46 protein-coding genes and 1 pseudogene (2 of these 47 only partly in view) are annotated in these 57,671 nt (G+C 34.8%); 20 read left to right on the forward strand and 27 right to left on the reverse strand.

The genetic code is table 11. The features are described 5' to 3' along the window. The 3 genes from QLQ94_RS18880 to QLQ94_RS18890 all read right to left on the reverse strand — a co-directional run. On the reverse strand, nucleotides 1–3,449 hold the 5' portion of the coding sequence (locus tag QLQ94_RS18880; RefSeq protein ID WP_482498152.1) for a two-component regulator propeller domain-containing protein. Its footprint begins 595 nt before the window's first position; 3,449 of the gene's 4,044 nt are visible here — the first part of the coding sequence; the start codon lies at nucleotides 3,447–3,449; its stop codon lies beyond the left edge, outside the window. Between the two features lie 497 nt (nucleotides 3,450–3,946). Beyond that, nucleotides 3,947–6,502 carry an adenosylcobalamin-dependent ribonucleoside-diphosphate reductase gene (locus QLQ94_RS18885; protein WP_271335917.1) on the reverse strand — a complete coding sequence of 852 codons (2,556 nt, stop codon included), beginning with the start codon at nucleotides 6,500–6,502 and terminating at the stop codon, nucleotides 3,947–3,949. Between the two features lie 402 nt (nucleotides 6,503–6,904). After that, complete coding sequence (locus QLQ94_RS18890) at nucleotides 6,905–8,092, reverse strand: MFS transporter (RefSeq protein ID WP_482498154.1); 1,188 nt, start codon at nucleotides 8,090–8,092, stop codon at nucleotides 6,905–6,907. A 207-nt stretch (nucleotides 8,093–8,299) separates the two neighbouring features. Between QLQ94_RS18890 and QLQ94_RS18895 the strand changes: the two genes are divergently transcribed. Next, nucleotides 8,300–8,698 (forward strand): winged helix-turn-helix transcriptional regulator, encoded by a 399-nt coding sequence (locus tag QLQ94_RS18895; RefSeq protein ID WP_271335914.1) that lies wholly within the window; start codon nucleotides 8,300–8,302, stop codon nucleotides 8,696–8,698. An 89-nt stretch (nucleotides 8,699–8,787) separates the two neighbouring features. Here the strand turns inward: QLQ94_RS18895 and QLQ94_RS18900 are convergent, their stop codons facing one another. The 7 genes from QLQ94_RS18900 to QLQ94_RS18930 all read right to left on the reverse strand — a co-directional run bounded on the left by QLQ94_RS18900 (nucleotide 8,788) and on the right by QLQ94_RS18930 (nucleotide 21,729). Continuing rightward, nucleotides 8,788–9,690, reverse strand: coding sequence for a carbohydrate kinase family protein (locus tag QLQ94_RS18900; protein WP_482498157.1), 903 nt, complete (start codon nucleotides 9,688–9,690; stop codon nucleotides 8,788–8,790). A gap of 187 nt (nucleotides 9,691–9,877) precedes the next feature. Continuing rightward, nucleotides 9,878–11,569 (reverse strand): RagB/SusD family nutrient uptake outer membrane protein, encoded by a 1,692-nt coding sequence (locus QLQ94_RS18905; RefSeq protein WP_271335912.1) that lies wholly within the window; start codon nucleotides 11,567–11,569, stop codon nucleotides 9,878–9,880. A 21-nt stretch (nucleotides 11,570–11,590) separates the two neighbouring features. Beyond that, nucleotides 11,591–14,695, reverse strand: a complete 3,105-nt coding sequence (locus QLQ94_RS18910) for a SusC/RagA family TonB-linked outer membrane protein (protein ID WP_482498158.1) — start codon at nucleotides 14,693–14,695, stop codon at nucleotides 11,591–11,593. A gap of 23 nt (nucleotides 14,696–14,718) precedes the next feature. Then, nucleotides 14,719–16,326, reverse strand: a complete 1,608-nt coding sequence (locus QLQ94_RS18915) for a glycoside hydrolase family 32 protein (RefSeq protein ID WP_271335910.1) — start codon at nucleotides 16,324–16,326, stop codon at nucleotides 14,719–14,721. Continuing rightward, the gene (locus tag QLQ94_RS18920) at nucleotides 16,289–17,647 is read right to left on the reverse strand and encodes a sugar porter family MFS transporter (RefSeq protein WP_271335909.1); all 1,359 of its coding nucleotides are present in this window, start codon (nucleotides 17,645–17,647) and stop codon (nucleotides 16,289–16,291) included. The genes QLQ94_RS18915 and QLQ94_RS18920 overlap by 38 nt, the downstream gene beginning before the upstream one ends. Nucleotides 17,648–17,871: 224 nt before the next feature. Further along, nucleotides 17,872–20,616, reverse strand: a complete 2,745-nt coding sequence (locus QLQ94_RS18925) for a substrate-binding domain-containing protein (RefSeq protein WP_271335908.1) — start codon at nucleotides 20,614–20,616, stop codon at nucleotides 17,872–17,874. Nucleotides 20,617–20,880: 264 nt separating this feature from the next. Then, nucleotides 20,881–21,729, reverse strand: a complete 849-nt coding sequence (locus QLQ94_RS18930) for an AraC family transcriptional regulator (RefSeq protein WP_271335907.1) — start codon at nucleotides 21,727–21,729, stop codon at nucleotides 20,881–20,883. A 124-nt stretch (nucleotides 21,730–21,853) separates the two neighbouring features. On the opposite strand from QLQ94_RS18930, the gene QLQ94_RS18935 reads away from it, so the two are divergent. Both QLQ94_RS18935 and QLQ94_RS18940 read left to right on the forward strand, forming a co-directional pair. Further along, nucleotides 21,854–22,822, forward strand: coding sequence for an alpha/beta hydrolase (locus QLQ94_RS18935; protein ID WP_271335906.1), 969 nt, complete (start codon nucleotides 21,854–21,856; stop codon nucleotides 22,820–22,822). Then, nucleotides 22,819–23,406 (forward strand): NAD(P)H-dependent oxidoreductase, encoded by a 588-nt coding sequence (locus tag QLQ94_RS18940; protein ID WP_427402492.1) that lies wholly within the window; start codon nucleotides 22,819–22,821, stop codon nucleotides 23,404–23,406. The genes QLQ94_RS18935 and QLQ94_RS18940 overlap by 4 nt, the downstream gene beginning before the upstream one ends. Nucleotides 23,407–23,493: 87 nt before the next feature. On the opposite strand, the gene QLQ94_RS18945 is transcribed toward QLQ94_RS18940, so the two are convergent. The 7 genes from QLQ94_RS18945 to rhaT all read right to left on the reverse strand — a co-directional run bounded on the left by QLQ94_RS18945 (nucleotide 23,494) and on the right by rhaT (nucleotide 32,612). Then, a complete protein-coding gene (locus QLQ94_RS18945; RefSeq protein WP_482498161.1) occupies nucleotides 23,494–24,081 on the reverse strand; it encodes a LutC/YkgG family protein in 588 nt (195 codons plus the stop codon). Further along, complete coding sequence (locus QLQ94_RS18950) at nucleotides 24,074–25,474, reverse strand: lactate utilization protein B (protein WP_271335903.1); 1,401 nt, start codon at nucleotides 25,472–25,474, stop codon at nucleotides 24,074–24,076. The genes QLQ94_RS18945 and QLQ94_RS18950 overlap by 8 nt, the downstream gene beginning before the upstream one ends. Before the next feature lie 107 nt (nucleotides 25,475–25,581). After that, nucleotides 25,582–26,322 (reverse strand): (Fe-S)-binding protein, encoded by a 741-nt coding sequence (locus tag QLQ94_RS18955; RefSeq protein WP_271335902.1) that lies wholly within the window; start codon nucleotides 26,320–26,322, stop codon nucleotides 25,582–25,584. A 100-nt stretch (nucleotides 26,323–26,422) separates the two neighbouring features. Continuing rightward, a complete protein-coding gene (locus tag QLQ94_RS18960; RefSeq protein WP_271335901.1) occupies nucleotides 26,423–27,784 on the reverse strand; it encodes an FGGY-family carbohydrate kinase in 1,362 nt (453 codons plus the stop codon). Nucleotides 27,785–27,922: 138 nt separating this feature from the next. After that, nucleotides 27,923–29,197: a sugar isomerase gene (locus tag QLQ94_RS18965; protein ID WP_427402494.1), complete on the reverse strand. Its 1,275-nt coding sequence runs from the start codon at nucleotides 29,195–29,197 to the stop codon at nucleotides 27,923–27,925. A 198-nt stretch (nucleotides 29,198–29,395) separates the two neighbouring features. Beyond that, on the reverse strand, nucleotides 29,396–31,537 hold the full coding sequence (locus tag QLQ94_RS18970) for a bifunctional aldolase/short-chain dehydrogenase (RefSeq protein ID WP_482498163.1): 2,142 nt from the start codon (nucleotides 31,535–31,537) through the stop codon (nucleotides 29,396–29,398). A 25-nt stretch (nucleotides 31,538–31,562) separates the two neighbouring features. Beyond that, a complete protein-coding gene (gene rhaT, locus QLQ94_RS18975) occupies nucleotides 31,563–32,612 on the reverse strand; it encodes an L-rhamnose/proton symporter RhaT (protein WP_271335898.1) in 1,050 nt (349 codons plus the stop codon). Between the two features lie 389 nt (nucleotides 32,613–33,001). On the opposite strand from rhaT, the gene QLQ94_RS18980 reads away from it, so the two are divergent. Continuing rightward, complete coding sequence (locus QLQ94_RS18980) at nucleotides 33,002–34,042, forward strand: GntR family transcriptional regulator (RefSeq protein ID WP_271335897.1); 1,041 nt, start codon at nucleotides 33,002–33,004, stop codon at nucleotides 34,040–34,042. A 1,146-nt stretch (nucleotides 34,043–35,188) separates the two neighbouring features. Here the strand turns inward: QLQ94_RS18980 and QLQ94_RS18985 are convergent. Beyond that, the gene (locus QLQ94_RS18985) at nucleotides 35,189–35,548 is read right to left on the reverse strand and encodes a winged helix-turn-helix transcriptional regulator (protein WP_271335896.1); all 360 of its coding nucleotides are present in this window, start codon (nucleotides 35,546–35,548) and stop codon (nucleotides 35,189–35,191) included. Nucleotides 35,549–35,674: 126 nt separating this feature from the next. Here QLQ94_RS18985 and QLQ94_RS18990 point away from each other — a divergent pair, with 126 nt between their 5' ends. Next, a complete protein-coding gene (locus tag QLQ94_RS18990) occupies nucleotides 35,675–36,046 on the forward strand; it encodes a SnoaL-like domain-containing protein (protein WP_271335895.1) in 372 nt (123 codons plus the stop codon). Nucleotides 36,047–36,117: 71 nt separating this feature from the next. Here QLQ94_RS18990 and QLQ94_RS18995 read toward each other — a convergent pair whose 3' ends face one another. Together QLQ94_RS18995 and QLQ94_RS19000 are read right to left on the reverse strand one after the other, a co-directional pair. Further along, the gene (locus tag QLQ94_RS18995; RefSeq protein ID WP_271335894.1) at nucleotides 36,118–36,672 is read right to left on the reverse strand and encodes a fasciclin domain-containing protein; all 555 of its coding nucleotides are present in this window, start codon (nucleotides 36,670–36,672) and stop codon (nucleotides 36,118–36,120) included. A 621-nt stretch (nucleotides 36,673–37,293) separates the two neighbouring features. Then, entirely contained in the window at nucleotides 37,294–37,443 is a 150-nt protein-coding gene (locus QLQ94_RS19000; RefSeq protein ID WP_271335893.1) for a hypothetical protein, read from the reverse strand. Between the two features lie 414 nt (nucleotides 37,444–37,857). On the opposite strand from QLQ94_RS19000, the gene QLQ94_RS19005 reads away from it, so the two are divergent. From QLQ94_RS19005 to QLQ94_RS19050, 10 genes and pseudogenes are all read left to right on the forward strand, one after another. Next, a complete protein-coding gene (locus tag QLQ94_RS19005; protein ID WP_271335892.1) occupies nucleotides 37,858–38,160 on the forward strand; it encodes a TIGR03643 family protein in 303 nt (100 codons plus the stop codon). 15 nt (nucleotides 38,161–38,175) lie between these two features. Continuing rightward, nucleotides 38,176–38,595 carry a DUF2452 domain-containing protein gene (locus tag QLQ94_RS19010; RefSeq protein WP_482498167.1) on the forward strand — a complete coding sequence of 140 codons (420 nt, stop codon included), beginning with the start codon at nucleotides 38,176–38,178 and terminating at the stop codon, nucleotides 38,593–38,595. A gap of 15 nt (nucleotides 38,596–38,610) precedes the next feature. Further along, entirely contained in the window at nucleotides 38,611–39,261 is a 651-nt protein-coding gene (locus QLQ94_RS19015) for a flavin reductase family protein (protein WP_271335890.1), read from the forward strand. Between the two features lie 20 nt (nucleotides 39,262–39,281). Beyond that, complete coding sequence (locus QLQ94_RS19020; RefSeq protein WP_482498169.1) at nucleotides 39,282–40,685, forward strand: cryptochrome/deoxyribodipyrimidine photo-lyase family protein; 1,404 nt, start codon at nucleotides 39,282–39,284, stop codon at nucleotides 40,683–40,685. Beyond that, on the forward strand, nucleotides 40,672–40,806 hold the full coding sequence (locus QLQ94_RS19025; RefSeq protein WP_271335888.1) for a DUF2256 domain-containing protein: 135 nt from the start codon (nucleotides 40,672–40,674) through the stop codon (nucleotides 40,804–40,806). Before QLQ94_RS19020 ends, QLQ94_RS19025 begins: the two co-directional genes overlap by 14 nt. A gap of 170 nt (nucleotides 40,807–40,976) precedes the next feature. After that, entirely contained in the window at nucleotides 40,977–42,485 is a 1,509-nt protein-coding gene (locus QLQ94_RS19030) for a PAS domain-containing sensor histidine kinase (RefSeq protein WP_271335887.1), read from the forward strand. Nucleotides 42,486–42,839: 354 nt separating this feature from the next. Beyond that, the gene (locus tag QLQ94_RS19035; protein ID WP_271335886.1) at nucleotides 42,840–43,409 is read left to right on the forward strand and encodes a Crp/Fnr family transcriptional regulator; all 570 of its coding nucleotides are present in this window, start codon (nucleotides 42,840–42,842) and stop codon (nucleotides 43,407–43,409) included. A 62-nt stretch (nucleotides 43,410–43,471) separates the two neighbouring features. After that, nucleotides 43,472–43,996 (forward strand): GlcG/HbpS family heme-binding protein, encoded by a 525-nt coding sequence (locus QLQ94_RS19040; protein WP_271335885.1) that lies wholly within the window; start codon nucleotides 43,472–43,474, stop codon nucleotides 43,994–43,996. A gap of 22 nt (nucleotides 43,997–44,018) precedes the next feature. After that, nucleotides 44,019–44,426 carry a hydroxyisourate hydrolase gene (uraH, locus tag QLQ94_RS19045; RefSeq protein ID WP_271335884.1) on the forward strand — a complete coding sequence of 136 codons (408 nt, stop codon included), beginning with the start codon at nucleotides 44,019–44,021 and terminating at the stop codon, nucleotides 44,424–44,426. A 223-nt stretch (nucleotides 44,427–44,649) separates the two neighbouring features. Continuing rightward, a pseudogene (locus QLQ94_RS19050) lies at nucleotides 44,650–44,742 on the forward strand (fasciclin domain-containing protein); the annotation flags it as partial. Nucleotides 44,743–45,298: 556 nt separating this feature from the next. On the opposite strand, the gene QLQ94_RS19055 reads toward QLQ94_RS19050, so the two are convergent. From QLQ94_RS19055 to QLQ94_RS19065, 3 genes are all read right to left on the reverse strand, one after another. After that, nucleotides 45,299–46,111 (reverse strand): ferritin-like domain-containing protein, encoded by an 813-nt coding sequence (locus tag QLQ94_RS19055; RefSeq protein ID WP_271335883.1) that lies wholly within the window; start codon nucleotides 46,109–46,111, stop codon nucleotides 45,299–45,301. Nucleotides 46,112–46,138: 27 nt separating this feature from the next. Continuing rightward, nucleotides 46,139–46,885 carry a ferritin-like domain-containing protein gene (locus QLQ94_RS19060; protein ID WP_271335882.1) on the reverse strand — a complete coding sequence of 249 codons (747 nt, stop codon included), beginning with the start codon at nucleotides 46,883–46,885 and terminating at the stop codon, nucleotides 46,139–46,141. A 1,404-nt stretch (nucleotides 46,886–48,289) separates the two neighbouring features. Next, nucleotides 48,290–48,466 carry an SDR family oxidoreductase gene (locus QLQ94_RS19065; protein ID WP_271338637.1) on the reverse strand — a complete coding sequence of 59 codons (177 nt, stop codon included), beginning with the start codon at nucleotides 48,464–48,466 and terminating at the stop codon, nucleotides 48,290–48,292. 898 nt (nucleotides 48,467–49,364) lie between these two features. On the opposite strand from QLQ94_RS19065, the gene istA reads away from it, so the two are divergent. The 5 genes from istA (at nucleotide 49,365) to QLQ94_RS19090 (ending at nucleotide 52,834) form a co-directional block, all read left to right on the forward strand. Then, on the forward strand, nucleotides 49,365–50,930 hold the full coding sequence (gene istA, locus QLQ94_RS19070; RefSeq protein ID WP_271338769.1) for an IS21 family transposase: 1,566 nt from the start codon (nucleotides 49,365–49,367) through the stop codon (nucleotides 50,928–50,930). Nucleotides 50,931–50,952: 22 nt separating this feature from the next. Beyond that, complete coding sequence (gene istB, locus QLQ94_RS19075; RefSeq protein WP_271338770.1) at nucleotides 50,953–51,684, forward strand: IS21-like element helper ATPase IstB; 732 nt, start codon at nucleotides 50,953–50,955, stop codon at nucleotides 51,682–51,684. A 221-nt stretch (nucleotides 51,685–51,905) separates the two neighbouring features. Next, entirely contained in the window at nucleotides 51,906–52,199 is a 294-nt protein-coding gene (locus tag QLQ94_RS19080; RefSeq protein ID WP_482498172.1) for a DUF6922 domain-containing protein, read from the forward strand. A 115-nt stretch (nucleotides 52,200–52,314) separates the two neighbouring features. After that, the gene (locus QLQ94_RS19085) at nucleotides 52,315–52,614 is read left to right on the forward strand and encodes a nucleotidyltransferase family protein (RefSeq protein ID WP_271338635.1); all 300 of its coding nucleotides are present in this window, start codon (nucleotides 52,315–52,317) and stop codon (nucleotides 52,612–52,614) included. Then, nucleotides 52,607–52,834: a hypothetical protein gene (locus QLQ94_RS19090; protein WP_482498174.1), complete on the forward strand. Its 228-nt coding sequence runs from the start codon at nucleotides 52,607–52,609 to the stop codon at nucleotides 52,832–52,834. Before QLQ94_RS19085 ends, QLQ94_RS19090 begins: the two co-directional genes overlap by 8 nt. Before the next feature lie 191 nt (nucleotides 52,835–53,025). Here QLQ94_RS19090 and QLQ94_RS19095 read toward each other — a convergent pair whose 3' ends face one another. From QLQ94_RS19095 to QLQ94_RS19110, 4 genes are all read right to left on the reverse strand, one after another. Further along, nucleotides 53,026–53,724 carry a hypothetical protein gene (locus tag QLQ94_RS19095; RefSeq protein WP_271338633.1) on the reverse strand — a complete coding sequence of 233 codons (699 nt, stop codon included), beginning with the start codon at nucleotides 53,722–53,724 and terminating at the stop codon, nucleotides 53,026–53,028. Nucleotides 53,725–53,739: 15 nt separating this feature from the next. Beyond that, complete coding sequence (locus QLQ94_RS19100; protein WP_271338632.1) at nucleotides 53,740–54,201, reverse strand: hypothetical protein; 462 nt, start codon at nucleotides 54,199–54,201, stop codon at nucleotides 53,740–53,742. A 211-nt stretch (nucleotides 54,202–54,412) separates the two neighbouring features. Then, nucleotides 54,413–56,266 (reverse strand): rhamnogalacturonan lyase, encoded by a 1,854-nt coding sequence (locus QLQ94_RS19105; protein WP_271338631.1) that lies wholly within the window; start codon nucleotides 56,264–56,266, stop codon nucleotides 54,413–54,415. A gap of 275 nt (nucleotides 56,267–56,541) precedes the next feature. Then, nucleotides 56,542–57,671, reverse strand: partial view of a hypothetical protein gene (locus QLQ94_RS19110; RefSeq protein ID WP_271338630.1) — the 3' portion only. Its footprint extends 1,003 nt past the window's final position; the window shows 1,130 of its 2,133 coding nt (coding positions 1,004–2,133); its start codon lies off the right edge, out of view; its stop codon occupies nucleotides 56,542–56,544.

The raw sequence follows: 57,671 nt of genomic DNA on the forward strand, positions 1-57,671 counted from the left end.
TTTCGACACAATTCCAAGCCGTCCATTTCTTCCATTGTGATGTCGCTAATAACCAAATCGGGCATGTGCTTCTTGGTGAGCCTTAAACCTTCTTCGCCGTTCTGAGCACTGTAAACAATATAAGAATCTGAAAACAGTTTGATAAGATAGGCTCTTATTTCTACATTATCATCAATAATTAAAACCGTTCGTTTTTCAGTAAGCATAATTTTCTGGAAATCCTGCTCTGAAATCGAAGTATTCGAAAGCTGAATACTCTCTTCTGAATCATCGATCATTAATTCATCAAATAATTGACTTCGTTGCGGAACTTCATTTGTAATCTCAATATTATCAAAATGACTGTCTCCTTTAAGGAATGTCAGTTTAAAAATACTTCCTTTGCCTATTTCACTGCTACAGCTTACAGTTCCTTTGTGTTTGTCTACAAAATATTTAACAATATAAAGTCCAATTCCAAAACCTGTACCTATTGAAACTTTTGATTTTACTTGCTTGAATTTTTCAAAAATTACCTCAATATCTTTTTGGTCGATTCCGTCTCCGCTATCCGAAATTTCTAAGTAAATTTCGTGATCGTTTTCCGTTAGTCTAAGATTTATTTCTCCGCCAATTGGTGTGTACTTAAAAGCATTGGACATTAAATTGAACAACGAAATTTCGATTTTTTCATAATCGCCAATGATCACAATTTCATGATCCGGAATCAGAAAATGATATCGAATACTTTTATCTTTTGCCTGATTGACAAAACATTGGTACACTTCATTGCAAAGGTTATTAACATTTATAGGTGATAATCTCAATGAATCTGCATCATTTTCGGCTTTTCTAAAAAGCAATAGCTGATCTACCAGACTCAAAAGTCTTCTGGCATTTCTATGCGCAATCGCCAAATCACTTCCCGAAGATCCGTTTTCGACACTTTCTTTCTGAACCGCTTTTTTCAAAGGATTTATAATCAACGAAAGCGGCGTTCTAAACTCATGAGAGATATAGGTAAACATAGAGGACTGTTTCTCTGCAATTTCTTTTTCTTTCTTGCTTTCGAGTTCGGCTATTTTAACTTTGTATTTTAGTTTTTCTTTGTTTTTATTGTATTGCAGATACGCAAAAACGGCTCCTATACCTGCTAATAAATACAAAGAATAGGCCCACCAGGTTCTGTACCATGGTGGTAAAACTTCAATAGTAATGAGGCTGACTTCTTTGTTCCAGCCTCCTTTAAAATTGGTTGTTTTTACTTTAAAAGTATATTTTCCTTCCGTTAATCGGGCATAATTGGCTTTTCGGGCCTGACCCACATAATTCCATTGCTCATCCCAGCCTTCTAGGTAATAGGCATAATTGATTTTGTCGGCATTATTATAGTCCAGAGCTACAAACTCAAGCGATAATGTAGTTTGATCATATGGCAGGCTCACTTTTTTAATTTTACCCGAATCCCATTCTAAGTTACTTTTGCTTTCTTCTATGGGTTGATTGTTGACATAAAAATCAGATAACAATATATTATTCTTCTGATTGAATCCTTTTATTGCTTCAGGAAAAAAGGCATTAAAACCATTTATTCCTCCAAACAAAAATTCTCCTGTAGAGAGTTTAAGTCCGGCGTTAAAACTAAACTGATTGCTTTGCAAGCCATCGTTGACAGAGAAATTACGAAATGTTTTTCTCTTTTTATCGTATCTACAAATACCATTGTAGGTACTTATCCAGAGATTTCCTTCTTTATCTTCCAGCAACCTTAATACTGTATTAGAAGGCAAGCCGTCGTCTATTGTTAACCTTTTGAAAGTAGTTGTTTTTCGGTCAAACCATAATAATCCGCCTTCCTGAGTTCCTAGCCAAAGGTTTTTATCCCTGTCTTCGTGAATATATCTTACAGGATTTCCAATGGAAATTGTACTTATTTTTCGGGTTGCTTTTTCGATAGAAAATAATGACGTATAATTTCCTGCCCACAATTTTCCGTCACTGGTTTCAGTAATACATTGCAAATTCGTAACCGACGGATCAAAAAGTGTAAAACTGTTTTTTTGCCTGTCAAAGAGATATAAGGCCCCCTCATTTGTAGCGCTTGCCCAGATATTCGCCTGTGAATCTTTGTAAACAAACCAGATATTTTTCTCTATGTGTTTTGTAGTGGGATTATAACAGGAATATGATGTTACCGAATTGTTCTTTGGATTAATTTTATTTACACCGCCTGCCCAGGTCGAAACCCAGATATCATTATTTTGATCCCGTACAATGCTGGTAATAAATTTACTGGAGAGCTTATTACTGTAATTGGTATATGTATTGTTTTTTCGGTCCCAATATTTTAATCCTGCACCATCTGTACCCACCCATACATTGTTTTTTTCGTCTTCGCAAAATGACAAAATAAAGTTTTCAACCTGATCTTTTGAGTTGTATTTTATATTTTTAAAATATTTAGGCGTATTGCTGAGCATACTTATCCCTCCGCGCAATGAGCCAAACCATTTATTACCTGATCTGTCTTCGTATAAACTCCAGACGGAGTTGCTTTTTGCAAGCTCGTTGTCTTTTATCGCATTAGCCGGAACTGCTTTTTTATTTGTACCAATAACTTTGTAAATTCCTGAACCGTCTGTTGCAATCCAGATTTCTTTCTTTCTGTCTACCAGAAGATCTGTTACATTGCATTTTGTCGAAAAATAATTCTCAGAAAGCACTCCTGATTTGGTATTAAACAGAAAAAGTCCTTCATCTGTTCCCAGTAATAAATTCCCATCAGCAGCCAGTTTCATTGCTTTTACTTCTTTAGAAAGCGGAAAAACGACTTTCAAATTTTTAGATTTATAGTTATAACTGCAAACCCCTACATTTTTAATATAGATCCAGGCATGATTATTTTTTTTATCATCCTGAATCGCTATGGCGTCATAAGCATTAACTGTGATGCGATTTCCCGGAATATTTAGCGCAATATGTTTCCCGACAAAAGAACCATTTTCGAAAGCTAATAACCCTAAGCTCTGAGAGGCAATCAAAACCAAATTATCAGAAACAGCACGCATCTGATGAATAATATCCTTTAAAATAACTGCTTTTTTATTAGAAATGGTGTATTGTACAGGATGAAATGTTGCAGTAGTTTTATTGTAAATGCAAACACCGTTTGAACCTCCTACCCATATATTATTTTTAGCATCTCCTTCGATATTATAAACTGTATTGAAGAACAGTGATTTTTTATCATTGATTCGGTTACGAAAAACTTTAAAGCTATAACCATCATAACGATTTAATCCGTCATAAGTTCCAAACCACATATAACCGTCGTTGTCCTGAAAAATTGTAGTTATAGAATTGTTCGACAAACCATCAGAAATATCAAGGAATTTGACTGGATTATCCTGAGCATAACTTAATGGAGGAAAACCAAATAGTAGTATAAAAAGAGGAACTAAATACTTCAAAATAAAAACTGTTTTTTTGATCTTGCGTTAGCAGTACAATTATAAGCTAATTTTATCTATATTTCATAACAAACAATCTACAAAAAATACTTTCAGCGCAATGCTTATAGGATTTTATCGATGCTCTTTACTTTTAATAAACTAATCCCTACGTGAAAAAAAGAAATACCACAAACGCGCAAATATTTACTTAAAAAGAATGCCACAAAGACGCTAAGACACTAAGAATTTTAACAGGTTAGATGCCACAAAGGCAGTAAGGCACAAAGATTCCCTATTTAGCTTTGGCTAAAAAAAAGTATGCCACGAAGGAACTAAGACACAAAGTCTTAAATCATAAAGATTGTAAAAAAAACTTTGTGCCTTCGCGTCTTCGTGGCAAGAAAAAAAAACTTTGTGTCCTAGTGCCTTTGTTGCAAAACCTTGCAGTAAAAAAACTTTGTGTCTTAGCGTCTTCGTGGCAAAACCTAACAATAAAAAAACTTAGTGGTTAAATCTTAACCACATTTAGAGGAACCGCAATCACTGCAAGTAAGACATCCTTCCTGATAAATAAGATTACTTGAGTTGCAATTGCTGCATTTCTGTCCGCGGGCTTCAGTTCCGTCTACGATATAGCGTTTCAGTGCACGTGATACACCATTTTTCCAGGTATTAATAGATTCACTGTCTAATTGCAAACTGCCAATTAGCTCCACCACTTTATCAATTGGCATTCCGTGTCGTAATGTACTTGATATTAGTTTGGCATAATTCCAATATTCCGGATTAAATTTATGAGAAAGCCCTTCGATAGTGGTTTTATAACCTCGGGTATTTTTATATTGAAAATCGTAACGGGTATTTCCGTCTTCATTTTTATTCTTGATAATTAGTCCCTCAGTAACCCAACGCGGAATCAAAATACCGTCTTCATCATCTACCAAACCTGTAAAAATTTCATAAGGCCTGCCTTCCAGTAATCCAATAAAAGCGATCCATTTGTCTTTACTATTTTGAAAACGAACGACATCAGCCTCTAATACCTGAGGACGCTTGGCAGAAAAAACACTTGTTTGTATTTCTGAAGTTTCTTCTTTCTTTTCTGTATTGGCAATCAAAACCCCGGAGCGTGAACCATCACGATAAACAGTAACGCCTTTACATCCTGCCTCCCATGCTTCCATATACAACTTATTCACCATTTCTTCAGGAGTTTCATTCGGAACATTAATAGTAACCGAAATAGAGTGATCGACCCATTTCTGGATTTTGCCCTGCATTCTTACTTTGCTCAGCCAATCAATATCATTACTTGTTGCTTTATAATAAGGTGATTTTTCTACCAATACATCAATTTCTTGCTGACTGTAATTTCTCGAAGTATCATATCCGTTAATAAGCATCCACTCCTTAAATCTGTGATGAAATACCACATATTCTTCCCAACTGTCTCCTACTTCGTCTACAAAATCAACGCGTGCATCTCTATCATTTGGGTTTACTTTTCTTCTGCGTTTGTAAACCGGCAGAAAAACTGGTTCTATACCTGAGGTCGTCTGGGTCATTAAACTTGTTGTACCCGTTGGCGCAATTGTTAATAAAGCAATATTTCGGCGTCCGTACTGCTGCATTTCATTATACAGCTCAGTATCAGCTTCTTTTAATCGAAGTAAAAACGGATTATTTTTTTCTCTTTTAGCATCATAAATAGCAAACATTCCCCGTTGTTTAGCCAAATTCACAGACCCACGGTAGGCTTCTATTGCGAGTGTCTTTTGTATTTTTTCAGCAAACAAAACACCTTCATCACTTCCGTAACGCAAACCTAGTGCTGCCAGCATATCTCCTTCGGCAGTAATCCCAATTCCAGTACGGCGTCCTTCATTTGCTTTATGTTTGATGTTTAACCAAAGATTTTTCTCGACTAGTTTTACTTCTTCGCTTTCCGGATCCTGATTGATTTTTTCTAAAATGGCATCAATCTTCTCGAGTTCCAGATCAATAATATCATCCATTATTCTCTGGGCCGCCGCAACGTGTTTTTTGAAAAGCTCAAAGTCAAAAGAAGCTTTTTGGGTAAACGAATCATTAACATACGAAAACAGGTTTATAGCCAGCAAACGACAAGAATCGTAAGCACAAAGCGGGATTTCGCCACACGGGTTTGTCGATAAGGTTTTATATCCTAAATCAGCATAACAGTCCGGTAATGATTCATTTATGATGGTATCCCAGAATAAAATTCCGGGTTCTGCTGATTTCCAGGCATTATGAATAATTTTATTCCAAAGTTCTTTTGCTTTAATTTCTTTGGAATACAATGGATTATCACTAAATATGGGATATTTTTGTTCGTATAAAGCATCTTGTTTTACTGCTTTCATAAACAAATCATCAATTCGAACAGATACATTGGCTCCGGTCACTTTTCCCTGCTCCATTTTGGCATCAATAAAATCGGCGGCATCGGGATGATTTACAGAAACGGAAAGCATTAAAGCACCTCGACGACCATCCTGCGCTACTTCACGTGTTGAATTGGAATAGCGTTCCATAAACGGCACCAATCCTGTAGAGGTCAATGCTGAATTTTTAACCGGCGAACCTTTCGGGCGAATGTGCGACAAATCATGACCTACTCCTCCTCTTCTTTTCATGAGCTGGACTTGTTCCTGATCTGTTTTCATAATGCCGCCATAGGAATCTGAATTGTCATTACCTATCACAAAACAATTAGACAATGATGCAACCTGAAACGGATTTCCAATACCAGTCATCGGGCTTCCCTGTGGCACCAGGTATTTAAAATCTTTGATCAGATCAAAAACTTCTTTTTCTGTAAGCGGATCTGCATATTTATTTTCGATTCGCACAATTTCTGATGCAATACGACGGTGCATATCATCAGGTGATTTTTCAAAAATATTACCCTGAGAATCTTTAAGAGCATACTTGCTTACCCAAACTGTTGCCGCCAGACTGTCTCCTTTAAAATATTCTAAAGAGGCCTGAATCGCTTCATCCTGAGTGTAAATAATTGTTTCATTTTTTGCAGCTAATAATTCATCCATGATTATAATATTTTGAAGTTTTTTACGAGTTGTAAATTTAGAACCAAATAAACTCTAAAAAAAATAAAATGTAAAAAGTTTACAAAAAACAACCACTAAAATACTAAAAATCAATTTATTAAAAATTTATAAACACATAAAAGTTAACAAATAAATACATTTCAATTTAAACATTAACAGAAAATATGACAAAAGTCATTGAATGATAAAAACCAAATTAATGCGTTAAACAAAAACATAAAAAGGTAAATTTTCTTACTTATTGTAAACATTTGCTTTTTAATTAAGAGTTTTAGCCAATCATGACTTTAATTCTTTTGGATTATTTTATTTCAAACAATAAAAAAAACCTCAATCAGCACTTCACTTTTTGAGGGTATTATAAAATCTGGCTAAAATATTTTATCTATTGCTTATTGTATTTATCAGTACGAGTTTTTTATTCTTATTTTCTAAAATACTTCTACAGGCCACCATCAGCAAGGATAATATTCCAAATCCCATTCCTGCCAATGGAACATTGCTAATGGTACTTTGCGAAATAATCCAGCCTCCAACGGCTGTACCAAGAAATACACCGAGATTTCCAAATGAGGTTGCCAGACTATTCGCAAACTCAAGAGATTTTGGTGCCGCCGAAATCATATAAGCCGATGCGTTTAAAAAACATGGCGCATAAAAAAATCCCCAAAGAGCAACAACAAGTATAGTTATCCAGACGCTGTCTGCGGAATAAATAAGTATTACCGGAATAATTACAGTTCCCAAAAGAAAAAAGGCAACTGTTTTTGTTATACTTCTCGTTAGCATTTTTCCGGAGAGCCAATTAGAGAAAACGCCAACAACGCCAAACAAAAGCAAAAGATAACTAATGGCCGCCATGTCTACTTCTCTGGTTTTTATCAAATAATCAGCAAAATAACTATAAGTAGAAAACCACGATGCAATCATGAAAAAATTCATTGCAGTACTTAAAACAAAGGATTTATCTTTTAGAATTTTAACCTGGCTTCCGTATGTTTTTTTCTCTGGTATTTCTCCCCCAGGCATAATCCTGAAAATTGTAAATAAGGCTAATGCGCTTACTATTGCCTGAACAAAAAATGAAATCTGCCACGTAAAAATACTTGCTAGATAGGTAGCAAACGGCACGGTTGTAACCATTGCCAATGCGATTCCGCCAAGAACAATTCCCATTAACTGATTCTCCTGGCTTTTTTCTCCAGACGCTACGGCGGCGGCAATTGCAGTGGCGATATAAACCGGCTGCAGAAAGGCAGGTAACATTCGAACAATCATCAAAAGCCAAAAAGGCGGTGAAAACGCAGAAACGACAGTTGATAGCAAAAAGATAAAAATAGTGGTGAGCATGATCTTTTTTCTGTCAAAACCCGAAAATAGCAAGGTCATAAACGGACCGGTAAGCGCAATAACAAGTGCAAAAGCACTCAACAGATACGCTGCCTTATCGATTGTAATTTCGTAATAAACGGCAATTTGCGGCAAAATTCCAATTATTCCAAATTCAGTCGTTATGATGCCTATCATCCCAAGGCAACCCACGTATGCAATTTTTTTATTTAGCTTCATTACTTCCAGAATTTAGAAATGAATAAATCGCGTTTTTGATTTTTTGTTGCTGAATGGGTATTTCTATTGTTGCTTTTACTATAATAAGAGAGAACGGGTATTTAAACATATTTGTAACTATTTTGATTAGGGTTGCAAAACTACATTGAGTAGCCTAATTTTGTACCGCATACATCCCAATGTAGGGTACTAACAAAAAAGTAAGTAATGGCAAAAAGAAAAGAAACATCTACAAATACAGAGAACAGAAACTATATCACCTCCTGCGACCTGACTTATGCAGTTTGCCTTGTGGGCGGGCGATGGAAACTGTTGATATTATGCAAACTTGAAAAAGGAAAATTGAGATTTGGAGAATTAAGAAACCAAATATGCAACATTACAGAGCGCATGCTTACTTTGCAATTGCGCGAATTAGAACGAGACGGAATGGTAAAACGTACTGTTTATGCCGAAGTACCGCCCAGAGTAGAATACGAACTTACTGAAATTAGCCTGAAACTAGTACCAATCTGGGGCTTAATAAGCAATTGGGGAGCCGAACACAGAGAAACGATGCTTCAAAAAAATACTGCCGAAGCAGAAAACTTAATAGAACAGCAATAAAAGAAGCGAATCTCTATAATAAAAAAACCACTCTAAAAAGAGTGGCTTTTACTTCTTTGTTCTTCAAAAAGCAATAAAGGCTAAAATAGTTATGAAACTTTAGCCATTAATTCTTCAATTTTAGATGCTGAAATTATCGGATTTGCGCCCGGAGACGAAGCTACTAAAGCGCCTATTGCGCAAGCAAAATCAATGGAGGACTGAGGATCTTTTCCTGTAAGTAACCAGCTGGTTAATGCCGCCAAAAATGAGTCGCCTGCTCCTACTGTATCGGCCACTTCTACAGGATAACCTTCGTTATCATAGAGTTTACCTTCCCACAATAACAAAGCCCCGTGTTTTCCTTTGGTTACACATATCCCAGTTGCTTTTGTTTTGTCTGCAACAAAATGCATGTTCTCTTCCAAACTGGTAAAAGGAGAATGCATAGCTACGGCTATTTCCAACAATTCTTCATCATTGAACTTTATAAAATTAGCCGAATGCATTAACTGGTCTAAGGTTTCATAGGAATAATGGGGTTTTCTTAAATTCACATCAAAAACCTTGTACACATCTGTTTGCAACAATTCTTCCAGAGATTCCCTGGAGACTTCGTCTCTGCAGACCAAACTTCCGTAAATTAAAACATCAGCATCAGCAACGACTTTTTTTGCAAAATCATTCAGCACAATTTTATCCCAGGCAGATGGATAAGCAATTTCATAGGTAGCAGAACCACGCTCGTTTAATGTTACATTTACTAATCCTGTCGGGAAATTTTCTGATTGCATAATCGCATTGGTTTCAAGTCCCATGCTTTTTACCTGATCTATTATGGCGTCTCCGTCTTGATCATTACCTACACAACTAATCATGGCTACCTCGCAACCTAAAGTTTTCATTCGTAAAGCTACGTTTAATGGTGCACCTCCAATCTTTTTTACATGATCAAAAACATCCCAAAGTACTTCTCCATAAGCTACAGCTTTAAGTTTTTTTCCGTTATTCATTCTAAAACTATTTTTACATTATTGTTATTCCGAGTGTGTAATCTCAAGGCTAGAGACAGTAAAAACTAACCTTCAGATTACTACAATCTACTTTTGTATCTTTCGCAAATGCGATTTTTTAAATTCATTTTTACGTTATTGTAAGATACAATAATACTTTTCAACCTCTTTATTGTTTCACAAAAAATTAATAACCTGGATTTTGTTTGTATACTCCCTGGCTAAAATTAATTTGCTTCAACGGAATTGGGCAATATTCCTCTTTATGCGCATCAAAAAAGGCATCCTGATAATAGGTGCGCTTTGTTTTTTCTTCGGTATAAAATTTATTCATCACTTCATCAGTTACACCCCAGCGAACTAAATCGAAGAAACGATTTCCTTCCATAGCCAATTCTAAACGGCGCTCCCAACGCAATGCTTTTCGGGCAAAATCCTGTGTCCAGTTGCAATTGTTTCCGTCAACGTAAGTATTGATTTTAAAGTTTTTTGCATACGGCAATCGTCCTGTACTTTGCGCTGCACGTTCTCTGATCTGATTAATTAATGGCAAGGCTTCTGATTGTCTTCCTAATTCAATCAAAGCTTCGGCGCGCATTAAAATCACATCGGCATAACGAATCTGAATTCTGTTTTTCGAGTTTCCATAAAACGGATCAATATTCACCACACAACTACAGCTTGGTGCTACATTTTCTTTTAATGAGGCAAAATAACCATACGTTCCCGGAGATCTAACCCAGGCTTCAACATAAAGAAATTCAGGATCGTATTTATAAGGCAATCCCGGCATCGCAACAGTATGATACAATCTTGGATCAACCGTATTGGCATCTCTGTTTTTATAATCAAAATCCTGATCGTTATAAGTATCAAATTCAGGTAAACCATTTGCTCCGGTTTTAAAGGCGTTTACTAAGTTTTGACTTGGCTTATGAAAATCGCAGCATCCTAAACCTTGTGGAGTTGAAAGTACATCGGAGAAATTTAATCTTCCGTATAAAGTTCCGTCGTTGTCTGAAAACTGAATTGAGAAGATCGATTCTGCTCCGTTTTCAAAATTACCAGGCAAGAAGTTATTGGCAAAATCAGGTTCTAAACTTGCTTTTCCAATTACTTTATCCGTAGCTGTAATTACTTCCTGTAAATGTTGTTGGTTGATTCCGGTAACTTTATACGTTTCATCTTGTGTATACGCCTGATACAAACGTGTTTTGGCTAAATAGGCATAAGCTGCTTTTTGAGTCGCACGACCTACTTGTGGCTGTGTTTCCGGCAAAGCGTCGGCTGCAGCCTGAAAATCTTCGGCAATTTTGTTCCAAAGTTCTTCGTTTGAAAGTGCTTTGTTGGAGATCGTTTTGTAATTTTCGACCGCAATATCTTCTGTAATATAAGGAACATTCCTGAACATAATTTTCAGCATAAAATAAAAATGGCCTCTCAAGAAACGCATTTCAGCCATACGTGTTTTTTTCAACGGAAAATCAGCTTCTGATATTTGTTCTAATGCTTTCAAGGCTTTATTCGTTCTGGAAACCCCAACATAACTGATGTACCAGAAATTGTCTAATTCACCAAAATCAGGTCGGATATTATTAGACACTTCGAAAAAGTGAAAATCCTGAAGATCATTAGTTCCGCTTCCGCCTTTGTAAGCATCATCAGAACGCACATTCCCAAAAGGCCATAAACTATAAGGCGAATCATAATGATCATTTCCTAATTGTGCATAGGCCGCATTCATAAATCCTTCTACTGATTGCGGTGTCACAATATCTTCTTCTGAAAGTACGCCACGAGGGTCATTCTCCAGAAAATCAGAACAGGAACCCAACATTCCAAGTACTAAAAAAGCAGTTATATATACTAATTTTTTCATGTTTTTTGATTTAAGCTTTTATTATAAAGTAAAATTAAGACCAGCCGTAAAAGTCGTTGGCTGCGGATATCCAAATCCTGCATTTTCAGGATCTACACCAGTAAAACTTTTGGCATCAATGATCAGTAAATTTTGACCGCTGATGTACAATCTAAAGCTATCGAAATTCATTTTTTTCAACAGATCTTTTGGTAAACTGTATCCTACCTGCAAGACACGAAGTTTAAGATAGTTTCCGTTTTCTACATAATAAGTCGAAAATCTTGATTCTGCATTCCTGTCTACAGTAGTTAAGGCAGGAATAGTAGAATTAGGATTATCAACAGACCAGGCGTTTAATAAACGTGTTCCTTTATTCGAACCTACATCATCAACACTCCAGAAATCAGTTTGGTATTTTGTATTATTTATGACATCAACATCACTTGCTCCTTCCCAGAAAGTGGTAAAATCCCAGTTTTTATACCCTAATCCCAAATTAAAACCATACGTCAATCCCGGATTTGGATTTCCTATCCAGGTACGGTCTTTATCTGTAATAACTCCGTCTTCGTTTAAATCTTTGTAACGAATTCTTCCTAGGCCTTTTCCTTCCTGAGTGGCCGAGTTATCTACTTCGCCCTGACTTTTAAAGAGTTCGTCAGCTACATAACCGTACATTGAGTTAATTGGACGACCTAAGATATTATCGTCAAGTCCATCTCCTCCGTAGCTATTTCGTACTTCATCAGGCAATTTTGTAATCTTGTTTTTATTGGCTGAAACATTCGCCGAAATATCATATTTAAGTCCAAATGAGGTTTCGTCATGGTATCCTAAACTAACTTCCCAGCCTTCATTCTGCATCGAAGCACCGTTTACCCAACGATTTCCGCCTTCGCCAATTACACCTAAATAAGGTGGTAAAACCAGAATATCATCTGTTTTTTTGATGTAATAATCTACAGAACCGCTTAATTTTTGTTTGAATAATCCAAAATCTAAACCTATGTTGGTTTGCGTAGTGGTTTCCCATTTTAAATTATCATTTCCTGACTGAGTGGCAATAAAACCAGACGGAAGCAAACCGTTTCCGTTTCCTGCAATATCATAAGCTGTACCGTAAGAAGTAGCCCAAGTTGGACTTCCGCCTGCATAACTTGCCAAATACAAACTGTAAACCGCAGTATTACTGATTTCCTGATTTCCGGTTTGTCCCCAACCTGCTCTTAGTTTTAAATCAGAGAAAACAGGCGCATTATTTTTAATGAAATTTTCATTGCTGATTCTCCATCCTGCCGAAACTGCTGGAAAGGTTCCAAATTGATTGTTTTTTCCAAAACGGGATGATCCGTCACGACGAATCGTACCTGAAAGTAAATAACGGTTATCAAACTCATAATCTACTTTTCCAAAATATGACAGCAAAGAATAGGTTGTCGAAGTTCCGCTGGTAAACGATTCTCCAGTTCCAGCATCTGGATACATATAATCAGGAGTTTCTATCAAAAAGTCATTTTTACGTAAAGTTGTCGTATCATAAACATCTTTGTACATCTCTGTTCCTGCCATCAAATTCAGGTTGCTTTTTCCGAAATTCAAACTGTAAATGGCAGTATTCGTCCAAGTCCATTTATCACTTACCGACTGATCAATGGTTACTGATGACTGATCGTTTTTCAGATAACCTGATTGATAACTTCTTTGCAGCGTTCGTTTTTTATAAGATCCATAATCAATACCAAAACTACTTTTGATATGCAGATTTTTGATGATCTCTAAATCAGCATACATATTTCCGAAAAGACGCAAATAATCATATTTATTGTCTTTGTTATATTCTAAAAGTCGAACAGGATTTTGCCTGTCGTTCATTCCTCCTACTGGTCCTCCCCAGCCTTTTCCGTCTACAGTACGCACCGGAATTATCGGTAAAGCACGAAGCGCAGGATCAAGAACTCCTGGATCTGTAACTTCATTGGTACGCGTCATCGAGAAATTTTCTCCAATTACCAGTTTACCGTCAAAATATTTATAAGAACCATTCATTCTGGCAGAAATCCTTTCGAAATCAGTCGTTTTTACAACACCTTCGTTCCCATAATACCCCAAAGAAAAAACATAACTTCCTTTGTCTGATGCATTAGAAACAGATAAATCATACGAATTCGCGATTCCGGTTTGCGAAATTGCATCGTACCAATCTGTATCCGAAGCTTTCAGGGTCTGATTCGCATCTAAATATTCAGGAATCAAAACTTTGTTCAATTGTGGTTTGTTGTTGTTTACAGACCAGTCAAACTGATAACGCAAATTATTGTTGTTAGGGTTCAAGCCGTCATTAATATTGGCCTGCCATAAAGCCTGCCCAAACTGATCGGCATTTAATACTTCCTGTTTTCTGGAATAATCTGAAAAAGAAGTATAAGTGCTGAAATTGATTCTCATTTTACCTTCTTTTCCTTTTTTGGTCGTGATGATAATAACTCCATTTGAAGCTCGGGAACCGTAAATACTGGCAGAAGAAGCATCTTTTAAAACCTGAATCGATTCAATATCATTTGGGTTTAGTTCGTGCATTCCGGATTTTGTTGGCATTCCGTCAATTACATAAAGAGGATCTGTGTTGTTTAAAGTTCCTATTCCACGAATCACAACTTTTGTATTGGCTCCGCTTGGAGAACCATCAGACGAAACCTTTACCCCGGCCACTCTTCCCTGCAGCGCTTTTATTGGGTTGGGTTCGGGTTGTGTCATGACTTCCTTCATGTTTACAACGGCCACGGCTCCTGTAATATCGGTTTTCTTTTGTTTGGAGTATCCCGTTACAACCACTTCATTGAGCTGGTTGTTGTCTACTTTTAAAGTAATATTGAATGTTTTTTGCCCTTTAACTTCAATCGATTGTGGGCTGTATCCGATAAAAGAAACGACAATCTTTGCATCTGAAGTTACCTCTTGAAAAGAAAAATTTCCATCAAAATCTGTTACTGTACTGGTATTGGTTCCGGCAATAAGTACCGTTGCTCCGGGAAGAGGCATTCCGTCGTCTGAAGAAATTACTGTTCCCTTAATTCCTGTTTCCTGCGCGGTCATAACCAGCATTGGAAAGAAGAAAAATAGAAAATAAATGAGTTTGGTTTTCATAGTTAGTGGTTTTGGTTTTAAGGTTAGTTTACATTTAATTGGTTAATTTCTAAGTTACTCAGCTCAACGCCATTTTTTGAAGAAACGCAAAGAGTGGTATACGGCTGGTTTGGGAAAAAGATTTCAGTAATTACTTTTTCACCATTGTTGTAAAATATTTCGATAGATGTTTTGTCCAGAATGATTTTAAAAATCCCTTCTTTTTGACTTCCGTCTAAAGCTGCTTTGGTAATTGTTGAGGCAAACTTTTCTGAGAAATCAATTTTTCCTGATTTCAAGCGATCCACAAATAAATAATGTTCTGTATTATTAATTCCGAAAGTCACCGTTTCTCCATTTGCATTTGAAAGTGTAAAAGTGTAGGTGTCCTGTTTAAGATTTCTGATATTAAAATGAAGCATCGCCTTAGTCAAATCAATTTTCCCTGCTTGAACCAACACTAATTTTCCTTTCCCTTTCAGGCTTTTCACTTTGATTGTTTTACCAATGTATTTGTTTATTTCTTTTACAGGAAAATTAATCAAAGTATAATCGTTCCCTTTTTTGATTACCTGAAGTTCACGCGCAATTGTTGTGGCGCTTCTCCAGGATTGTGTTGGAACTTGTTGTGCATAATCCCAATTCGACATCCAGCCAATAAATAATCTTCGTCCGTCAGCACTTGGAATATTATTCCAGGTCACGCCTGCATAATTATCTTTTCCGTAATCAAGCCATGCCGCTTTTTCTTGTTCTATTTTTTTAGCAAAATTAGATTCTAATGTAAAATTTGTTCCGTCGAAATCACCAATGAAATATTGTGTTCCCGATCCTCCGTTCGCGCCGCCGGGATTCAAATTCTGAATTAAAACCCATTTGGATTCATTGGTTCCTTTTACTTTTATCTCAAAGAAATCAGGGCATTCCCAAACTCCTCCGTGAGCGCCAATATTTTTTCCGAACTCTGATAAATATTTCCAGTTTTTAAGATCTTTTGAAGCGTAAAACTGAGTTCTGTCCTGTGCTGCCAAAGACATTATCCATTGTTGATGGGTTTCATCCCAATTTACTTTTGGATCACGAAAATCACGAATTCCGGGATTTTTAATCACTGGATTTCCTTGTTCAAATTTCTGCCATGTAAAACCATTGTCATTCGAATACGCAATATCCTGCTGCTCTACATCAATCTTTCCTTCTTTTTCTTTGGTCATATCATGCAGCGTATAAATCGCCACAATAGGAGCCGTTTTTCCGGTACCTAAACCCGATGTATTATGCGTATCGACAACAGCACTTCCAGAAAAAATATATTTGTCTTTTTCAGGATAGAGTGCAATTGGCTGTTCCTCCCATTTGATTAAATCTTTACTAATGGCGTGCCCCCAATGCATAGGTCCCCAAACACTTTTTTCAGGATAATGCTGGTAATACAAATGATAATAACCATCAGCATAGAACATTCCGTTAGGATCATTCATCCAGCCATTTTTTGGAGTAAAATGAAAATTAGGACGGTACATTTTTTCTTCTGTAGCAATGTTTGTTGCAACAGCAGTGGTTTGTGCAAAAGCCGAATAAGGTTTGCATCCTCCAATAGAAAGTACCATTGCACTATAAAATGCCAGCGGTAGATGTTTCTTTGATGTCATGTTTTTTGATATTTTTTTTGGTTAGATTTTCACTTAATACTTCTAAAGAGATTCCTTTAGTTTCAGGCATTATAAAAATTACGAAGAGCAACTGCAGCACCATCATCAGTGCAAAAATTAAGAATACCACATCAGGTCCGATTTCTGAAAAAAGCATCGGAATTAAAGAGGGAATAATGGCCGCTAAAACCCAGTGTACGGAACTCCCGAAAGCTTGTCCCGACGCGCGGATATGGTTAGGAAAAATTTCTGAGATGAAAACCCAGATCACGGCTCCCTGCCCAATGGCGTGTGAAGCAATAAATAAGAAAAGGAAAATTGGTACTGATAATCCTCCCCAATTGTAATAAAACGAAGCAGAGACTAATCCAAGGGAAATAATATATCCTACAGAACCAATGTACATTAACAACTTTCTTCCTAATTTGTCAATTAATGCTACTCCGATTAAGGTAAATATAAGATTGGTAATCCCAATGCCGATACTGCTCAGTAAAGCGGTATTTTGTCCTAAACCTGCTTCTTGAAAAATTCTTGGGGCGTAATATAAAAAGGCATTGATTCCTGAAAACTGATTGAAAAAGGCAATTAAAAAAGCCAACATCAACGGAAAACGATATTTTTTCATGAAGATATTCTCATGTTTGGTAACTCCGTTTTCTCTGGAATCATCCATGATATCTTTTAGATCCGCAGTGGGATCAATTTGAAACAAAACTTTACGGGCTTCTTCGTCACGGTTTCTAGACAATAACCATCTTGGACTTTCTGGGATTGTAAGAATAAAAAGAATATAAATAACGGATGGAATCGCCTGAACTCCTACCATCCAGCGCCACGCATTTTCTCCGATATCCTTTAAAAAGAAATTGGATATAAAGGCAATTAGAATTCCTAATACAATATTGAACTGATACAACGCTACCAAACGTCCGCGTTTCTCTGGCGGAGCAATTTCTGATACATAAGCCGGAGCAGCAATAGTTGAGGCGCCAACACCTAAACCGCCTATAAACCTGAAAGCGGCAAATACATAAGGATCGTTTGCAAAAGCAGCACCAATGGCAGAAATAAAATATAAGATTCCGATCCAGAACAATGTCTTTTTACGTCCTATTTTATTGGTTGGAATTCCTCCAAAAATGGCTCCTATAACAGTTCCCCAAAGTGCCATTGCCATAACAACAGATCCATGAAAAGCATCAGATGAATGCCATAGAAGCTGTAATTGTTTATCAGCTCCAGAAATAACTACGGTATCAAAACCGAATAGAAAACCTGCCAGTGCAGCAGTAACAGACCAAATCAATATCTTGTTCATTGTAGATGTATTAAAAACTTATCGCTAAGATATCCGCAAAAAAAACAACTTATTTTTAATGATGTTACAATTTAATTCCTTAAATATTGATAGATTGACACAAAAGAATTAACTGTCTTATTTACAAGGTTTTATACTTATTGAAATTTAATTACGAAAACCATGTAGTTTCGATTATGTTACATTTGGTACAAAATTGATACATAAAATGGAATGCTTTTGTATTAATTAGAATTTGATGTTTTGTATTCTTTAGGAGAAATTCCAAATTTATTCTTAAAAGCTGTAGAAAAATAATTGGGAGAAGAGAATCCAAGTGAGTACGCAATCTCAGAAATATTCATCTGATTAGACTTTAAAAGCTCAGCAGCTTTCTCTAATTTGACATTATTGATATGATCACTAATATTGATTCCTATAATTGCTTTTACTTTTCGGTACAACTGAACTCTTGAAACTCCGAGCTTGTCGGCTAAATCCTCGACAGAAAACTTAGGATTTTCAACATTCTTCTTAATAATATCATTCATCTTGGTTATGAAAGTTTGTTCCTGATTGCCAAATTTAGACTCAGGTTCAACACGGTAAATATTATTGGTGTAATAATAACGAAGTTTTTCTCTGTTGAAAAGCAAACTCGAAATGGATTGTTTTAAAATAGAAAGACTAAATGGTTTTGTTAAATATTGATCAACCCCGCTCTGCAATCCTTTTAACACCGATTCTTTGTTGCTTTGCGCTGTTAGAATAATAATAGGAATATGGGAAGAGCGCAGATCTTTTTTTAATTCTCTACTAATTTCATAACCATCTTTGTCTACTAAATTGATATCGCAAATAATGATATCGGGAACAATTTCCATTGCTTTTTCAATAGCATCACTTCCATCAGAAGCGTACACCATATATTCACCGGATAATTTTGCTTTTAAAAATGATACTAGATCAATATTGTCTTCTATGATTAAAAGGGAATGTTTCTCTGATTCAGCAATTGTGTTTACTTCTTTAAAATCAGGTTCTATATCTAAATTATCTGTTATAAGATTTGGAGTAATATTGAGATTTTCTATTTCATTTACAATCTCTGAAGGCTGTAAATGACTGTTTGCTTTCAATAAAGTAATCACGAATTCACTTCCTTGTTTTGATTTGAGTTCGATCGTACCGTGATGCAAAAGCACAAATTCTTTAGACAAATGAAGTCCAATTCCTGAACTGTTTTTATTATTGTTTGAAGCTTTAAAAAATGGACTAAACACGTTGGACAATTCATTTTCAGGAATTCCAATTCCCGAATCCTTAAAGTTTATTTTTACTGTATTATCCTGATTTTCGAGAATCGAAATGGCTATTTTTCCGTTATCCGGTGTGAATTTAAAAGCATTGGAAAGCAAGTTGAAGTACACTTTATCCATAAGTCCTCTATCGATAAACAACTCCAGATTTTTATTTTTCATCGTCAGCTGAAAATCGATATTTCTGCGGGCAGCTTCGCCTTTAAAATTAGTCATTACCTCATTGGTAAAATCATAAATCTTAGTTCTAGAAGCTCTTAGGGTAAATTTTTGCTCTTCTATTTTTCTAAAATCCAGTAGCTGATTTATTAACCGCAGTAATCTGTTCGAGTTTTTATGAATAAGTTTTACCTCGTCAATAAGCGCGGTTCCTTTGATTTTTTCATTTTCGATCAGGGACTCCACATAACTCATAATCAGCGTTATTGGAGTTTTAAATTCATGGGAAAGTCCGGTAAAGAAATTCAGTTTCGCTTCGTTGCTTTTCGATGCAATCTTTGCCATTTCCTGTATTTCACTATTTTGACAGATTACGGTTTGATTGATATTTTCAAGCTGTTTTTTCTTTTTTGAAATAGAAATCGTCGAATAAATACTGTAAATGGTCAGACTCAAAATAATCACTAAGAAAAAACTCAGCAAACGTACCAGATTGTTCTGGGAAGCATACTCTTTTTCCTGTACTTTTATGGCTCCCTGCTGCGACTCAATAACCGCTTGTTGCTGATCTACCTTATCCATTTGGTTCTCGATAATTTCAGCATTGTTCTGGTCGATCACAATGGTATTTAGAATATTGTTCTTAGAAACAGGTTCTTTATGGTACATTTTTAAAGCCAGTTTCAAAGCTTCATTTCCTCCCGTAGGATATAAAATGGTTCCGTTTAAAACTCCGCTTTTAACCAGTTCAATCCCTCCGTTTACAGAATTTAATCCGTCTACACCTAAAAATTTAATTTTATTCTCTAATCCAACTGTCTTTGCCGTTTCCCAGGCGCTCAATGCCATTCGATCGTTATGGGCAAAAATGTATTCAACATCAGGATTTTGTAAAAGAATTGTTTTTAAGGGCGCATTAACAGATTCTTTTTCCCAATTGCCGTGAATGGTATTGACAATCGTAAAACGTTTATTGCCTTTAATGATCTGATCAAATCCCAGACTGCGCTCATAGGCCGGTGAAGAACCGTTTGCGCCTGTAATTTCGACTATTTTGCCTGAAGCTTTGCTGTGTGAGATGATATATCGGGCGGCAACTCTTCCAATTTCAATATTATCAGCTCCAAGATAAGCCGTGTAATTTTCGCCATCGATCTTGCGGTCTACAACAAGAACCGGAATTCCGGCTTTAATCGACTTCTCTACAACTGCAGTTAAGGGTTTGGACTGGATTGGAGATACAATAATTACATCTACTTTATTGGCTATAAATCGCTCTATATCTTCAATTTGTTTATTGACATTGTTATTGGCGTCAGTAATTTTTAAATCGACTTCAGGTCTGAGAGAAGCTTCAATTTTTATCGAACTGGTCATTTGTTTGCGCCAATCGTCTGTGGTCATTGCTTGCGAAAAACCAACTTTTATTTTATCTCCCTGTTTTTGACTGCACGAAACTAAAGTTAATGATGCTAAAAATAGCAGCAAAATATATTTTACAAATGGATACATGAAATTATGAGTTTATGTAAATGAAAATAGTTTTCAAAAAAAATACCTTACTGAACCAACAACTTGCCAAAATAATTAGGAAGGATTACTTTGCACAGACAAGCGGGAAGGATATATGATAAGGTAAAATTAAACTTTTATTTGATCTTTGCAACTTAGTATTGAAATATCTTAATCAAAAACAGCGATACTTAAAAAACGCTCTGACTTACTGATAAGGCGCGTTGTTCCTGTTAAATAAGACGATACTATACACATAGATAATTAACCTGCAAAGCTTTGTTTTGTTCCCTTCATTCTAAAACTTCTCAGGCTCATCCCTTTGTGTCTTTTAAAAAATTTATTAACATGACTTTCATCCGAAAATCCAAATTCATCTGCTATCTCATGAACTCTTTTATCGCTAAATTGTAGTCTGTGCTCTATCAGGCGGATCCTGTAAGAAGAAATATAATGCTGAATGGTTTCGCTACATTGCTTACGAAAATAACTGCCAAGATAAGTTGGCGATAACCCAAATAGATCTGCAATTACTGCTATTTTCAAGCGTTCGGGATTACGTATATGCTCTTGAATATAATCCAATATTTGCATAATACGTACATCTGCACTTGGAGAAATATTTTTTGGTTTAACCGCTGATATATTTCTTGCAGCAATAACAATAATCGCATTTACTAAGTGAGCAATCAGGTCTTGGTTATAAATATTGTCATGCTCAATAGTCTGCCCTAGCTGCCCCATAAGGATACGAACCATTTGTTTATCTTGATGGCCCGCCAAAACCGAACCTGTCAAATCAGAAGCATAATATAAAAGACATTCAATATGATCGATGCTTTTCCATTGATATTCTCTAATATAATTTTCACCAAAACGAACCACTATAAACTCACAAATACCATATAGGTCAAATTCATGGCAATCATTGGGCGTAGTCAAAAATAAGTCTCCCGACCTAAAATCTACTTTATTTCCATTTGTACAATAGCTTCCATTACCTGATATAACATAAACCATTTCAAAAAAATTAAACTGCCTGTCACGCAGTGGACATGTATCGATTTTTTCATAAAATACTTCGAGTGACTGATAAATATTTTCTCTTCCCATATGGTAAAGATACCTAAATAGGCTTGAAATATACCTGTAATAAGGCGCTTTACCGGTCTACTTTTGCCAAGCACAAATAAGGATTATAAGTTAAGGTTGTGTTGAATTATAAAAATCACTGAATATGAAAAACACCAATTTGAAGAATATAGATAGCAACCTTTGGCAGGCTATTATCAAAAGTGAGTACATGCAGATAGACTATGAAAGCTTGCTGGAGAATGATCCAGCGCAAATTAGAGCCAAGGAATTAACATTGTCATTAAAGGAAGAATCTGCTGAAATACCTGATGAGTTACATCTGGAAAATATTCAGATTCCTTCTTCTAAAAATAAACGTACCATCTCATTGAGAACATACAAACCTGCCAAAAAAGGTACCTTACCAGTATTGCTTTATTTTCATGGAGGAGCTTTTATATATGGAACTCCAGAGCAATATGATTTTTTATTTTTCAGATTGGCAATCGATATTAATGCAGTAATTGTTTCTCTCGATTACCGATTGGCGCCTGAAGATCCTTTTCCGGCTGCTCTGGAAGATGGATATGATGCGCTGCTCTGGTTGTCTGAATATGCGGGGGATATCCAAGGGGATAAAAACAACATTATCATTGGTGGAAGCAGCGCCGGAGCAACTATTGCTGCTTCTCTTGCCCATCTGGCAAGAGATAAAAAGCAAGTAGAAATTCAGCACCAGTATTTACTTTATCCAGCAATGGATCATCGCCTGAAAACCCAATCAATGCAAGACTTAGCAAATGCTCCTATGCAAAGCAAAAAAGCAGCACAATGGATGTGGAAACATTATTTACCACACCTGATCGATAAGCCGCCAAGATATGCAGTGCCGTTATTGGAAGACAATTTCAAAGATTTACCAACTGCAACAATCATAGTATGCGAATTGGATCCTCTGAGAGACGAAGGAAAAAAATATGCTGCAAAATTACAACAGGCCGGTATTGCAGTTAATCTATTGGAAATACAAGGAGCTGTGCACGCCTTTGATTTTTTTCCATGTCAATTATCTGATGCTTTTTATACACAGCAAGTTCAATTATACAATGAAATTTTAAATCCTGAAAAATGAAAAAAATAGTAGTTATAAATGGGCATCCTGATAAAGAAAATTTAAACAGTGCAATTGTAGAGACTTACATTAATTCTGCCAAACAAAACGGTTCACAAGTTCGCTATATCGCCATCGGAGCGCTCAACTTCAATGCTAATTTAGAGTTCGGTTATTCTCAAAGAATGGAATTGGAACCTGACTTGGTAAAAGCCTTGGAGGATATTAAGTGGAGTGAACATACCGTATGGATACATCCTATGTGGTGGCTGGGTATGCCAGCAATTATGAAAGGTTTTTTCGACAGGGCATTTCTTCCGGGTATTACCTTTAAGAGGGATGAGAAAGGTGTTACCCAAGGATTATTAAAAGGAAAAACAGGAAGAATTATTACAACCGCAGGAGATTTATCCCTAACTATTTACAACGAAATCTATAAGTCAAGCGGACTAGTACAATTAAAAGAAGGGATTTTAGCTTACTGTGGAATATCTCCTATCGAAAGTGATTTTATTGGACCTTTGAATGAATTAACCGAAAGTGACACATTACAATGGCTAAAGAAAATCAAACACCTAGCCTTCTTAGACTCCAAATCGATTTGAATCTTTTTTATAATTAACTCATTGGGTATAATTGCTTTTAACATATAAAAGTTATGTCTGAGCACGGAAAATTATACCCAACGATTTTTAATCCAACATAAAAACAATCAATCCTCTTGCACCATGTGCTCCAAGAACTAATGACTGCTCGATATCAGCTGTTTTTGATGGTCCTGCGATAAAAGTTCCGAAACCATACTGCTGATTGCCAATTCTTTCATAGGCCTGATGCATGGTGGCCAAAATATCCTTTTTATGAACTATAATAGCTAAATATTGTGCAATAAAAGGCGATACACGTTGTCCAAGTACATCATCTGTAACCCAAAGTGCACTATTTTCAGCTACACCAAAATGAGCTTGTATAATATTTAGTTCCACATCGGCAAGCGAATGCGGATCATCACTTGTCCAGTCTAAAGATGCAATTTCAGAAAGCTCCGCAATTGTGGTTATGATGCGTTTTTCGAGTGCATAATTTTTCTTTATATAATCAAGGATTTCAGCATAACTGGTTACTTCTACGGGATCACCTCCAATATTTTTCAGTACCGTTTTATAGGTTGCCAGCACATCAGCATTCTCTGAACTTAAAAGATTCAGATCAGGCAAGTCTGTAATAAAAGCAGGTTGATTTTGCTTTATTTTTTTTAAAATATCCGCTTTACTACTCATTGTCTTTTGCTTTTGCTTCTCTTGAATTTTTCTTGTACCATTCTCTAAAAGATTCCTCTGGAACGTCTGGCATTTCTCGCTGGTCGTACCATTTGTTCATTTTATTATTGACTAGCCCTGGAATGTTTTTCATCACAAAACGCCCTGATTTTCCTGCGATATTAAAAATCGTTGGATTAGCGAGAACTTTCGCCATGGTATTCATTGCAATTGTTTTGGATGTTGGTGTATGTCCTTCTTTTACCAAAACCTGACGCCATTTATACAATTGGTCGTGTATATCAATTTTTACAGGACAAACATTGGTACAAGAACCACAAAGTGTACTTGCAAATGGTAAGTCGGCATTTTTACTCATGTCCAGATTGGGCGCCAATATAGAACCAATTGGTCCTGCAACGGCATTGTGATAACTGTGTCCGCCACTTCGTCTGTAAACAGGGCACGTATTCATACACGCACCACAACGAATGCATTTAAGGGAATTTCTAAAATCTTCTCTTCCCAGTTGCGTACTCCTACCGTTATCGACAATCACGATATGAATTTCTTTTCCGTCCCTAGGCTTTTTGAAATGACTTGAGAATGTGGTAATAGGCTGTCCAGTTGCACTTCTGGCCAATAATCTCAGGAAAACACCTAAATGTTTGCGCTCGGGAATTAGTTTCTCAAATCCCATACTGGCAATATGAACATCGGCTAGATGTGCGCCCATGTCTGCGTTTCCTTCATTGGTACACACTACGATTTCACCCGTTTCTGCAATCGCAAAGTTAACTCCGGTCAACGCTACTTTTCTGGTTAAGAAGGTATTTCGTAAACTCAAACGAGCTGATTCGGTTAGATATTGAGGGTCAATATTACCTTTTTCTGTTCCCAGATGTTCATGAAAAGTTTCACTTACATCTTCTTTTTTTAGGTGAATGGCAGGCAAAACAATATGGCTAGGCGGTTCTTTACGAAGCTGAACAATATATTCTCCTAAGTCTGAATCAATCACTTCGATGCCTTTTTCGGCTAAATAATCATTCAAATGGCATTCTTCTGTAAGCATTGATTTTGATTTCACCATTTGCTTTACATCGTGCTTTGCCATAATCGAATGTACAATTTCGTTGTGTTGTTTTGCATCGGCCGCCCAATGTACGATGATACCATTTTTCTGCGCATTGGCTTCAAATTCAATCAAATAATCATGAATATTAGAAAGCACATTGTTTTTAATCTGTGAAGCGGTTTCGCGAAGCAATTCCCAATCTGGTATTTGATGCGCCGACTTATCACGCTTTTCACGGACAAACCAAAGTGTTTCGTCGTGCCAGTTTACGCGTTCTACATCTTTATTAAAATGCGTGGCGGCCTGGCTGTGTTCGATTATTTTTTTTGAAGACATTTTTTCTTATTTATTTCACCATTAAGAGATTAAGTTTATAAAGCTTTAACTTAAATTATTTAATCTCTTACTGGTAAAAAGAATTTTAAGTTTAATTTTAAAATCACCTAATTTCCTAGTGAATTTAAAATTTCGGCGATATGAATGGTTTTGATCGGGCTTTTTTGTCTTTTCAGAATTCCTTCTAAATGCATCAGACACGACATATCCCCACCTGTAATATAATCTACATGCTGGTTTTCATGATCCTTTATTCGGTCTTGTCCCATTTTTACAGAAACGGCTTCTTCGGTCACACAGAATGTTCCTCCAAAACCACAGCATTCATCTTTTCTGGATAACGAAACCAAGTCCAATCCTTTTATATTGTGCAATAATTGTTCTGGTTTAGAAAAAAATGGGGCATTAAGCTCTGTCATCTGCGAAAGCTTTAATCCACGCTGACCGTGACAACTTACGTGCATTCCTACTCTGTACGGGAAATTTCCGTGGATGGAATCTACTTTTAGAATATCGGTAATAAACTCTGTTAGTTCAAATACTTTCCTTCTCATCTCTGCGGCTACTTCTTCTTGATTCTGGTCATGTAAATGTTCCTTTACATGTAAAACGCAACTTCCCGATGGGCAGACAATATAATCGAATCCTGCAAAATTGGCGATAAAATTAGCATCGCAGCCTTTGGTTAAATATTGGTATCCGCTGTTTGCCATAGGTTGACCACAGCAGGTTTGTCCCATTGGAAAATGAACATCGCAATCTAATTTCTGCAAAAGTTCATAGGTGGCAATACCTACTTTTGGATAAAACTGATCTACATAACACGGTATAAATAATCCGATTTTCATTTTTTTATATTTTTTAAACCCGTGTGAGATACAAAGTCACAAAGTTTTTTTTTATCTTTTTTTTTATCTCGCAATCGTGATTGCGGAATTAATTCTATTTTTAGTGTTTGTAAAATTTCAAATCAATCAAATCATTCTGGATCGGTTTAGGATTCCAGTTTTGATGAATCGCTAGCGCAGCACCCAATGCACTTGCCTGTGCCATCGAAGCCGCATAAACTTCTATATCGGGATAAGCTTCTGCGAGTAAATTCATGAAAATTGAATTTTTACTAAAACCTCCATCCACAAAAATCTTTTTTACAGCACTATTATGAATTACTAAATTAGTCGAAAAAACCTGTTGTTCAACAAGGTCAAGCATCAATTGATGATACGCTATTTCGTAGTTTTTAAAATTCTTCAAATCTCTTTTTTGAAAAGGACATTCTTTCAGAATATCAAAATCATATTTCTTTGGATAAATGATTTGAAAGTTTATCGCTCTTAAATTTGAAACTATCTTTTTATCAAAATATACCTCTTTATAAATATCAACCGGCACATTAAAATGTGCTGCTAATCTTTTGGTCTGCACTTCATGTTCGTTCCCTGAAAACAGACGGGCTGCTTTTACAGGTTCATCAGTATATTGCATGTAACACAAACAATCTTGTTGCAATTCTTCAAAAGTCAATTGTTTGTTATTGAACGGATTCAGGGAAATACTCCATGTTCCTGTAGACAGTAAAACGAAAGGCTCTGTAAAGTTTATGGTGTAGGGAATAATCGCAGATGAACTATCGTGCAAACCAACGCCAATGGCTAATCCGTCTTGCTTTTTAATGGTATGTTTTCCGTAATGAAGCGGTGGGATTTTATCTGAAATGTTTTCGTTTTTGAGCCACTTATGATACTTCATCTTCTTGAAATTCCAAAGATTAGTGTGGCATCCAATACTTGTAATATCAGCGTAAGGCTCATTGGTTAAAAGAAAACTTAAATATTGCGGTAAATGCAAACAGTATTTTACCTGTTTGAATAGTTCCGGGTTTTCTTCTTTGAATCTGTAAATCTGCATCCCGGAATTCAGACTTCCTAAAACAGGAGAAGCTGTTTTTACTGCAAAAACCTCTTTTCCTTTGTATTTAGTATAAAAGTCATTTTTTAACTCCTCCGGATACTCTTTCAAATAATTATACAGAGGAGTTAAAACTTTTCCTTTTTCATCAATGTAGACAAAACTAGCACCATAGGTACTAAAATTGATGGCTTTTAGAACGTAATCCGTCCTGTTTTCTATTTCTGATAAACGTTCGGATATCCAGTTTTTTAGCACTTCAATATCTTCGCAGGGAAAACCATCTTCATCGACAGTTTCATCAAGATTCACTGATTTTTCCCAAACAATTTTATAATTTTCATCAAATAAAAATACCTTTTTGTTTGTTTTGCCAATGTCAAAAATTGCAACTACATTCATTTAATTAATTATGAATTATAAGTTATTAATTATGAATTACAGAATTATGATTTTTGCTCCGTCTTTTTGTTTTTACATCAAAGGATTGGTAAAAACAAAATAGTTTATGAACTTATAACTCATAATTCATAACTCTATTTATAAGCCTGTAGCCATCGTTTTTAAACCTCTTTCTCCTATTAGATTTTTTCTAACCGAAAGACTACGGTACAATTCAACTGGATTTAATGCCGCACCTGAACGTAAACGGGCCTCAGCAACTACTGCACGAACATCTGTACGGAAAGCATCCTGCAGAATTTCCTGCGCTTTTACCACATCATTTTCCTGCTGTGCAATTTCTAAAGCTTTTCTATCTACCAAAAGCGCCTGAGCATAAGCAATCATAATGGCTTCTACAGATTGTAATAAATCTTCTAAAGGATCTTTTATGTTGTGTGAAGCGTCAATCATCCAGCCTAAATCCTTCGCGTGATTCATTCCTCTGGCGTCCATTCCTTCAACTAGTTCATTAAAAATCAAGAACAATTGGTATGGTTTTAAAGCTCCAGCAGTTAAATCGTCGTCTCCGTATTTTGAATCATTAAAATGGAAACCTCCTAGTTTTTCTTCCATAAGTAATAAAGAAACGATTTGTTCGATATTGGCATTTGGCAAATGGTGTCCTAAATCAACAAGGGTTTGTGCTTTGTCTCCTAACTTTTTTACATAAGAATACGATTGTCCCCAATCTGCAACTGTAGTGGAATAAAAGTTGGGTTCAGCACATTTATATTCTAAAAATAATTTCCAGTTAGAAGGTAATGCATCATAGATTTCTTCCAGACTTTCTAATGTATTTTGGTACGCTTTTCTAAAGTTCAATTGTCCTGGAAAAGAAGAACCATCAGCCAGCCAAATTGTTAGCGATTCTGACCCTAGTTCTATTCCGTGTTTGATTACTTCTATATTGTGCGCAATGGCCTGTTTACGAACTGCTTTATTTACATTTTGTAATGATCCGAATTTATACGAATTCTCCTGACCTGCCTGATCCTGAAAGGTATTGGAGTTCATGGCATCAAATCTTAGATTGTGCTGCGCCGCAAGATTTTTGATTGCTTTATAATCCTGTGGAATATCCCACGGAATATGCAAAGAAATTGCTCCTGAAGCATTGTTTAAAGCGTGAAGCAAACCTACATCTTCGATTTTTTCTTCGATAGAGCGTGGTTCTCCACCTCCGGCAAAACGTCCGAATCTTGTTCCTCCTGTTCCTAAAGCCCAGGATGGAATTGCAATTTGAAAGTCTATTAATTTCTGAATAATTGCTTGTGTATCACCAATTTCTGAAACTGTAAAAGCAAATTTATTCTGGTGTTTTTTTAATAATTCCTCATTATGAGATGCTATATTGTCTGATCCGATTAACATATTATTTTATCTTTTAATAGAGATTACAATATATAAATTATATAAATTGAACTCTGGTTTAACGTTACTATTTTATGCTATTTTAATGGGTTTTCCAGGGCTACTATATCCTAAAAAAATCTAACGCTCGAATGCTATCGAACGTTAGATCACAAAAAACCACTTTTGCTTTAAACAAACTTAAAAAAACTTAACAATCTATCTGTAAAAGCCCATTGATACACCGCCGTCTACGTTCAGGGCATTTCCTGTTGATTTATCGAGTAAACCTCCCACAAAAGCGAAACAAGCGTTTGCAATATCATCGGGCAATATAATTTCATTGAGTAACGTACGTTTTGCATAATAAGCCGGTAATTCCTCTACTGTAATACCATATGCTTTTGCACGACCTTCTGCCCAACCTCCAGACCAAATATTCGAGTCTGAGATTACTGCATCAGGATTTACTGTGTTTACACGAATTTTGTCTGCGCCTAATTCGGCAGCCATAAGTCGTGTTAAATGTGCCTGAGCTGCTTTTGCTGAACCATATCCTGGATTATTTGGTCCTGCAACCACAGCATTTTTAGAAACAATATTTACGATGTCTCCTCCAAATCCTTGTTTGCGCATTACTTCGATTCCAGCTTTAGAAACAATAAATTGCCCTTTTACCAAAATGTTATATAATCTGTCCCATTCTTCCAGAGTATGCTCTGCAATTGATTTAGAAATACTAATTCCTGCATTGTTTACAATGATATCAGCACCACCAAAAGCCAGACAAGCTTCGTCTAATGCTTTTTCAGTACTTTTTTCATCCGTAACATTTAGTAATGTACTTGAAACAGCGTCTTTACCAAACAATTTAATAAACTCGGCTGCAGCAGTTTCCAGACGTTCCTCGTTAATATCATTAATTACTACACACGCACCTTCCTGAGCAAATTTTTTGGCAATAGCCTTACCAATTCCTCCGGCAGAACCTGTGATAACAGCGACTCTTCCTGATAATGCTTTAGGTTTGGGCATACGCTGTAATTTTGCCTCTTCCAACAGCCAATATTCGATATCAAATGCTTCCTGACGCGGTAACGAAGTATATTCAGAAACTGCCTCGGCACCTTTCATCACGTTTACTGCATTGATATAATATTCAGATGCAAGACGTGCCATCGTTTTATCTTTGGCAAACGTAAACATACCAACTCCCGGATATAAAATCACAACCGGATTTGGGTCACGCATGGCTGGTGAATTCGACTTTTTGCACGTATTGTAGTAGTCTTTATACATCTCACGATACGCCTCAAAAGCAGGTGTTAATTTTGCTTTAATCGCCTCTACATCTGATAAATCTTCGTTTGGTTCTAAAGTTAAAACCAAAGGACTGATTTTGGTACGTAAAAAGTGATCCGGACAAGAAGTTCCAAGAGGTGCCAGTTTGGATAAATCATTAGAATTAATGAATTCCAAAACTCTCGCATCATCTGTATAATGACCAATCATCTGACGCTCTGAGGAACAGAAACCTCTTAAGATTGGTGCTACTTTTGCTGCTCTTAATTTACGATCAGCTTCAAGCAGACTTTCTATTTTTTTACCTCCAAAAACAGGACGTTTTTTTCCGTAGTTATTCTCTAAGTATTCCGCACATTTCTCGATTACTTCCAACGTGTTGACATAACTTTCGTATGCTGTATCTCCCCAGGTAAATAAACCGTGAGAACCCAGCATGATCCCGCGTAATTTTTTACCATTTTTCTCTGCTTCTTCCAGACAACTTCTTAACTGAAGTCCTAAGTCAAAACCGGGACGCTGCCATCCTACCCAGCCAATTTCACCATCGAATAATTCTTCAGTAATTTTAGCTCCGTCCTTGGCTGCAGCGATTGCAATTGCTGCATCAGGATGTAAATGGTCAATATGTTTAAAAGGTAAGAAACCGTGTAAAGGTGTATCTATAGAAGGTGCTTTTGAAGCTAAGTCGAAAATACAGTGATTGAATAATTCTACCATTTCATCCTCAAACTCAATGCCTCTGTATAGATTCTCGAGATTGCGAAGCCTGTCTAAATATAGCGCTGCACAACCGGATTTTGTTAATGTACCAATGTCTCCACCAGAACCTTTAATCCACATGACTTCAGAGCTTTCTCCGGTTAGCGGGTCTTTATCAGTAATTTTTACTGAAGTGTTTCCACCACCATAGTTAGTCAGTCTTAGATCGGCCCCTAATAAATTAGAACGATAAATGAAAAGCGCTACTTCATCTCCTGCCAGTTCCTGTGCCTTAGCGTCATCCCAAAGATAGCTTACATGCTTAAAAGTCATATTTTTTATATTTATATTCGACATTGTTGTTATGTTATATTTTGTGTATTTATAATGAATTTCCAATTCCGACCAAAACAATCGACAGCATAATTAGTCCTATTCCGCATAGAAAAGTTCTGAATGTCTTTTGAGAAACACCTTTCCATTCTTTCAAATAAAATCCCCAAAGATTAGCGGTCAGAATAATAGTTGCCATGTGCAGAATCCAAGAACTGGCACCATTTCCTAATTTACTTTCTCCCATTCCGTAAAAGAAAAACTGTAAAAACCACATGGTTCCTGCCATCGCCGACCACAGTATATTTTTAGCAATTGGTGTGTTTTTATTGGTGTAATCTGAGAAAGTTTTATTTTTGAAATTAAGGTACATGCACCAGATAAAATTGGTAGTCAATCCGCCCCACATTAAAACGATATAGGTAACATTATTTTGAAATAAAGGGTTACAACCATAATCAATAGCTACTTCTGCCATTGGTTTTCCGGCTTCGATCCCATAGTTAAAAAACGAACTCAGGATACCTGAAATAACCGCTATAATTAAACCTTTTACCAAACTAAAATCTTTGTCTTTATCCTCATGCCCACTGGCAAAATCTTTTTCTTTTAAGATTCCCGCTTTTCCGGAAATGGCAATTCCTAAAAGACAAACTGCTACTCCAGCCAAAACCATTTGTCCGCCTGGATTTGAGAGCATATCACTAAATGAAATTTTACCGGCTGTTGGGTATAAATCATAATAAATAGAAGGAACCAGAGCGCCAAAAGCAGAACAGAATCCAAGAATAATAGAATTCCCTAATGACATCCCTAAGTAGCGAACGCCTAAACCATAAGTTAATCCTCCAACTCCCCAAATAAGTCCCATCGAAAATGTGAATGCTTTTATTGATGGTGCGGCGGTGGTAATAATCTCAGCAAAATTTGGAATCGTTAAATAAGCAGCAATTGGCGGTACTATTAACCAGGAAAAAAATCCGCCTACAATCCAGTAGCTTTCCCAGGCCCAATCCTTTACTTTCTTAAAAGGCATATAAAAACTACCTGAAGAGAAACCTCCGATAGAATGAAAAATAATTCCTAATAATGATTCCATTAATGATTTAGTTTTTGGTTAAATGTGATAGTTAATTTGGTTTTGTAAAATAATAGAATAGAAAAAAGAAAACTGTCCTGTACTATCCTTTATACTTTTATTATTTATGTTAAATCTGAGAATTATTACAAAGAACAATCTGATTATATTGGAAATATAAATTTAAAATTTCTATTTTAGCAATCGATTTCGTAATTATTATATCCTCAATTTGCCAAAAACAAACAAATCATCAAAAACATAAAATAAGCCTTATTTAATTGCAGAGGTTTTGTGAGAAAAATACCAGAAGGTGTTATTTTATATATTTTAGAGAAAACTTTGATTGCAGGCTATAATTCATGAATTATGTTGCAGCAAGTTGTCAATTAATATACAAGCCAGACAAAATGATTAAACTAATTAAAATAGATGAAGATTCCAGGGTTCCTAAATACAAACAAATTGTAGACTCAATCCTGCAGAATATTGCTAACGGAAATTTAAAAATAAATCAAAAAATTCCCTCAATAAATAGTTTTAGCGAAGAATTTTATATGTCGAGAGACACTGTAGAAAAGGCGTATAATATTCTGAAAGAACGAAAAATAATCTCGTCTATTCGAGGTAAAGGATACTATATTACCCGAACTAAACTTGAATCTAAAGTCAATATTTTGTTTGTACTTAATAAACTGAGTGCCTATAAAATGAAAACTTACAACTCTTTTATCAATACAATTGGAGCCAATGCGCATACTGATTTGCATATTTATCATTGCGATGAAACGCTGTTTCTAAACTTATTAGACAAGTTCGAAGGTGCTTATGATTATTATGTGATTACAACTCACTTTAAAACCGACGAATTAAAGCATTTAAGTTTTACCAATGAAGTAGCAAAAGCAATTCAGTCAATACCTGACGAAAAACTGGTTTTAATGGATAATATTAAACTGGGAATGGAAGGTGAAATCATTAAGATTTATCAGGATTTTGAGAATGATATTTATAATGCATTAAAAGAAGGTCTTTCGAAAATAAGCAAATACAATAAACTAATTCTGGTATATCCTGACAAGGCTGTTTATCCTTATCCGAGAAGAATTTTACATGGGTTTAAAAAGTTTTGTGTAGAACATGAAATCAATTTTGAAGTCCTAAGTGAAGTTTATGATGATATGATCCTTAAAAAAGGGGATTTATTTATCACGATCGAAGAATCTGATCTGGTGAATTTAATGAAACAAATTCGCGATGAAGAGTTTGTCTTGGGTAAAGATATTGGTGTGATCTCATATAATGATACACCCCTGAAAGAACTATTGGGAATAACGGTAATGTCTACCGATTTTAATGTCATGGGGGAAACCGCAGCCAGAATGATCCTGAATAAAGAAAAAGGAGATGTAAAAGTACCTTTTAATTTTATTGATCGAAATTCTATTTAGGAATTTTATTTTTTATAATGAACAAAGCTCTAGATTTCTCTGGAGCTTTTGTCTTGGTAGCCCTAACGGTACAATTCTCGAACCATTTTGTGGATGATTTAAATAAAATAAATATTTAAGTAATATTAAATTTTCGTTCAAATCCCATAATGGTCAATATAAATATTAATAAATATAGACCCTGATAGTAAAGAATTCGAACCTTTTATTGGAGGATTTGAAAGTTATAAGTGAGTTTTAAATTAAAATTATTCAGTCCTGAATAATAAAATTTTAAAAAAAAGTCAAAGTCATCTTTAAAGTTAAAATTAAGTCTCTCATTTTATGTGAATTATGATTAAATTTTTATCTTAGTGAAGAATATATATTTAGAATCTAAAATAATCATAATAATTCCAAGTGCTTTGTGAGCTTGATTCAAAAGTAATACCTTGAACTGCTCAAAGAATTCTATTTTATTATAATCCCAAGCTGAAAGAGCGAGTTTGTATGCGTATTTTTAAGATTTGATTTGTGGTCTTTCTGAGTTTTTTACTTTTTTTTTGTAGATCAGTTCAATTTCAGATACAGTCTGCCAGTTTTGATTTAAAGTTTCCATAATTTCTATATTTTAAATTAATTATGGAACATCCACCGGGAATCGCTTAGCAAGCGCAAAAAGCAACGCAATAAAGCAGGAATTTTTTGCTGCATTTATGGGGGGATTTTTTGCTAGCGCCCGTAAGCTATTCTCTAACTTTGTGACGAAATTAATTAAGATATTAAAAGAATAATGGACTCTTTGGTGTAGGTCAAAAAACATTAATTATTGCGAAAAGTATTAAGGTTCGAACCCCATCACGGTCACAATAAAAAAACAAAAGCCTGTAACCCCTTGTTTTTACAGGCTTTTGATGGTTCGACAAAATCAACGGTAAATTTCATTGATTGCTAAACCCTTGTGTTTATTGAGTTTTACGGTTCGAACCCGTAATGTTTTAAGTGTATGTTAAACTTTTGAAAGGGATTCGGTTTATCATATTATAGCTTTACGAGATTCATTAGTAGAATACTTTTTGGCTTTAATTTAGATTTTAAAAATTAAAAAAGATTCAGAATTTCATGTTTCTTTTTTTTTGAAATACCGGATTTTTTATCTGAACTTCCTTAGTTTTCCGTCATAACTTTTCTATGCAGCTGTCCCCATGAATCTAGTTCACATATAACACTTTTTAAAGTTTGACAGTACTCGGTTGCTTCATATATAATTGTGATTGGTGTCGTTGGAAAAACGTTACGTTTTATAAAATTATTTAATTCCAAATGCTTTAGTTCATTCGCTAAAACCTTAGGTGTTATAGGAATATCATTTTGAATTTCAGAAAAACGCTTTGGAGATTGAGAAATACAGAGTATTAGCGCAAGTTTCCATTTTCCATTAAGAACAAACATAGCATCAATTACATTTCTGAGTGATTGGGCGCATTCTGCCGAGTCTTGAACTACTTTTTTTTCTTGTTTTTTCATAGTCGAAAGGTAATAAACTTTCCTAAAAGGAAGCGCTTCCCTTTGGGAAAGGAGCATTATATGGTAATTTATATGCCATAACTTTGGCCCCTGAAATAAGATTATGAAATAAATATCCAATTTAAAATGAAACAAACTATTTTAACAACACAAGAAGTTGCAGCTAAATTTATAGAAATGTGCCGTCAGGATAAATTTTATGAAGTACAAACGCAATTGTATGCCGATAAATGCGTCAGCGTCGAAGCCAACGATTTTCTACTACCAAAAACTGTTGAAGGGCTGCAGGAAATTCTGAAAAAATCCCAATTATTTGAATCTTTAGTTGAGAAGGTTCATGGACGTATTATTTCAGACCCAGTGATTGCAGGCGACTACTTTACGGTGTCTTGGTCTGCCGATATGACATTTAAAGGAAAGGATAGATTCACAATGGATGAAATCTGTGTATATAAAGTACAAGAAGGCAAAATAGTTTTTGAACAGTTTTTTTATTAACTCTTGATCTTCATTGAAAAAGCCCTGAAATTTCAGGGCCTTTTTATTATTACAATTTAATTTTTAGGAAACTACATTTTTGGAAGAAGTACTGTGTCCACTACATGTATCACACCATTAGATTGATTTACATCCGAAATTGTGACTTTAGCTTTATTTCCACTTTCGTCACTGATATACAAATCTTTTCCATCCATCCACGCAGTTAAAGTTCCTCCACTTACTGTTTTTAATGTTGCTTTTCCTTTACCAGCTTTTATTGCTTTTGCAATATCTGAACTATTCATTTTACCTGCCACTACATGATACGTCAAAATAGTTTGTAATGTTTTAATATTCTCAGGTTTCAATAATGTTTCAACAGTTCCGGCTGGCAATTTACTAAATGCTTCATTTGTTGGGGCAAAAACAGTAAATGGACCTTTACCTTGTAAAGTTTCAACCAATCCAGCTGCTTTCACTGCTGCTACCAAAGTTGTATGATCCTTTGAGTTTACCGCGTTTTCTATAATATTTTTATTAGGATACATAGCCGCTCCACCAACCATTACTGTTTTTTGTGCAAATGATGTAAATCCAAATCCTAATGCCAGGATTGCTACGGCTAAAAATTTTCTAGTTTTCATGATTCTTTTTTTTTAAGTTATAAAGTCATTTACGCTTTAATATTCCTTTTGGTTTTAACAAAGTCCAGAAAGAAGAAAAAATAAAAATGGGTCAACTTAAAAAACATTGTTTGTCTGTGTTTTATATCTTTTTGTTAATCATAAAACGTTCTATAAATTTTCACCACTGCAGATTAATTGAAGTGAACTTAGGTCTTCTTTATTTTTTTTGATGGTTCATATTACCCCCAGTTTAAGTGGACAGTTCAAAGTTAAAATATTAAAATATAGTGTAAAAGTCGAGCTTAGGACTTCGGTCCATCTCCATTCTGGCATCCATGTTAACCTAGTATTTTTAGTGGCATTGTAGCGTCGTTTAGTTAAAATGTTGTCTAAATTCCAAAGGCGAAAGGTTGGCTTTTCTTCTTAAATAAGCGAAAAAAGGCACTAAAGGATCTATTTTGTTCTTTTTGTCTTGATTTACAGGGTCATAAATAGGATAGAGGATACTTATTATAACTTTTACCAAAGAAAGCCAAAAAGGCTTAAAATCAATTTAGAAAACTTGTGGAAGTTATATTTATAAGTCCCTTCATGCTTATAATACTTTTGTCTGAATCTGAATCCAAAATAATTAATCCTTCACGATCCAGTACTATTAATGCCCTCTAAAACTTGTGCCTGATTGATAATTTCCATAGATAAATCCTGTTGTAATGATTTAGCTAAATAAGGTATAACCAAATTAGTTAAATCTTCTAAAGTATAATCCCTTTCAGGATTTTGAGCCATAATACTAAGAATCTTCTAGAAGATATTAAAAGTTGTATGCATAAAATTAATTCAATTTTAAAAACTTGTATTGACTTTAAAATTACTTGTTATTTTTGATTTATAATCCTAAAAATAAATTTTCTTAATTCGCTTTAGGCTTTTTTAAAAATATTTAATAACAAAAGATATTAGAAAGACATTGCCAATTTCAGCATTTTTCCAAAGCATGCATGTAAGAACATAAATTTAGTATGTGTTTTCCTTAAGTTCAATCATTTCTTCTGTCAAAATTGAAAAAACAAAATCTATTTCTATTTTCTAAAATTATATCCGGCAAATTAAAATGAAATGTATTTCAATTTTACGCTTCTAACAAATATAAAAAAGATTATTTTTGTTTAAAGTTATTTAATAATTGTTAAACAATATAAAATGAAATCAATTATTGCAAAGATCGATAATACTGTATTGAATGAAGTTCAAATTGACAGAATTATAGAAATGGCATGGGAAGACCGAACCCCTTTTGATGCTGTAAAATTTCAATTTGGTCTATCTGAAGCTGATGTAAAAGCTTTGATGAAGAAAGAATTAAAGTTCAGCAGTTATAAGTTATGGCGTGAAAGGATTGAAAATTGTAAAACAAAACACGCTGGAAAGAGGACTCAGGCAATTGACAGGTTTAAATGTAACAGACAAAGAGCAATTTCAAATAATAAAATCTCTAAGCGTTAATAAAAATATTAGAAGATGTCCAAAAAAGATAAACCGGATAATGTAGTGTTTTCTGATCAGTATGGTTATAATGCAAGCCTTTTGCCGTATGCTACAAGTGTGGGCGCACCGGTAATAAAAGCAGATGATGTAACCGGCTGGAAAAACATGGGCATCAATAAGGTAAACAGAGAATTTGAAAGCAAATTCAATGAACTAAAAATGCAATACCAGGATTTAATCGAAGAATTCCAGTGGAATGAACGGGTATACAATGCCAGATTTTCTTTTGAACCTATTGTGGGTGAAATATATCATTTATACAAAGATGCAGATGGTTTTGATTTTCTCTCGCTAATAGGACCCAAAGAATGGAATAAGGAACATGTAGGTACTTTGAGACTTAACAGTGATAAAAAATGGATCCTTATCGATTTGAAAAGTGCTGTTTTTTAATAAAATTTCAAACTAATGAAAAACAAAATAAATTTTAAAACCAGTGATCTGGGAAAAATGGACAAACAAACTGCCGTGCATTTAATCAATAGTTTAGGCGGTTTTAAAAGTGTAGCATTAGTAGGAACTTCTGATGGTCAGGGAAACACTAATTTATCCATTTTTAGTTCTTTTTTTCATATTGGTGCCAATCCGCCATTAATAGGGATGATTTTTCGCCCAAGTCCGCCCGAGCGTGATACTATGAGAAATATTTTAGATACACGATTTTATACCATTAATCATATCAACGAAAAGATTTATAAACAAGCACATCAGACATCAGCGAGATACAACAAAGAAATTTCAGAATTTGATGCTGCAGGACTCAGTGCAGAATATAAAAATAACTTTCCAGCTCCTTTTGTACTCGAAAGCAACATACAGTTAGGTATTGAATTTAAAGAAAAAACAGATATTTCAATCAATAATACCACTATGATTATCGGCGAAATAGTCCAGGTTTTTATTCCCGAAGATTGCTTGTCTGAAGATGGTTTTGTCAATTTAGAAAAAGCTAATACGGTTACTTGTTCGGGTCTGGACAGCTATCATAAAACAGTACAGCTGGACCGTTTAAGTTATGCAAAAGCCAATAAGGAAATTACATCAATACTTAAAAGTTGAGTAAAAAAAAGATAAATATTATGTGGTTCAAACGTGATCTGCGTTTTACAGATCACGAACCTCTTTTTATGGCGCAGCAGGAAAACATTCCGCTTCTTTTGGTTTATTTTTTTGAGCCTTCAATAATGGCCTTTGATGATTCTGATGTACGTCATTGGCGGTTTGTTTATGAATCCTTACAGGAAATGAAGTCTAAATTAAAGTCAATTGACACGCAGATTTATTATTTTCATCAAGAAGTCCAGACTGTTTTTGAACACCTATGCAGTCTTTATGATGTTCAAACCGTGTTTTCGCATCAGGAAATAGGCAACAAAGTAACTTTTGACAGGGATATTGCCATGCAGTCTTTTTTTGATGCTCATAACATTCTTTGGAAACAATCGCAACTGCACGGTGTAATCAGAAAGCTGCGATCAAGAGAGGACTGGGATAAGCGCTGGGAAAAAACGATGCGTGCAGCACCTAAAATGATTGAACTCAATACTTTTAATTTTGAAAATTTAACTCCTGATTTTTATCAAAAGCTACAAGGAAAATTACTTTGTAATGAAATAACAGAGAGAAATGAAAACTTTCAACAGGGAGGAGAATATTGGGCCTGGCGGTATTTGGAAAGTTTTGCAAAAGAGAGACATGTCAATTACAGTAAACATATTTCTAAACCCGGTTTAAGCCGAAAGGGCTGCAGCCGTTTATCTCCCTATTTAACCTACGGAAACGTTAGTATGCGAATGGTGTATCAATATACCAATCAGTTTTATGAAGCATCGTCCAACAAAAGAGCCATGCTTAATTTTGTTTCCAGGCTGCACTGGCATTGTCATTTTATGCAAAAATTTGAAAATGACTGTCAAATTGAATTTAAAAACATAAACAAAGATTACGATTCTTTGGTAAAACCCAAAAACGAAATCTATATAAAAGCGTGGCAGGAGGGTAAAACCGGAGTTCCTATTGTTGATGCCTGCATGCGATGTTTAGTTGAAACAGGTTATATCAATTTTAGAATGCGGGCGATGGTAGTTTCCTTTTTTACATTTAATTTGTGGCAGGACTGGCGGGAACTGCATTTTCTGGCCAGACAGTTTTTAGATTACGAACCCGGAATTCATTATCCGCAGATTCAGATGCAGGCGGGTACAACAACCGGCAATATTATTAGAATTTATAATCCCATAAAAAACTCTCAGCAGCACGATTCAGAAGGCCTTTTTATAAAAAAATGGCTGCCTGAACTAAAGGAAATCCCATTACAATTAATTCATGAACCATGGAAATTAAATGGTATTGAGCAGCAATTTTACAAATGCGAGATAGGTACAGATTATCCAGATCCTATAGTTGACATAGAGGAAACTCGAAAATACGCGAGTGATATTGTTTGGGGTTTTAGAAATAAACAACAAAATGCGAGGAGTTAAGAAACAAAACCTGCCCACTAAAATCTGCGTTGTCTGCCAAAGACCATTTGCATGGAGAAAAAAATGGAAAAAGGTTTGGGACAAAGTGAAATATTGCAGTGATAAATGCAGAAATAAATAACACTAGTTAGTAATAGACTATTGTTTGAGATTAGATTGCACGTAATTAATATTGTTAAAAAACATTTGATTTAATATCATTGGAATTTTGAAATAATTTAATAAATTATTGTAAAAAATAAAGTATAAAACAATACTACATTCGTAAAAAAAACTAAATCTACTGCTATTATGTACGACAACTTGCTTATTTTGAAAGGCATAGTAGAAACTGCACCATTTCCAATAGGAGTTTATGTCAGCGATGAATTAAAAATTCAAATAGCTAATCCTGCTATGATCACAACCTGGGGTAAAGGGGAAGATGTTATAGGTAAAAGTTACAAAGAAATTCTGCTAGAACTGGAAAACCAGCAAATATTTGAACAGATACTTAATGTGCTAAAAACAGGCTTTGCATTCTATGCAAAAAATGTAAGGGTAGATTTGGTAATAAGTCAGGTATTACAAACGCATTATTTTAATTATAGTTTTACACCGCTATACGATTCCAATGGAAAAATCTATGGCGTAATGAATACAGCTACAGATGTTACAGATCTTAATCTTGCACAGCAGCAGATACTGAACTCAGATGAAAGATTAAGGATGGCACTGGATTCCTCAGGTATGGGAACATATGAAATAGATCTTAAAACAAAAAAAATCAAGACATCGCGAAATTTCAATGAAATCTGGTCTGTTGAAGGAGAAATAGCCAACGAGCAGCTTATTTCAAAATTGCATCCTGATGATCAGTTAATGCGGGAAAAAGCACACAAAGAAGCTCAGATTACTGGAAAAATGTGTTATGAGGCAAGAATTTTAAATAAGGACAATTCTGTTCGATGGGTTAAAATCAATGGTAAAATTATCAAGGACGAAAAGGGTAATCCTACCACTATTATCGGAATTGTACAGGACATCAGCGAACAAAAACAGTTCTCGGATGAACTTAAAAAACAGGTTGCCGAGAATACCGAGGAGCTGCGCAAATCAAATGATGATTTGCTGCATTTTGCCAATGTAGTAAGCCATGATCTGAAAGAGCCGGTTAGGAAAATTAAATTTTTCAATGGTCTTTTAAGAAATGATATTGAAACTAATTTTTCGGAAAACTCAAAAAAATATCTTGAAAAAGTTCAACATTCTGCTGAGCGCATGCAGACAATTATAGAAGGTATTTTGTCTTACTCGACCATTAATAAAACAACTCAGCCAGTTGACAATATAAATCTCGATGCAATAATTGAAAATATAAAAATAGATCTTGAACTGATTATAAAAGAGAAAGACGCCATACTAATTGCAAGTGAGCTTCCGTATATCGAAGGAGCTCCTATACTGATCCAGCAGCTTTTTTATAACCTTATTCACAATGCATTAAAGTTTTCAAAAGCAGATCAGCCGCCCAGGGTTATAATAACATCTATTATTATAAATAGTGATGGTAAAGATTTATTGCAAATAAGCATCAAAGACAATGGTATTGGATTGGATTCAAGTCATTACGAAAGGATTTTTAATGCTTTTGAAAGACTGCATTCCAAAGATCAGTACGAAGGAAATGGTCTTGGTCTTGCACTTTGCAGAAAAATCGTAAAAAGACATAATGGAGATATCAGAGCTATTGGAGAAAAAGACAATGGAGCTGAATTTATTGTTACGCTGCCTTTAAAACAGTTTAGAACTACTATTTAGAATAAAATTGATTCTATTCTTTTTTATCTGACTTATTTAAAAGTTTTAGAAGAAACTGAAAACTATTTAAAATTCAAGCAAGGTCAGTATTAAGTTCAATAGATTCGTTACAATTTGAATAGTCAAGAAAACGGCAACCATAAAAATTAATGTTTATAAATAGCAACATTTAATTAATGATTTTTTTAATACTAATTTAAGATTAATTTTAATACCATGATAAATACTTACAATAAACTTAATATAACTATTTGATTTACAAATATTTTTACTCATGCAAAAATATAGTAAACATTATTAAACTATTTTTTCTAAACCTAGAATCAACTCGATAAAAATCTGGAAATAAGCCTTATGTATTCCACTCTTCAAAAATTCATAAAAAGCAAAACTGACATAGACGACCAATCACTTCTTAAAATTTCTTTGTACTTTAGTTTAGTAAAAACAAAGCGAAAGGAAATCCTGCTGAATTATGACCAAGTATGCCATCATTATTATTTTATAAACAAAGGCTGTGTTCGTTTGTTTACTGCGTCTAAAGATGGCTATGAAAGTTCGAGATATTTTGCTTTCGAGGGTAATTTTGTTACTGCTTTACCAAGTTTTATTGACCAAAAACCAGCAGAAGAGTACTTACAAACCATAGAAAAGTCTGAATTACTTTGTATTTCAAGAATCGATTTTTATAAATTAGTTGACGAGGTACCTCAATTTGCAAAATTATACACTGAAATTTTAGAGCTTGGGTTTATTGTAGCTCAAAAAAGAATTTATGGCTTTCAAGGTTTTGATGCTTTAGATAAAGTTAAATGGGTTATTAAACACCAACCACAATTGTTGCTACGCATATCAAATAAAATGATGGCTTCCTATTTAGGAATATCTCCTTCTACCCTAAGCAGGATAAAATCGAAATTGTAAAAACGTTGACATAGGGCAACATTTTTCAATTCTACAGCAATTAACTTTGCAGAAAAAAAATCATGAGAATTATATTTTTATTTCTGCTAATTGCAAATGCAAGTAGCGGTCAAAATAATACAGAAATCCAAAAAGCCGAATTATCAATTAATAATTATGTTACTTCTGTTGATAATTTAACTTTAGATGCAGCATTAGATATCAATAAGCGTGTTACAAAAACCGCAGCATTACTAAACCAAAAGGTCTCCATAGCACTATTAGACGCTTCAGGAACAATTATTTTAATTACCCGTGCAGATGGTGTCGGCCCGCACAATGCCGAAGCAGCGAGAAGAAAGGCTTATACGGCGCTATCTACAAAAACAGCAACGCTTACTCTACTAAGGAATGCAGAAAAAAATCCAGACACAAAAAATTTAAATACACTGCCAGAATTGTTACTCTTAAGCGGCGGGATACCAATTTGGTATAAGGGAAATATAATCGGAAGTATCGGAGTTGCTGGCGGAGGTAACCCAGAAAATGATGACTTGATAGCTAAATCTGCAGCAATTGCAGAATTAGGAATTACTACAACAAAATAATTTTAACCTTAAAAATAAAAACATGAAAAAATTAATAATAACATCCCTCTTTCTACTCTTCTCAACAGTAATTTTTGCTCAAAAAAATAACTATCAACTTTCAAGCCATATCCTGGATGTATCAAAAGGAGAACCAGTAAGAGGAGTTACAATTAAATTAGAACAATACAATGAAGAAACAAAAAAATGGTCTTTCACTGATGAAAAAAAAACAGATTCAAACGGAAGAATAACAGATTTTTTAAACTCGCAACAATCTAATTTAGGAATTTATAAACTGACTTACTTTACAGCTGATTATTTTAAAAAGAGTGGTATCGACAGTTTCTATCCCTTTATAGAAGTCGTATTTCAGATTAAGGATCAAAACCATTACCATGTTCCAATCACGCTTTCTGCTTACGGATATTCGACTTATAGAGGAAATTAATTTGGTTTAAAATGAATAGCTTAAAATAATAGTTCTATACTATTTTTTTAAGCTAAGACCAATACCATAAAACTGCCTTATTTATAATTCAATTAATTAAAAACAAATATAGTTTTTAGTTAATTGAAGTCATATCTCTCTATTGGTAGCATGTAAAATTAAAATTATGTTGAATACTAAAATTAAGCGAGGCTATCGCAAAACCCGATACATTAGTGACTAAAGCGGAAATAAAGCTAAAGTTACAATTGCGGATGTAAATCAATCGAATGGCGTTATACATGTAGTGGATACAGTGCTACTTCCAAAAATGTAATTTCCTAAAAAAATTAATTGATAAAAAAACCTGAAATTTCAGTTTTTTTTATTGCGAAATTTTGATTTGTTTTCTCTAAAGATCGAATGTTGGCTTAGATCTAAAAAAATAAAACACTACACCAGTACGTTTAATTTATTTGGAATAATTTCGGTAAATAAATAATTACTATTAAATGTAATTGTGACTAATTTTACGAAATGGCTTTTTTTAAATAATTATTTTCATTATTTAATTACTCATAAAAGTTAAATAGATAGTTTCGTGGAAATAAGTTTTACATTAAATTATCTTGTTTTACTTATTAAATTAAAACTTTTTTAGGCATGATTAAAAAATGGATACATTTATACTTGCAGCTAAAATTTGACATTTTCTCAATCTCCGATAAAAAATGTAGTAGATCTATTTAATAATAATATATTTCGTAAGCTTTCTATATGCAAAAATCGTCTGAATAATTGTAGATATCACTTATTAGGTAGCAAATTTTTTCAAGACAAAAAAACCACCTTCACAATAACTCGAAGGTGGTTCAATATTTAGAATTGTTTTGTTAAACAATAAATAAATTTGCAATATCAACAACTTGTTGGGTCGTAAGTGGTTCATCATAAGCCTCTGAACCTGCGGAAGCTCCAAATGCAGTTGAAGTATTAAATCCTGCCTGAGTAGTAACTCCTTCACCATCATAAACGGCTTGTGTTGCAGGTGGCATTCCTGCGCCTCTTTCGCTATTTGAGATCCATCCTTTTAATCCGCGTAATCGTCGTACTTCAGATGCGTGGCGTGCTTCTACAGAGTGAATTTGTAATGCGGCAGTCAATAAATCAGGTGCGCTAATTAAATTTGCTGCCTGACCTTTATAGGCTCTTACGCCTGTATCTTCAAAAGCCTGAGCCAATGCTAAAAAGGTTGGATAGTCACCAAACGGATCAAATGCTCCGCCAACTGTAAAGTCAAAAGTAGGTTTTGCAACAAAATTAGCACTTGCTGGTCCGCCGAGTCCTGCAATTAAAAATTTAACATGATTGGATTCGTGTGCTGCTATTTGTTGGAAAACTTTTAAATCTCTCCCTGAATTTTCTGATGCCGGAATTACGCCTGAATCTAATGCCATGGCATAAAATTCATTTTCCAGATATTCTAATGTTAATGCAAATTGCAAAGCTCCAATTGGAGTTGCCGGTGTTGCAGTAATATCTTTTGCGAGTGCCTTATTTGCCATAGCCGATAATCCGAATGGTATTGATGCGTATGCCAATGTTTTTCCTATGTTTCCAAACTGATTAAAACTGTCTCTTCTTGATCCAGTGCTTCTCATTAAGCTATCATCAGTAAATGTTTCTATAAATTTTAAAATATTCATAATTTCTAAGTTTTAGCTAGTTAAGATTTAAGGTAAGTATTTGGCAGTAAATTTTGTGGTAATAAAGCCTCCTGCAATTGGTAATATTTTAGAAGGATCTTTAGCAGCATCTAATCCTGTTGTTGTACTAATGATATCGTCGCCAGCAAAGTCCTTAGAATTAGGATTAATTAAACTTCTAATAGCTGATGCGTGCCTTGCTTCTACTGAAACAATTTTTCCTGCTAATAGTAAATAATCGGCACTTTTAATTAATTTTCCTGCTCCATTATAAGCTGCAACTCCAGTATCCTCTAGTGCTTTTGCAGTGGCAAGAACTTCGGTACGGCTATTAAAATTTAGTGAACCATAATTAAAAGCCAAAGTTGGAAGTAATTGAGTAGTAGGATTTGGAAGTGCTCCGGTTAAAGCAGCTTTAAAAAAATCTCTGTGAATTACTTCATGATGATATAAGTCAGTTAATACCTGACGTTCAATATCGTTAAAAGCGCTATTAAAACTTGTGGAATTTACAACTTTAGTATAAAAGTCCGCTTCCAGTTGTTCCAGAGCATAAGCATAGGTTAATACTCCAAAATCTCCTGAACCTAAATCAAAGACGCCATTTCTAACTCCTGGCAGCGATGTGTCTTCCGGCTCATTATCATCGTCATTGTTGCTACAACCAGCTATTACCAGACCCGCGCTTGCTAATGCCAAGCCACTGAGCTTAAGAAAGCTCCTTCTGTTATTCAATGAGCGGTCAACTTCATGAATTTTAACTTCATTTTTCATAATTTTAGTTTTTAAAAAAAGTTTATTAATAGTAATAATTGTAATTCCGCAAATACATATAAACGAAATCTTTGATATTGCAGTTTTTATTTTTAGCTTTTTTTTAAGATTTGTAGATTACAAGAATAAATGTACGTATTTACCTTGTAATTAAAACAAATTATGAAGTATTATTTTTCAATTTAACATCCTGTCATTCAATTAATTAATTACACAGCGTTTTTTATTGAAATCTTAAATTTTTATCAAAGATGAAGGTGAGGTAATTTATATAAGTTAATTTAAATAGAAAATTTAATGTTTGTGGAACACAATAAAGGTAGGTAATTTCTTAATACAAATAAATAGTAGATCTCTTTTTTTCAATTTCAAAGACGAATTTCTAAATAATAAAGCCTGAATTTAATTTTGAAAAAATGTCATTTAAAAACAATTTAATTTACTTTTTCAGCAAAATGAAGTGAAAAATTGGAAAATCAGCATATCGAATTTTATGGCAAAATTGGACAGTAATAGTACCCCTGCTCTAAACTCCTTAAGATTTGGGAATAATTTTTGCCATGCCGGCCTATTGAAAGTTTTAGTAGAATATTGAAAATAATTTGTAGATAAATATTATAATGCCTAAAAATAATAAGTATAAAAAAAGCTACCCTTGTGAGACCGCTTTGAATGTTTTCATAACGGAATAATCCTTATTGTGAATTGCTTCAAAATTGTATTGCAATAATACAGCAAATTCCTATTTCTTAATTATCGTTTTCTTTAAATCAATTAATTATATTTTACTTAATTTTAGAAAAAAAATTTTAGAGAAGAAAAAAATATTAGGATTAGGCTTAGGAACAACTTCTATTCGTTGGGCATATATACACGAAGCAGAAAATAATGATGAGACGTAATCAATAATAAATTCAGGTGTTCGTATTATGCCTCTTACTACTGATGAAGAATCCGACTTTTTTAGTTGGGAATTATAAGTAAAAATACAATTTTGAAAGCAATTCACAACACAACCCTAGAGCCATTGGAGAGAAAGACAATGGAGCTGAGTTTATTGTTACCCTGCCTGTAAAACAGTTTAAAACTACTATTTAGAACTAAAATATTTTCTAAAAACTAAAATTGATCCTATTTTTATATGGATTCTTTTAAAGCTTAAAAAGAAACTGAAACTGTTTAAAATTTAAACAAGGTCAATATTTATATTTTACAATATAATATAAATAATTTTCCAGCTCTATAAGTTTTGGCTTGAAATCATTGTGTAGTTTTTAATTTTATTTATTGTTCGAAACAAATCATAAATGAATACTTTATAACTTTTATCAATTTGAATTTATATGTGCTACAGATATTATTAACTGCAACACATATAAAAATAGGCTATTAAAAATCAAAAAATTAGACTTTAATTGTTTTTCCGCCGTCTATTACAAAGTCCGATCCGGTAATAAAACTAGCTGAATCACCTGACAAATAAACTACCATTTTAGCTATGTCATTTGAATCCCCCAATTTTGATATTGGATTCTCAGCAATTTGTGATGTTCTTATTGCCGAAAGAGTATTTTCGTCCAAACCAATTTTTGAAAGTAATTCAGTTTGAAATGTACCAGGACTTATATTCTCCCATTCATATTAATGATTCCAACATTCTGTAAATGCTCATGTCCTGTATAGCCTCTATCTAGTATTATTAAACCTTGAAGAGTATTTCCCGCTCCATCTTGTACTTTAATAATATTCCCCCATGCGTCAAAAACACGCTACAAGCAATTGGGTATTGGGCTTAGTTTGAAATTGGTTTTGTATTTGGAAGATTTGGCAAATCCGAATAATGGGATCAATTTAGTTCGAAAACCACTTCAGTACCGGGACGTTACGTGCAAAATCAGGCTCGAAAAGAACTAAACGGGATTCGAATCAATTTTCCTTGAAAACATTCCTAGTGTTCGTTCTTTTTAAAATTAAACAAAATTTTAGAATCACAAAAAAGCCTGAGAAATCTAGATTTCTCAGGCTTTTACTTTAAAGTAGTAGCCCTAACGTAGGACAATTCTCGAACCGTTTTGTGAATGATTTAAAAATATTGAAAGGGGAAAATGATTAATTGATAATTTTCAGATTTCCAAAAAATGATAAGTGAATATACTTATAATACAGTTAGATAAAGAGGAACAGAAAGTTCAAGAATTCTTAGAATGTTGCTCTTATGGATATTCCGCTGCAAAGGTCGCCACGATTCCGCTACAAAGTACACCACCCATTCCGCTTCAAAGTACGCCACGATTCCGCTGCAAAGGTCGCCACTTATTCCGACGCAAAGTACGCCACTTTACTTCTGATTTAAGAGTTGTAAAGGACTGACATTCCGACACAAAGCACACCACCTTTCTCAAGTCCATTATCTCACTAAGTAGAGATTTAACCGCCATTTAGCATAAGTTTGGTTTGTAATCAAAAAACCACTTGCAGTATGGCAAATAAACCACTTAGTATGATTAAGATAAGACAGATTCTTTTGTTTTTAGAGCGTGGAGTTTCACAACGGACTATTGAAAAAGAAGTCAGAATTTCTAGAAAAACAATCGCACTTTATTTGCTGAAATTTACGCAAACAGGAGTTGATTTTAAGGAATTACTAAAGCGTTCAGATCAAGAACTTGAGAACATACTAGGGCTCTTAAAGCCCGCTGTAGTAGAAGATACTGATCCGCGCAAAGTTCATTTTAATAATCTGATCGGTTACTTCAGCAAGGAACTTAATCGAACTGGTGTAACACGATTATTACTTTGGGAAGAATATATTAAAGAATATCCTGAAGGTTTTCAATATTCTAGATTTTGTGAACTCTTACAAGATCAGGAGAAGATAAACAATGCTGTGATGCATTTTGTTCATACTCCTGCAAAGCTGCTTGAAGTTGATTTTGCTGGAGACATGCTTCACTATGTTGATACTTCAACTGGAGAACTAATCGCGTGCCCTGTATATATTGCTATTCTTCCCTTTAGCGGTTATGGTTATGTGGAGGCTTTACCTGATGCAAAACTACCTCAAGTGGTAAAAGCTTTGAATCATACCATTGAATACTTTGGAGGGGTTCCCTTGACTGTTAAATCAGATAACATGAGGCAATGGGTATCTAAAAGTTGTAAATACGAACCTGTATTTACTGATATGCTCGAACAATGGGCAAACCACAATAATATTGCTCTGCTTGCAGCTCGTCCCTATAAACCAAAAGATAAGGCTTCTGTTGAGAACAATGTAAAGATTACGTATAGACGTATTTATGCCAGTCTACGTAACGATACTTTTCATAGTCTCGCAGAACTCAATAAGGCTATTAGAGAAAAGCTGGATTATCATCATCAATTGAACTTTCAAAAGAAAGTATACAGTAGGCTCGAGTTGTTTAAAAGTCAAGAGAAAACACTACTACAACCTCTTCCAGAATCCCCATACAGTATCAGACATTACACCAAAGCAAAAGTTCAGAAACATTACCATGTATTGGTGGGTGAAGACTGGCACTTTTACTCTGTTCCCTACCGCTATATTGGGAAGGAAGTACGTATTGCCTATGATCAGGATGTAGTGGAGATCTATTGCGATGCACAAAGGATTGCTGTGCATACTAGGAATTACACCAGCCATGGTTATACCAGTATCACGGAGCATATGCCTGAAAGACATCGGATCATTAAGAATCAACGTGGATGGAGTCCAGAATATTATCTCAAAAAAGCAGAAGAAAACGGCCCTAATACTTTTGAATTTTTCAAAAAAGTAATGAACAGTAAACTGATCATTGATCAATCATATACTGCTTGTCTTGGATTATTGAGACTAATGAGCTCCTATGGCAACATTCGGATGGAGGCTGCATGTAAACGGGGATTAAGAGGGCGTAAGTTTACCTACGGTGTTATCAAAAACATCCTGGTGAATAATATGGATTTACTCGAAGAGGAGTCTCCCATCGAGTTCCGCATCCCCGAACACAGTAATATCAGAGGCCCTGAAGCCTATAATTAATCAACTTATAAAACCTTAATAAATGAATACACAAAATACATTAGAACAGTTCAAAGGCCTTAAATTGACAGGCATGGCTAAAAGATATGAAGCTGCATTAGCGCTTCCGGTACATGAACAAGAGGATGTTCATTCTCTCATAGCTATGCTCACTCAGGCAGAAGTAGAATACAGAGAATACTCCAGAACACAGAAGTATCTAAAAGCAAGTAAACTCCGTTATCATGCCCTACCAGAAGATATAATTTGCAACACAGAAAGAGGTATCACAAGAGAACAGTTATTACGACTCTCTGATGGTATGTTTATAGAAAAGGGAGAGAATGTCTTGATAACTGGTGCTACTGGTTGTGGTAAATCTTTTATGGCTTGTGCTTTAGGACGCAGTGCCTGCTTGCTTGGGTATCGCACTCTGTATTTTAGCATGAACAAGTTTATAGATGCACTAACTCAAGCTAAACTTGATGGATCATATCTTAAATGGATTAAGAGTATCTCAGCATATAAGCTTTTAATATTAGATGATTTTGGGCTAAAAGCATTAAGTAATGATGCAAGGATTGCTTTACTAGATATCCTCGAAGATAGATATGGTATAGGATCAACTATGATTACTTCTCAGCTACCAGTAGACACTTGGTATAACTTTATTGAGGAGCCAACTCTTGCTGATGCTATAATGGACAGATTGTCAGCTTCTGCACACAGAATTGCATTAACAGGTAAATCGTTGAGAACTAGAAAAAATTATTAACTTTGAAAAATATCATCTTTACTAAGTGATGATAAAGGACGATTTGACTGGCGTACTTTGCGTCGGAATAAGTGGCGACCATTGTCGCGGAATCGTGGGGTACTTTCGTCGGAATATCTACTCTTACCTATAATGTTTAATGACGCTGATTTTTAAAGTGTTAAAAATAAGAAGAAACAAAGAGCATATTAAATATAATACAATCGTTGTATATTTGTGTAATGAAACCAAAAGTCAAAATAGTAGACTTGTTTCCTAAATATTTATTTTGGGATATGGATTATAATAAGCTTGATGTTGACAATGATAAAGCTATTATAATTCCAAGGGCTCTGTATGCTACTACTACCGAAACTTTTCAAGCAGATATTCAGCTTCTGGAAAGACTATATTCTTCTTCTGATATTGTAAAATATCTAAAACAGACAAAAGAAAATATAAGTAATAAAGTATGTCTGAGGGTTGCTAATCGATATCACGTGAAGCCTTTTCAGCGTTTTGTCCTGCCAATATAATATTTTTGATAAATGAATGCTGTATCTCCCGAACTATTAAACAATTTAAGGATTTATTCAAAAGAAAGGAACCAGAGCATATCCAGAGTATAAAAGATTTTGCCTAAATTGTGATATGGGAAAAATTGACAAGAATATAGATAACTTAAAAAAGCTTTGCACAATATACAATGTGGAGAAAATGTATCTATTTGGTTCTGCAGTAAATTCTAATTTTAATGACAAAAGTGATGTCGATTTACTAGTTAAATTCAAACCAATTGAACTATCACTCAATTTTGACAATTATATAAATTTCAAAGAAAAACTCGAATCTTTGTTTGGTCGTGAGGTAGATTTTCTGGAAGAACAGACTTTAAAAAATCCAGTCTTGATTAAATCAATTGACAATTCAAAAGAACTAATTTATGGATGAAAGAATTCTCAAATGGTTATTTGATATAAAAATGTCCATTGATGAAATAAATGAATTCTTCCATAACGAAGAAAAAGATTTTTTTAAATATAAAAATAACACAATGCCAAAAGAGCTGTTGAAAGAAATCTTGAAATTATTGGTCAAGCAATTAACCGAACTGTTTTGCAAATCCAACAGTATTTCCATTGCGTCATTCTTATCAAATACATTCCAATAATCTTCTAAAATCGTTTTTAGCGTCGATTTGCCTAGACCGGTTTCATAAGAATTAAGATAGGCTGATTGCTGCTCAGCATACATTGAACTAATTAACAAATAGTCTAATTGCTCACCATTTACTGCATTTTTATCGTTTAATCTTATGCTTTTAAACGCATTAAAAATCTTTGAAAATAAGTTCATAAACTTTTATGATACCTGCAGATTTGAAAACTTCTTTTGCAATTCTTTTACAAAATTTTCTCCTACTACCTGATATTTTGCTCTTGTTAATAATTGCTTGTTTAAATTTAAGATGTCTGTCGGGTCCGGAACGTAGTGTAATCTGTCGTGAATTTCAATTGACAGGGGATTACCATCTATATTGAATGTGATAATATGTGTTTTTGGCAAATATTCTTCAGAAGCTTTTGAATATACTCCTAATTGTGATTTTAAAATCCCTCCGTATTCAAGTTTTGCTTCTTCAATTCGGAAATTATCAAAAACAATATGTTCCTCTAATTCTCCAACAAAATCAGTACTGAAAAAATGTAGATCGTTACCGCTCAAAACCCAAAAACATACGGTTTCGATTCGTTGAAGTTTTAATCCTACAGCAGATAATGCTACATTTTTTATTCCGTCAGTTACAATTTCCTGAACTTTGCTTCCTTTAGACTGAGGAACAGATGCAGAGGTATACGCGTCTACTGATTTGCCTTTCATCCATTGTTTCAATTGTGGGAAATCATCTTTTAAAACTTGCTCCTTATAAAGATCATATTTTGTTCTTTCTAAATCTAAGTCAATTTCGGCTTTTGCAGATTGATGCTTTTTGTTCATATATACCATAAAAATGATACCTGCAATTACTAATACAATGGGAATGAAAAATAATGGATTCATAGTTTTTATTATTATTTAAAGGTTTATTGGTTTCACATCTTTCTTTTTGTCTTTACCCAAAAGGCCATAAATCATTAAACATAAAACTAAAAAGAGGATTATTTTTCCGCCGTATTGCGTATAAAATCCAAGTTTAAGCAGTTCTTCTTTGTTTAATTTATTTTCTGCAATTACTTTTTCAAGCTGTTCATTAGACAGTTCATAATATCTGTCTGAGTCTTTTTTAAATAAGACCAGTTTTGGCTGCTCGGTAATCCACACAGGTACCCATGCAATATTGTATTCCTGATGTAATCTGCCAAGATCTAAATGTACATTTGATTCTTCTTTTGAAAGGTATTCTTCTGTGTCCGGCAAATCTGATACGACTTCTATTTTATCTATTTTCCCAAATGGAATTTTTGCTTTGGCTGTAGCCAAATTACAGAAGCAAAAAGCAGTAATTACGGTAAAGAAAAACTTTTTAGTGTATGTCATAATTTTCGATTGTTCAGTAATTTTTCTTTTATTTAGAGTTATTTAAATACAAAATAGCTTTAGAAAACTTCCAAAAAGAAGAAACAAGTACAACTTATTTAACATTTTTTTTCAAATATATTCAAATTTTTATTACAATCAATCTTATTAAAATTATATTTTAACTTTAATCAAACCTCATAAAAAAGTCCATAATAAACAACTTCTCGGTTTAATTAACAGGTAAGGGAACCAACACAATATTAGGTTTTGGTGCAGGTTTCATGCCCGCACCCATATAAAAACCAGTATGTGGCGGCTGATTATAACCTACATTCTGCCAGGCAACACTTAATCTATACTGCGGATCATGCATCAGCGTGTATTGCCTGATTTCTGTAGGGATTGTAGTTGAATAAATCCTTAATTCAGTATTATCCTCCGATCTTAAAATTAATTCTTCGCGCCAGTCTCCCAGAATATCTGCAGAAAGTGCCGGTGTAGATTTTGTGCCATTATTAGATGCTGCTCCGGTTGCGGTAAACAATCTGCCAACATTATATTTATCGATATAATTAGAATTCAGGAGTTCTCTCGAAGAATCTCCATCCCAATAAATTAAAAAATTATTCGAAGTTGGGGCTTTTCCTATTTCGTTGCCTTTCATATCGTGCAAATAAGGCGATCCTGACCACCAGCATTGTGCTCCTTTTCTGGTTGGATCTATATTATCTGCAACACCACGACCAACATCTTCATTAAGTGAACCGGTAAACAAAACTTTTCCATCGGCAGCAGAAAATAATGTTACACCCGGACCTTTTGTTCCGTTTTCTATTTCATGGATTCCAAAGACTTCCAAACCCGGAACATCAAGATCAAGATCTGAAACATGCAATGCATCTCCGTGTCTGAAACCTGTTGTATACAATCCTTTTCCGTCATCATCGATACACATCGATCCGTAGATAATTTCGTCTTTTCCGTCATTATCAACATCAGCAACTGCAAGTCCATGATTTCCCATTCCTGAGTACGGATTTTCGGCGTCTTTACTATCAAAAATCCATCTCGAAGTGAGTTTGCCATTTTTAAAATCCCAGGCAGCCAAAACCGTTCTTCCGTAATACCCTCTGCACATGACAACACTTGGATGAACGCCATCTAAATATGCAATACAAGCTGTAAAACGATCAATCCTGTTGCCTTTGGTATCATTTCCGCCGCTGCCGCCGTGTCCGCCCCAACCTGCAAGATCACCACGTTCAGGAATATAATCAGTAGTGGTAATTAGTTTTCCGGTTCTTCCGTTAAAAACCGAAAGATATTCCGGTCCTTTTAAAATTTTGCCGAAAACCGGAGAATTTGGATCTCGTTCTACCCAGTCTTTCGAGGCATCTCCCACTACATTATTCTGGCTATCCGTCGTTCCGTCAGCCGTTTTACATACAAATTCCGAAATACCGTCACCATCTAAATCATAGACCATAAACTGGGTATAATGTGCTCCTTCACGAATATTTTTTCCTAGATTAATCTGCCATAAAAATTTTCCATCTAAGGTATACGCCTGAAATATGGGAGGATCCGTGATTCCTGTATGCGAGTTATCGTGTGCCTTTCCGGTCATATGAACAATCAGATCATATCGTCCGTCTCCGTCTAAATCACCCACCGAAAGATCATTTGGGATATATCCTTCAACTGGTTTTAGTTGTATCGCCAGATAATCTTTATCGGGACTTTGTGCAGGAATTGTAAAACTTCCTTTTTCATCGGTTTCTTTGCCCTTTAAGACTTTTTTTACAAACCAGGTATTCTCTTCCTGACTATTGGCCTTGGTATCTACAAAATTGGTCGCTCCCAAAATAGGTTTATCGTTTAATTTAACTGCTTTTTTAGTACCGCTTTTTCGATATAAATTAAACGCCAGATCATCAGGATCTGTTCCTAAAACCCGCCAACCAATAAAAAACTGTCCTTTGTCTTTTATGGCTATTACCCCCCTGTCTAAGGTTTCCATTTGCCTTTGAGCGAATGAATGTAAAGTTGATAAGAGAAATAATAGTAAAATTTTATTTTTCATAGTTGTTGTTTTTTAATGGATTGTCATGGCACACGGATTATACGGGTTTTGGCTGATTTAAACTGATTTTTTTAATCTCGTGAAAAGTCTCGAAGTCACAAAGTTTTATATTTTAATACTGAATTGTTCATTTCCAAGAATAAGAAATCACACAAGAAATTCCGTACAGAATCTTACCAAAATTTGTCGAGTTACGATTGTGATCTCTCTTTCCGAAATGACAAAACTAAAAACTTAGCAACTCAGAATCTTAGTAACTTAGAACCTTTAAAAAATCAAAACATCTTTTTAAATCCTTCACTTTGTACTCTCCAGGTTCCATCTTTTGGGAAACCCGGATTTTGCTCTGTGCTTCCATCCCAACCGGCACACATCATCGCAACGGCACTTAACAATCCTCCATTTCCTGGAAGATAAAGCGTTAATCTTTCTGACTGATAATTATGTCCGTTTTTCAAATACGTATTTGTTGTTATATTCATAAACAAGGCATCAATCGCTTTTTCTGGCATCTGCAAACGTGCTGCAGACATTGCTGTCATCGGGAAATCCCATCCCCAGGTTTTATCCCAGGACCATGTTTTCCAAACCAGATCAAAAGTGTTTTTCATGATCTTTTTATCTAAAAGCGAAGTTTCAGGAAGCATTCCAAAAGTTCCCAAAACCGATGGATGATCTGTTTTGAATTCCGGATTAGTATAAGAATCCTTTGCGCTTTCTGTTGCCAGATAAACCTGATCTGCAATTGGCAACGGAGCAAGTTTTACCAGGACTCTTTCCCACTTTTCAGGTACTTCTTGATTTAATTTTTTCTTCCAGGCGATTGCTGTTTTCAGCGCCCAGTTCCAATATGCTAATTCATAGGTAGGATTGAAAGTTTCCATCGTTTTAAAACGTTCCTGCGCCGGAATTACTCCCGGTCCTAAAACATAACGATCATTTTTTGCATCGTAATTCGCAAACGAAGCCATGAAATTAGCGGTTTCAAAAACACGCTCACTATATAAATTTAAAGTAGCTGTTGTTGGTTTTGCACGATAGATTAATTCAGCATAAGTGATGAAATGCGGTTGCTGCCAAATCAAAAAAGAACCGACTGAAGACGGACTTTCATTCCCGTCTGGATCTACCATTTTTTGCCACCTTGCGCCTTCAAAACCTTGTCTTTTGGCTATATTTTTAGCTTTATCAAAAACTTTCTGATACCACGGAAGGCTTTTTTCTAATAATTCAGGTCGGTTCCAAAGGGCAAAATGAACACCGTGCCACCAATGCATTTCCAGATGCGGTTTTCCGTACCAACTGTTATAGGTTAAACCTGTTTCTTGCGGCGGAACTTTTCCCGTACATTGCACTTTGGTAAGATATTGCGACAGGATAACTCTTCGCTCTAATTCTTTTGCAC

It is taken from the genome of Flavobacterium sp. B114r, assembly GCF_056824125.1.

Coding starts and splice junctions, on each gene's coding strand:
- QLQ94_RS18885 (WP_271335917.1), bottom strand. CDS start 6,502: ATGGATGAATTATTAGCTGCAAAAAATGAAACAATTATTTACACTCAG.
- QLQ94_RS18890 (WP_482498154.1), bottom strand. CDS start 8,092: ATGAAGCTAAATAAAAAAATTGCATACGTGGGTTGCCTTGGGATGATA.
- QLQ94_RS18895 (WP_271335914.1), top strand. CDS start 8,300: ATGGCAAAAAGAAAAGAAACATCTACAAATACAGAGAACAGAAACTAT.
- QLQ94_RS18900 (WP_482498157.1), bottom strand. CDS start 9,690: ATGAATAACGGAAAAAAACTTAAAGCTGTAGCTTATGGAGAAGTACTT.
- QLQ94_RS18905 (WP_271335912.1), bottom strand. CDS start 11,569: ATGAAAAAATTAGTATATATAACTGCTTTTTTAGTACTTGGAATGTTG.
- QLQ94_RS18910 (WP_482498158.1), bottom strand. CDS start 14,695: ATGAAAACCAAACTCATTTATTTTCTATTTTTCTTCTTTCCAATGCTG.
- QLQ94_RS18915 (WP_271335910.1), bottom strand. CDS start 16,326: ATGACATCAAAGAAACATCTACCGCTGGCATTTTATAGTGCAATGGTA.
- QLQ94_RS18920 (WP_271335909.1), bottom strand. CDS start 17,647: ATGAACAAGATATTGATTTGGTCTGTTACTGCTGCACTGGCAGGTTTT.
- QLQ94_RS18925 (WP_271335908.1), bottom strand. CDS start 20,616: ATGTATCCATTTGTAAAATATATTTTGCTGCTATTTTTAGCATCATTA.
- QLQ94_RS18930 (WP_271335907.1), bottom strand. CDS start 21,729: ATGGGAAGAGAAAATATTTATCAGTCACTCGAAGTATTTTATGAAAAA.
- QLQ94_RS18935 (WP_271335906.1), top strand. CDS start 21,854: ATGAAAAACACCAATTTGAAGAATATAGATAGCAACCTTTGGCAGGCT.
- QLQ94_RS18940 (WP_427402492.1), top strand. CDS start 22,819: ATGAAAAAAATAGTAGTTATAAATGGGCATCCTGATAAAGAAAATTTA.
- QLQ94_RS18945 (WP_482498161.1), bottom strand. CDS start 24,081: ATGAGTAGTAAAGCGGATATTTTAAAAAAAATAAAGCAAAATCAACCT.
- QLQ94_RS18950 (WP_271335903.1), bottom strand. CDS start 25,474: ATGTCTTCAAAAAAAATAATCGAACACAGCCAGGCCGCCACGCATTTT.
- QLQ94_RS18955 (WP_271335902.1), bottom strand. CDS start 26,322: ATGAAAATCGGATTATTTATACCGTGTTATGTAGATCAGTTTTATCCA.
- QLQ94_RS18960 (WP_271335901.1), bottom strand. CDS start 27,784: ATGAATGTAGTTGCAATTTTTGACATTGGCAAAACAAACAAAAAGGTA.
- QLQ94_RS18965 (WP_427402494.1), bottom strand. CDS start 29,197: ATGTTAATCGGATCAGACAATATAGCATCTCATAATGAGGAATTATTA.
- QLQ94_RS18970 (WP_482498163.1), bottom strand. CDS start 31,537: ATGTCGAATATAAATATAAAAAATATGACTTTTAAGCATGTAAGCTAT.
- rhaT (WP_271335898.1), bottom strand. CDS start 32,612: ATGGAATCATTATTAGGAATTATTTTTCATTCTATCGGAGGTTTCTCT.
- QLQ94_RS18980 (WP_271335897.1), top strand. CDS start 33,002: ATGATTAAACTAATTAAAATAGATGAAGATTCCAGGGTTCCTAAATAC.
- QLQ94_RS18985 (WP_271335896.1), bottom strand. CDS start 35,548: ATGAAAAAACAAGAAAAAAAAGTAGTTCAAGACTCGGCAGAATGCGCC.
- QLQ94_RS18990 (WP_271335895.1), top strand. CDS start 35,675: ATGAAACAAACTATTTTAACAACACAAGAAGTTGCAGCTAAATTTATA.
- QLQ94_RS18995 (WP_271335894.1), bottom strand. CDS start 36,672: ATGAAAACTAGAAAATTTTTAGCCGTAGCAATCCTGGCATTAGGATTT.
- QLQ94_RS19000 (WP_271335893.1), bottom strand. CDS start 37,443: ATGGCTCAAAATCCTGAAAGGGATTATACTTTAGAAGATTTAACTAAT.
- QLQ94_RS19005 (WP_271335892.1), top strand. CDS start 37,858: ATGAAATCAATTATTGCAAAGATCGATAATACTGTATTGAATGAAGTT.
- QLQ94_RS19010 (WP_482498167.1), top strand. CDS start 38,176: ATGTCCAAAAAAGATAAACCGGATAATGTAGTGTTTTCTGATCAGTAT.
- QLQ94_RS19015 (WP_271335890.1), top strand. CDS start 38,611: ATGAAAAACAAAATAAATTTTAAAACCAGTGATCTGGGAAAAATGGAC.
- QLQ94_RS19020 (WP_482498169.1), top strand. CDS start 39,282: ATGTGGTTCAAACGTGATCTGCGTTTTACAGATCACGAACCTCTTTTT.
- QLQ94_RS19025 (WP_271335888.1), top strand. CDS start 40,672: ATGCGAGGAGTTAAGAAACAAAACCTGCCCACTAAAATCTGCGTTGTC.
- QLQ94_RS19030 (WP_271335887.1), top strand. CDS start 40,977: ATGTACGACAACTTGCTTATTTTGAAAGGCATAGTAGAAACTGCACCA.
- QLQ94_RS19035 (WP_271335886.1), top strand. CDS start 42,840: ATGTATTCCACTCTTCAAAAATTCATAAAAAGCAAAACTGACATAGAC.
- QLQ94_RS19040 (WP_271335885.1), top strand. CDS start 43,472: ATGAGAATTATATTTTTATTTCTGCTAATTGCAAATGCAAGTAGCGGT.
- uraH (WP_271335884.1), top strand. CDS start 44,019: ATGAAAAAATTAATAATAACATCCCTCTTTCTACTCTTCTCAACAGTA.
- QLQ94_RS19055 (WP_271335883.1), bottom strand. CDS start 46,111: ATGAATATTTTAAAATTTATAGAAACATTTACTGATGATAGCTTAATG.
- QLQ94_RS19060 (WP_271335882.1), bottom strand. CDS start 46,885: ATGAAAAATGAAGTTAAAATTCATGAAGTTGACCGCTCATTGAATAAC.
- istA (WP_271338769.1), top strand. CDS start 49,365: ATGGCAAATAAACCACTTAGTATGATTAAGATAAGACAGATTCTTTTG.
- istB (WP_271338770.1), top strand. CDS start 50,953: ATGAATACACAAAATACATTAGAACAGTTCAAAGGCCTTAAATTGACA.
- QLQ94_RS19080 (WP_482498172.1), top strand. CDS start 51,906: ATGAAACCAAAAGTCAAAATAGTAGACTTGTTTCCTAAATATTTATTT.
- QLQ94_RS19085 (WP_271338635.1), top strand. CDS start 52,315: ATGGGAAAAATTGACAAGAATATAGATAACTTAAAAAAGCTTTGCACA.
- QLQ94_RS19090 (WP_482498174.1), top strand. CDS start 52,607: ATGGATGAAAGAATTCTCAAATGGTTATTTGATATAAAAATGTCCATT.
- QLQ94_RS19095 (WP_271338633.1), bottom strand. CDS start 53,724: ATGAATCCATTATTTTTCATTCCCATTGTATTAGTAATTGCAGGTATC.
- QLQ94_RS19100 (WP_271338632.1), bottom strand. CDS start 54,201: ATGACATACACTAAAAAGTTTTTCTTTACCGTAATTACTGCTTTTTGC.
- QLQ94_RS19105 (WP_271338631.1), bottom strand. CDS start 56,266: ATGAAAAATAAAATTTTACTATTATTTCTCTTATCAACTTTACATTCA.